Here is a 57,671-nt window from a genome sequence, read left to right as displayed (position 1 = left end):
CCCCCAGCATCAGCGCGGCCGACATGCCGAGCTGGCCGCAGAGCGTCGCGAGCTCCGGGCGCGGCGCGAGCAGCCCGAGGGCGGCCCCCAGGCCCGCGAGCGCGGCCCCGGCCAGGGGCACCACCGCGAGCAGCAGCCACAGGCCGGCCAGCGGCAGCTCGTAGAGCAGGCCGCCCGCCACGGCGGTCAGGACGACGCCCGGCACGGTGAACGAGGCGTACGCCGCGGCCGTGCCGAGTGCCACGGCGGTGGCCGGGACGGGCAGCGTGGCGTAGTGGTCGAGCCCGCCGCCCGCGCGCAGCTGGCCGAAGTGCTGGGCGAGCAGGTTCAGGGCGACGAACGCGACGACCAGCACGGCCGAGCCCGCGACGACCGCCCGTGCCTCGGCGCCGTCGCCGGAGTCGACGACGCCGCGCATCAGCAGCATGATGCCGAGCGACTGGAAGGTGGCGACGAACAGCAGCGGGATGCGCGCCACCCGGGCGCGGGAGAGCTGGGCGCGGTAGACGGTGCCGAGCGCGGGCCACAGGCGCGTGGCCGGGGCGAGGGGCGCGACGGCGGCGGTGGGCTCGTCGGCCACGTCCCGGGCCGGCGCCGCGCCGAGGGTGGCGGCGGACCCGGTGGTCGTCCCGTCGGTCCCGTCCGCCCCGTCGCCTCCGACGGCTCCGTTGGCCCCGACGGTGTCGGTCGGTGGGGCGGGTTCGGTGGCGGCGGCGAGGTTCTGGTCGCGGTTCTCGGTGCGGCTCACCGGGTGAGCCCCCGCCCACGGCCGCCGAGGGCCAGGTAGACGTCCTCCAGGCTGGGCGTGGTCAACGTGAAGTCCTCCAGCGCGGCGAAGGCCGGGCCGTGGCCGGTCACGGCCGCCACGGCGGCGCGGGCCTCGTCGGCCGGCAGGCGCAGCGTCCACCGGCCGCCGGCCGCGACCGTCTCGGAGCGCCCCCGCAACGCGGCGATCCGGGGATCGTCCAGCGCCTCGGCGGGCGGCGGTCCGCCACGCCAGACGAGCTCGAGACGGACCTCCGCGCCGACCAGCTCCTTCAGGCCCCCGGGCGTGTCGCAGGCGATCACCCGACCGGCGTCGAGCACGGCGACGCGGTCCATCACCGTCTCGGCCTCGCTCACGTTGTGCGTCACGAGCAGGACCGTGGCGCCCTCCTCGGCCCGCCGCCGGTCCACGGCGCGCCACACGGCGCGGCGGGCGACGGGGTCCATGCCGGTGGTCGGCTCGTCCAGCACGAGCACCGGACGACGGCCGACGAGCGCGGCGGCCACGCAGGCCAGCCGCCGCTGGCCGCCGGAGAGCCGCTTCAACGCCCGCCCCGCGACGCCTTCGAGTCCCAGCTCCTCCAGCACGAGGTCGCGCTCCCGCCGGGCCGCCGCCGCGTCGAGGCCACGCAGCCGCGCCGTGGTCTCGGCGGCCAGGGAGACCGTGAGCTCGTCGAGGGCCGTGGACTCCTGCCCGAGGTAGGCCAGCAGCCGCGCCGCGCGCCGGGGATGGCGCACCAGGTCGTGGCCGAGCAGCGTGATCTGGCCGGCGTCCGGCCGCAGCAGGCCCGTGAGCTGCCTCACCAGGGTGGTCTTGCCCGCGCCGTTGGGCCCGAGCAGCCCGAAGATCTCGCCGCGCGCGACCCGGAGGCTGATGCCGTCGCTGGCGCGGACGGCCGGCTCGCCGCGCCGGGGCGCGGGGTAGCTCCTGACCAGGTCGCGCACGGTCAGCGCCGTCTCGGCGGACGCGCCGCGTGTCTGGCTGGCCGGCAGCCCGGCTCGCGCGATGGAGGTGGGCACGGTCAACGAGCCTACGCGTCGCGTGGCGCCGGCCGGACCTCGGGGCCTGGCGGGACCCTGGCGGGACGGCGAGGGCGGAGGCGCGGCGGACGGCCGGCGAGGGGGTGGGCGGACGGCCGGCGAAGGGTCGGCCGAGGGCGGTGGGGGCGGGTGGGCTCAGGAGGAGCGTTCGGCCCCGGTCCTGGTGTCGACCTCCCGCCAGAAGCCGGCGCGGATGGCGTACCGGTCCCGCTCGTCGATCTGGTCGTCCTTGTGTGCCAGCAGCCCGAAGCGGGCGGCGTACCTCAGCAGTTCGCCGTCGATCCGGTGCGGGATGCGCGGGTACTCGCCGGACAGCTGCCGCAGCTGCTCGGGGGCGGCCAGCCGCTCCGCCCAACGGCGGGCGAAGACCTGGCCCACCTCGAACGGGTCGCCGCTGACGGCGGTGATGTCCTCCTCGCGGTCCGCCCACCGCTGCTCCGCGGTGGTGAGCTGGGAGAGCATCGGCAGGGCCGCGACCTCCGGCGAGTCCTCGGGCAGGCCGCGGTCGACCCAGCCCCGGTCGGAGGACCAGCGCAGCGTGGCCGTCGGCTCGGGCGGGGCGATGCGGGTGCCCAGGCTCGCGAGGTCCTTCGGGGTGGGGACGGCCCGCGCGCCGGCGGCGTCCCTGCCGCCGGCGCCGCCGGGCGGGTCGGTGTCCTCGCCGCGGTGGGTGCCGTTCTTCCGGGAGGTGTCGTGGTCGTGTGGCACCTGCTCGGGTGGACCCGGGGCGGCGGGGGCCTCGGGCAGGGGGGCGGCGAGGATGGCGGCGATCTCGGGGCGGGGCGCGGCGTGGGGGGCGCCGGTGGCGGCGCCCTCGCTCAGGCGGACGGCCTGGGTGATCCACGAGCGGTCCAGGACTCTTCGCTCGTCGGCCTCGGCGACGAGGTCCTCGGACTGGTTGTAGTCGCCGTCGGCGGCCTGCACGGCCCAGAGGTGGACGGCGACGCCGTGCTCCTTGGCGGACATCAGGCCGGGCAACAGGTCGCCGTCGCCGGTGACGAGCACGATGTCGGCGCAGGCGCGGTTGCGGGCCAGCTCCGTCAACTCGGCGTGCATGGCGGCGTCCACGCCCTTCTGCGCCCACCGCCCGTCGCTGCGGGTGAGGGCTCCCAGGCGTACGGTGACGCGGGGCATGACGCGCAGCCGTCGGTGCTCGGGCTGGGGCACCCGGTCGGGCGCGCCGTCGAACCAGTAGATCCGCAGCAGGTCGCATCCGGTGTCCGCCTCGGCCCGCTCGCGCAGCGCCTGGACGAGCGCGGCGTGGTCGACGGTGATGCGCGGTCGGGAGGGCTCCCCGGCGAGGAGGCTGGCGGCGGCGCCCAGCAGATAGCCAGCGTCCACCAGGACGACGCAGCGGTCCACGTTGCACCTCTTTCGCCGAGTGGTCCATGGGAGCGTCTTTTTCTTGACGTCGCCTTGAGTCTGCCCGACACGGCCGTGCTTATCTGCGCCAACTCGATCTTCGGCGTGGCGAGTCGAATGTCCTCATTGCCCATGATGCGAACTATGCACGCTCGTGGCACGCTGGCTGCGAGGAGGCGATCATGGCCAAGAACAAGAACCGTTCACAGCAGCGACCTCAGTCACCCCAGCCCTCGGCGAACGAACCCGCGCACCCCGAGTCCCCTCCCACCCGCACCCCCACACCCGCGGACATGCCGCGCAAGCGCCAACAGCGCCGTTTTGGCCACAACTGACACGATGGACGAGGGCGCTCCCCCGTGCCCGAGGAGAGCGCCCTCCCCGCGGCAGGGCCGCGGTGTCCGGTCAGAACCCGTGCCTGGCGTGTGCTGACGCGAAGTACCGTGCGTCAGCCACCTCCGACGGCACGATCCCGCCGCTTGTGGATCCATTGTGGACGAGATCCCACGCCTCGTTCACAGACTGGACGCGATCATCAAACGCGGTCCAGGGAAAGTACCCTCCCAGCGCGTGCACCGCGTCCTCCCTCGACGCGTGTGCCTCACGCACCAGAAACACGGCTTTCGCGACCATCAGGGCATCCATGGCATCCCACCCTCAAACGGTTGTGCTTCATCACTGAAGGTAGCGCCAGCGATGTTCGAGAGTGGGTAAAGCTCGGGCCATCAACGCTCCAAGGAACCCGCCGTTCTCCCCAACGGCCTTGCGTGAGGCGTGAGATGGGCAGGACCGGACACCTGACGGGCGATCAGATCGTCGCGGCGTCGATGACGAAGCGGAACCGGACGTCGCTGGCGACGACCCGCTCGTACGCCTCGTTCACCTGCTCCGCACGGATCAGCTCGATCTCGGCACCGACGCCGTGCTCGGCGCAGAAGTCGAGCATCTCCTGGGTCTCGGCGATGCCGCCGATGTTCGAGCCCGCCAGCCGCGTGCGTCCGCCGATGAGGGCGGCGAGGTTGAGCGAGACGGGCTCCTCGGGGACGCCGACGTTCACGAGCGTGCCGTCGGTCCGCAACAGGCGGAGATAGGCCCCGAGGTCCAGCGGGACGGAGACGGTCGAGACGACCAGGTCGAAGGAGCGGGCCAGCTCGGTGAAGGTCGCCGGGTCGTCGGTGGCGCGGTAGTCGTCGGCGCCCAGCCGCAGGCCGTCCTCCCGCTTGCGCAGCGACTGGCTGAGCACGGTCACCTCGGCGCCCATCGCGTGCGCGATCTTCACGCCCATGTGGCCGAGGCCGCCCATGCCGACGATCGCGACCCTCGTGCCGGGCCCCACGCCCCAGTGCCGCAGCGGCGAGTACAGGGTGATGCCGGCGCACAGCAGCGGCGCGGCCACGTCCAACTCCAGGGCGTCCGGGACGCGGAGCACGAAGTTCTCGTCCACGACGATGGCGGTGGCGTAGCCGCCGAGGGTCGGCTCGCCGTCGCGGTCCCGGCCGTTGTACGTCGGCACCATGCCGGCCAGGCAGTACTGCTCCTGCCCCCGCGCGCAGTTCTCGCACTCCCGACAGGAGTCGACCATGCAGCCGACGCCCACCCGGTCGCCGACCGCGTGCCGCGTGACGCCCGGCCCGACCTCCCGCACCACGCCGGCGATCTCGTGGCCGGGGACCATCGGGAAGATCGCCCGCCCCCACCCCTCCGTGGCCTGGTGGATGTCGGAGTGGCAGATGCCCGCGTAGGCGATGTCGACGAGCACGTCGTGCTCGCCGACCGCCCGTCGCTCGATGGTGGTCCGCTCCAGTGGCGCCCGGGGGGCGGGGACGGCGTAGGCGGCGGCTGTCGTCATGCGGCGCGCTCCTTCGGTGCGGCGGGAACCGGTGGCGTGGCGTCGACACCGGGCGAGGACTCCCCTACCCAACAGCGGGGCCACCGCCGCGGATTCCGCCGCCACGGGGCGCCAGGACTCACGACCGCCCCCGGGCTCCGCCGACGCCACCGCTCGAACGTGACGCGGATCACATCCGACTACGTCTCGCCACCGCCCGCATCCGGCCCGGAGAACCCCGTCGTGAGGGTGTCCGCCGGCCTCCTCGCGTCGGCTTCGGCGCGGCCGCGCGCGGCGTAGGGTGGGAGCCCTCACCCTCCCCACCCGCCACCCGCGAGGAGCCGCGCCACATGGCTGACAGCTTCGTTCACCTGCACGTTCACACCGAGTACTCGATGCTCGACGGAGCTGCGAAGAACAGCAAGCTGTTCGCCGAGGTGGAGCGGCAGGGCATGCCCGCCGTCGCCATGAGCGACCACGGAAACATGTTCGGGGCCTACGAGTTCTACGACATCTCCAAGAAGTCCGGCGTCAAGCCGATCATCGGCATCGAGGCGTACGTGGCGCCCGAGTCCCGCTTCACGAAGAAGCCCGTCTTCTGGGGTCCCGGCGGCAAGCGCGCGGTCTCCGACGAGGGCGAGGGAAGCAAGGACGTCTCCGGCGGCGGCCGGTACACCCACATGACGATGTGGGCCAGGACGGCCCAGGGCCTGCGCAACCTCTTCCGCCTCTCCTCCCTCGCCTCCTTCGAGGGGTACTACGGCAAGCCCCGCATGGACCGCGAGCTGATCGCGCAGTACGCCGACGGCATCATCGCCACCACCGGCTGCCCCTCGGGAGAGGTGCAGACCCGGCTGCGCCTGGGCCAGTACGACGAGGCGGTGAAGGCCGCCGCCACGTACCAGGACATCTTCGGGAAGGAGCACTACTTCCTGGAGCTGATGGACCACGGCATCGACATCGAGCGGGAGGTGCGGGCCGACCTGCTGCGGATCGCGAAGCAGCTGGACATCCCCCTGCTGGCGACGAACGACTCCCACTACGTGACGGAGGACCAGGCCGACGCCCACGACAGCCTGCTCTGCGTCGGCGTGGGCAAGACCAAGGAGGACCCGAACCGCTTCAAGTTCAACGGCTCGGGATACTTCATCAAGACCTCCGAGCAGATGCGGCAGCTCTTCCACGAGCTCCCCGAGTCCTGCGACAACACCCTGCGGGTCGCGGAGATGGTGGAGTCCTACGAGGAGGTCTTCACCTACGTCGACCAGATGCCGCAGTTCAACGTCCCCGAGGGCGAGACCCAGGCGAGCTGGCTGCGCAAGCAGTGCGAGATCGGCCTGAAGGAGCGCTACGGCGACGACCCCTCCCCCGAGGTCATGAAGCGCCTGGAGACCGAGCTGGACGTCATCACCCCCATGGGGTTCGACTCCTACTTCCTCGTCGTCTCCGACATCTGCAAGTACGCCCGCGAGAACGGCGTCCCCGTCGGCCCGGGGCGCGGCTCCGCCGCCGGCTCGCTCGTGGCGTACCTGACCCGCATCACCGACGTCGACCCGCTCGAACACGGGCTGCTCTTCGAGCGCTTCCTGAACCCCGAGCGCGTGAACCCCCCGGACGTCGACATCGACTTCGACGACCGCCAGCGCGACGTCATGGTCCGGTACCTGAGCGAGAAGTACGGCGTCGAGTACACCGCCCAGGTGAACACCTTCGGCACCATCAAGGCCAAGGCCGCCGTCAAGGACGCCGCCCGCATCCTCGGATACCCCTTCTCCATGAGCGACCGCATCACCAAGGCGATGCCGCCGGACGTGATGGGCAAGGGCATCCCGCTGGAGGGCATCTTCGACGCCGAGCACCCGCGGTACAGCGAGGCCGCCGAGGTCCGGCAGATGTACGAGAACGAGCCGGACGTCAGGAAGGTCCTCGACACGGCGCGCGGCATCGAGGGCCTCACCCGCGGGACGGGCGTCCACGCCGCCGCCGTCATCCTCTCCCGCACCCCCCTGCTGGACCTGGTCCCGATGCACCGGCGGGACCGCGACGGCGTGATCATCACCGGCTTCTCGTACCCCCAGTGCGAGGAGATGGGCCTGATCAAGATGGACTTCCTGGGTCTTCGCAACCTGGGCGTCATCGACCACGCCATCCAGCTCGTGAAGGAGAACCGCGGCACCGACATCGACACCGGCGCGATCCCCCTGGACGACAGGAAGACCTACGAGCTCCTGGCCCGCGGCGACACCCTCGGCGTGTTCCAGCTCGACGGTGGCCCCATGCGGGCGCTGCTGCGGCTCATGCGGCCCGACCGCTTCGACGACATCTCCGCCGTGCTCGCCCTCTACCGTCCCGGCCCGATGGGCGTGGACTCCCACACCAACTACGCGCTGCGCAAGATCGGCCAGCAGCGGATCGAGCCCATCCACCCGGAGCTGGAGGAGCCGCTGCGGGAGGTGCTGGAGCCGACGTACGGCCTGATCGTCTACCAGGAGCAGGTGCAGAAGGCAGCGCAGATCCTCGCCGGGTACAGCCTCGGCCAGGCCGACCTGCTGCGCCGCGCCATGGGCAAGAAGAAGCCCGAGGTGCTGGCCAAGGAGTTCGTCCCCTTCCGACAGGGCTGCCGGGAGCGGGGATACTCCGACGAGGCGATCCAGGCCGTGTGGGACGTGCTGGTGCCCTTCTCGGGATACGCGTTCAACAAGTCCCACACCGTGGCCTACGGCATGGTCGCGTACTGGACGGCCTACCTGAAGGCCAACTACCCCGCCGAGTTCATGGCGGCGCTGCTGACCTCCACGGACACCGACAAGGACAAGACCGCCCTCTACCTCGCCGAGGCCCGGAAGATGGGCGTGCGGGTCCTCTCGCCGGACGTCAACGAGTCCGTGGCCGACTTCTCCGCCGTCGGCGACGACGTCCGCTTCGGCCTGCGGTCGATCCGGAACGTGGGCTCCAACGTCATCGAGTCGATGGTCGCGACGCGCCGGTCCAAGGGCAAGTACACCTCCTTCAACGACTTCCTCGACAAGTCGGAGATCGCCGTCTGCAACAAGCGCACCATCGACTCCCTCATCAAGGCCGGCGCCTTCGACTCCCTGGGACACACCCGCAAGGGCCTGTGCGACGTGCACGAGACCGCCATCGACGCCGTCCTGCCCGTGAAGAAGCAGCAGGCGATCGGACAGGACGACCTGTTCGGCTCGCTCGGCGGCGACGGCGGGGAGGACGGCGGCTCCGGCATCGGCCTCGACTTCGCCATCGGCGAGCAGGAGTGGAACCGCAAGGCCAAGCTCTCCCTCGAACGCGAGATGCTGGGCCTGTACGTCTCCTCCCACCCCCTCGACGGCGCCGAGCACATCCTGGCCCGCAACCGCGACACCTCCATCGCCGAGCTCCTGGCCTCCGGCCGGACCGAGGGGGAGGCCCGCATCGCGGGCCTGATCACCGGCATCGACCGGCGGATCAACAAGCAGGGCGACCCCTGGGCGATCGTGAGCCTCGCCGACCGTGACGCCAGCATCGAGGTGCTGTTCTTCCCCAAGTCCTACGCCCTGGTGCAGCACGAGCTCATCGACGACAACGTCCTGTCCGTGAGGGGCCGCATCAACGAGCGGGACGGCGCCATCAGCCTCTTCGGTCAGGAGCTGAACGCCCTGGACGTCTCCGCCGCCGAGCACGGCGGGCGCCCCCCGGTCGTGCTGGTGCTGCCGGAGCACCGGATCACCGAGCGGGTCGTCGGGGAGCTCCGGCGCACCCTCCAGGCCCACCCCGGGGACTCGCCGGTCCGGCTGAAGGTCGAGGGGCGGGAACGGACGACGGTCTACGAGCTGGGCTTCCTCGTCAACCCCGAGAACATCGCCTCCGACATCAAGGGCAGCTTCGGCCAGGCGGCCTGGGCGGGCATCGCGGCCTGAGGCGGGGCGGGGCGGGGCGGGGCCGGCCGGCCTTGCCCCACCCCGGCCCGGCCCGCTCGGGCGCTTACGCGTCCTTCACCCCGGGCATGGCACACTCGCCGCGATGGGCAGAACAGGTGTGCCCGCCACGAGCGGGACGGGTGCGAGAGCGATGACGACGCTGCGCGTGGCGCGGGCGGCCGTCTTCGCCGCGCTGTGCGTCACCCTCTCCACCGGCGCGCACGTGCTGCTCTCCGGCGCCCCGCTGCCGCTGCCCACCGTGGGCCTGGTCGCGGTGGCCGTCTTCCTCCTCGCCCTGGCCCTCGCCGGTCGGGGCCCGCGGCGCTTCGCGCACATCGCGGGCCTCCTGCTGCCCGTCCAGCTGGCCGCCGACACGATCCTCACCACCGGCCAGTCCACGTGCTACGGGCCGAGCGGCGGACCCGTGACGGGCACGCTGCGGTTCCTCGGCGTCGACCTGACGGAGCTGGTGTGCTCCGGCGGCGAGCTGGGGTCCCCGCTCCCGGAGCTCGCGAGCGGCGAGACACCGTTGGCCCATCCGGCGGCGCCCTGGCTGCTGCTGGCGCTCCACCTGCTCGTCGGCCTCCTCGCCGCCGCGTGGCTGGCCTGGGGCGAGCAGGCACTGGCCCGCCTGCTGCGGTCGGCCGCCGCCGCCTTCCGGCCGCTGCTGGTCGCCTTCGCGGCGCTGCGGTCGCGCGTCCTGCCCGTCGCCGGGCCGGGGGCCCGGGTGCGCCGTCCGGCCGCACGCGGGGCCGCCCCCGCGCTGCCCCTCCTGACCCACTCCGTCGTCCGCCGCGGTCCGCCGCCGCGCCTCACGCTCGCCGCCTGACGGCGGGTCGAGCGCGCAGGCCACACACCCCGGGCACGGACACGGAACGGAGACAGAGCCCACCATGAGCAAGCGCAACTCCCTGGACGCCAAGAGGGCCGCCCGCGCGCGGCTGCGCGCCGAGCGCGAGCGGCAGGAGCGGCGGCGGAAGGTCCGCCGCCAGCTGGTCGTCGGCGGCAGCGCCCTGGCCACCCTCGCCGTCGTCGGCGTGGTCGGCGTCGCCCTCGCCGACATGAACGGCGGCGGTGGGGACGACGGCACCGACTGGTCCGCCGTCCGCGACCAGGTGGACGCCGCCGCCGACGACGGCGGCAACGGCGACGCCCCGCGGGACGAGGCGGCCTACCCGACCGCGCCGCCCGCCCACGCCACGGGCGAGGACGGCCTGACCATCCGCGTCGGCGACGAGGACGCCGAGCACACCCTCACCCTCTACGAGGACCCGCGCTGCCCGGCCTGCGCCTCCTTCGAGCAGACCATGGGCGAGAGCGTGCGCCAGGACATCGAGGACGGCACCTACCAGGTGGAGTACGTCTTCGGCACCTTCCTCGACAGCAGCCTGTCCGGCACCGGCTCGAAGAACGCGCTGGGCGCCCTGGGCGCCGCGCTCGACGTGTCCACGGACGCGTTCCTCGCCTACCACGAGGCGCTGTACTCGCTGGAGAACCATCCCCTGGAGTCCAACGACGAGTTCGGTGACGACGAGCGGCTCATCGAGATCGCCCAGGAGATCCCCGAGCTGCGCGACAACCAGCAGTTCGAGGACGACGTGCGGAACAGCACGTTCGCGTACTGGGCGCTGAGCATGTCGGACACCTTCGACAACGATCCGGACGTCACCTCCACGCCGACGCTGAAGTGGGACGGCGAGGTCATCGAGACCCCGCGGTCCGTGGAGGAGTTCGACGCCATGGTCGAGGAGAACACGAGGTAACCCGCCGGTGCGCCCGCCCGTAGCCACGCGCGCCGGCGCCCGGCGTGGTCGAACGCGTCAGTCGGCCGGCGGCGTGGCGGGCGCGTCGCCGGTCCCGGCGCCCGCGTCGATCTCGGCGAGGAAGTCCAGCACCACCGGCCAGGTGCGCTCGGCCGCCTCCGCGTCGTGGTCGGGCAGCTCCGGGTCGGTGTAGAGGTGGCCGGCGCCGGCGTAGCGGAAGACCTCCACGTCGGCCCCGGCCTTTCGCATCCGCAGGTACCAGGCGGTCTGCCAGTCGTGCGGTTCGAACGGGTCGGGGTCGGCGACGTGCAGCTGCACCGGCAGCTCGTCCGCCGTGGCGTCGTCGGCCAGGTCGGCGGTACCGTGCAGCATGAGCAGGCCACGGGCCCGTTCGTCGCCGAGGGCGATGGTCTGGGCGAACGAGGCGCCCAGCGAGAAGCCGGCGTAGACGAGCCCGGCGTCGGAGTGCGGGGCGGCCGCCGCGACGGCGCGGCGCAGCAGCTCCTCCTGCCCGAACTCGTCCTTGATCGCCAGCCCCTCCTCCACGGTGCGCGCGGTCCGTCCGTCGAAGAGGTCGGGCACCACGACGCGGTGGCCGGCGGCGCGGAGCCGCTCGGCCGCCTCGTGCACCGCCGGGCGCAGCCCGTACATCGAGTGGAAGAGGATGAGATCGGTCACGGCGGATGCCGCCTTCCGGTGATAGCCAGGGATGGGCATCATCCTGCCAGGCGTGCCACGTGCGCACGAAGAGACGACGAGGCCAGTGACGAAGCGGCCGGCGAGGAAGTGGGGTTTTTCTGGTGGACGACGTGCTGCGGCCGCTGCTGGTGTTCGGCGGCACCATCACGCTGACCGTGTTCCTGGGATGGCTGATCGACTGGGCGCTGCGTGCCGCCGACAGTCGTCATCCGGACACGGAGCTGTGGGGCCTGCTCCGCCGCGTCCAGCTGCCGCTCCAGCTGCTGCTCGCCTCGGCCGCCGTGCGGATCGCCTACGGCGCCTTCAACCTGGAACTGCGGCGCGAGGACGTCCTCCAGAACGTGCTGGCGACCTGCACCATCGCGGCGGCCACGTGGCTGGCGATCCGGGTGGCCGGCGCCGTGGCGGAGAACATCCTCGGCCGGTACGCGCGGCGGACCCTCGACGACGCCCGGGTGCGCCAGTTCCGTACCCAGCTGGCGATGATCCGGCGCGTGGTGACCACGGTGCTGGCGGTGGTCGCCGCCGGCGTGGCGATGCTGGTGGTCTTCCCCGGTCTGCGGACGCTGGGCACCTCGATGCTGGCCTCGGCCGGCGTCATCGGCATCATCGCCGGCGTGGCCGCCCAGTCCATGCTGGGGAACCTCTTCGCCGGGCTCCAGGTCGCGTTCGGCGACTCGGTGCGGATCGGCGACACGGTCGTCGTGGACGGCGAGTGGGGCACCGTGGAGGAGATATCCCTCGCCTTCCTCACGGTGCGCATCTGGGACGACCGGCGCCTGACGATGCCGGTGTCGTACTTCAACAGCAAGCCCTACGAGAACTGGTCCCGCGGCGGCCCCGAGATCACCGGGACGGTGTTCCTGCACCTGGACCACGCCACGCCGGTCCCCGAGCTGCGCGAGAAGCTCCACACCTTCCTCAGGAGCCGCCCCGACTGGGACGGCCGCGCCTGGAGCCTGGTGGTCACCGACACCACGCCGACCACCATCGAGGTGCGGGCCGCGATGTCGGCGAGCAACGCCGACGACGTGTGGAACCTGCGCTGCGCGGTGCGGGAGGAGCTGATCGCCTGGCTGCGCGACCACCACCCGCACGCGCTGCCGCGCGTGGCGACCGCCCCGGCCGTCGTGGGCCCCGCCGCGGCGCCCGCCCCCTCCCCCGCCCCTCCGGCGCCGCGCGGGGCCGAGCGGGCGACCGACGGGAGGCCCGCCGAGGGAAGCGCCGGGGAGATCGCGTAGCGTCAGGCGCTCTCGGCCGCGAGCCTGGTGAGCGCCTGCCGCAGGTCCGCCGGATAGTCGCTGTGGAAGGTGACCCACTGGCCGTCGGCCGGGTGGGTGAAGCCGAGCCGCACGGCGTGCAGCCACTGCCGCGTCAGCCCCAGGCGGGCGGCCAGCACCGGGTCGGCGCCGTAGGTGAGGTCGCCGACGCACGGGTGCCGGTGGGCGGCCATGTGGACGCGGATCTGGTGGGTGCGGCCGGTCTCCAGCCGGATGTCGAGGAGGCTCGCGGCGCGGAACGCCTCGGCGAGGTCGTAGTGGGTGACCGACGGCTTGCCGTCGGCGGTGACCGCCCACTTGTAGTCGTGCTGCGGGTGGCGGCCGATGGGGGCGTCGATGGTGCCGCTGAGCGGGTCGGGGTGGCCCTGGACCAGGGCGTGGTACCGCTTGTCCACGCTCCGCTCCCGGAACTGCCGCTTGAGCTGCGTGTACGCCCGCTCCGACTTGGCGACCACCATCAGGCCCGAGGTGCCCACGTCGAGGCGGTGGACGATGCCCTGCCGCTCGGCGGCGCCGGAGGTGGAGACGCGGAAGCCGGCCGCCGCGAGGCCGCCGATGACGGTGGGGCCGCGCCAGCCGGGGCTCGGGTGGGCCGCGACGCCGACGGGCTTGTCCACCACCACGAGGTCCTCGTCGTCGTGGACGATCTCCATGCCCGGGACGGGCTCGGCCACCACGCGCACCGGCGCGGGCGGCGGGGGCATCTCCACCTCCAGCCAGGCGCCGCCCGTCACCCGCTCCGACTTGCCGACCGCCTGGCCGTCGAGGCGGACCTTCCCCTCGGCGGCGAGTTCGGCGGCCTTGGTGCGGGAGAACCCGAGCATCCGGGCGAGGGCGGCGTCGACGCGTTCGCCCTCCAGTCCCTCGGGGACGGGCAGGGTGCGGGTCTCGGTCTGGTGGTCGGGGAGCGTACTCACCCGTCCGAGTATGGCAGCAACGCCGCGGGCGACCCGTCAGTCCTCGGTCCGGCGGTCGGCCTCGGCACGGGTGTCGCCTCCCGCGCCGCCGGTCGCGGACCCGGTCGCGGTCCCGTCCTCGACCTCGGCCTCAGCCTCCGTCTCGGCCGCCGCGTCGTCGCGGGCCCGGACGTCCGCGTCCTTCCCGTCGCTCCCCTCGTCGCCCTCGTTACCCTCGCCCCCGTCGTCCCCCTCGTCCCCGTCCCGGTGGACCGTGCCGTCGGGGTCGAGGCCGCGGAAGGAGAGCAGGACGATCAGGATGCCGCCGCAGACGATGGCGGAGTCGGCGAGGTTGAAGACCGCGAAGTACCGGGGCGCGATGAAGTCGACGACGTGTCCCTCGAGCACCCCCGGGGCACGGAAGAGCCGGTCGGTCAGGTTGCCCAGCGCGCCGCCGAGCAGCAGGCCGAGGGCGATCGCCCAGGGCGTGCTGTACAGCTTGCGGGCCAGCCGGATGATCACGACGATCACGGCGGTGGCGATGATGGTGAAGACGACCGTCAGCGCCTCGCCGATGCCGAAGGCGGCGCCGGGGTTGCGGATGGCCTCGAAACGCAGCCAGGTGCCGATGACCTCGATCGGCTCCTCGTGCTCCAGCCACTCGACGACCATGATCTTGGTGACCAGGTCGAGCGCGTACGCCAGCGCGGCGACGGCGACGAGGGCGGGGATCCGCCGCCTCCGCTCGCCGGAGGAACGTTCCTGGTCGTCGCTGGACACGGTGGTCGACTCCGCCTCGCTCTTCACGGGACGAGCGTACGACACCGGAGTCCGCTCACCGACACCACAGTTTCTGACCGGCCCGGACCGCTTGTGAACGGGTCCGGGCCGGACGGGTGCCGCTCCTGGACCGGTCGATCGGAACGTCAGAAGCGGCGTTCCTGTCTCTGTTTGCAGTCCACGCACAGCGTGGCGCGGGGAAACGCCTGCATCCTCGCCTTCCCGATGGGGTTGCCGCAGTTCTCGCAGAGTCCGTACGTCCCGGACTGGAGGCGGCGCAGCGCGCGCTCGGTCTGGTAGAGGACCTCGCGGGCGTTGGTGGCCAGGGCCATCTCGTGTTCGCGGGTGACGTTCTTGGTGCCGGTGTCGGCCTGGTCGTCTCCGGCGCCGTCGCCGGAGTCGCGCATCAGACCCGACAGGGCCTTCTCGGCGCTGGAGATCTCGGTGCGCAGCCGCTCGGCGTCCGCCAGCAGCCCCGCCCTCGCCTCGGCGACCTCCTCCTCCGTCCAGGGGTCCTCACCGGCGCGCACGGCCAGGTCGCCTGGTGCGGCGGCGCGGGCCGGCGGCACGGCCGCCGAGGTGTCCGTCGTGCTCTTCTTCGCAGCCACCTTCTTCGCTCCTGTCTTCCGGGCCGTCGTCGTGCGGGCCGTGCTCTTCCCTGCCCCGGCCGCCTTGCCGGCCGCTTTCCTGGATGTCGAGGCGGCGGACCGCTTCGCGGCTCCGCGCGCCCTGGTGGCCGTCGGCTTCTCCTCGCCCGGCTTCTCCTCGCCCGGCTTCTCCTCACCCGGCGTCTCCTCACCCGACTTCTCCGGGCCGTCCGTGGCCCTGCCCGTGCCGGAGCCGTCACGGGTGGGCTCGTCGTCGCTCGGCTTCTTCGTCGTCGACCTCCTGGCCGTCGCCTTCCTGGTGCTCTTCCTCGCTGCCGACTCCGACGCGGTGGTCCTGCTCGCCACCATGGCGACGACCCCTTCACATAGTGTTACTTTGCTCGCAAATCGTGACCGGAACGATAAGTCGACAGCAAGCGTGCGGCAACGAGGGCGCGCCGGTCTGCCTGCGTTGTGCCCCGCCCGGACCGCCGGATAACCGTCGTTCCCCCTCGGCAAAGGCCCGTACACTGGTGGGGCAGCGAAAGGCGTTGATGGGGACGAGTAGCGTCGTCGCACAGCCGTGAGCGACCCGGGGACGGTGAGAGCCCGGGGGTGAGCGCGACGTGAAGATCACCCCGGAGCCGCCGGAAGAAAGCCCGTGAGGGCGAGTAGACCCGGCATCGCGCCCAATGAGAGGGCCGGGCCCCACGCCCGGTCAAGGAGGGTGGTACCGCGGGAGCACGCGTGGCTCTCGTCCCTCCGGCCGGAACCGCAGACGTGTCCGCCGGAGTGCGACTCATGACCGATCCGAAGGCCGAGGCTCCCGAGCAGCCCCAGTACCGGCCCGTGCCCGCCCAGGTCGACCTGCCCGCGCTCGAGCACGAGGTGCTCGCGCTCTGGCGGGAGAGGAAGACCTTCGCCCACAGCCTCGCGCTCTCCGAGGGCCGCCCCGAGTGGGTGTTCTACGAGGGGCCGCCGACGGCCAACGGCATGCCGGGCGCCCACCACATCGAGGCGCGCGTCTTCAAGGACGTCTTCCCGCGCTTCAAGACCATGCGCGGCTACCACGTGACGCGGAAGGCCGGCTGGGACTGCCACGGCCTGCCCGTGGAGCTGGCGGTGGAGAAGGAGCTGGGCTTCACCGGCAAGCGGGACATCGAGGCGTACGGCATCGCCGAGTTCAACGCCCGGTGCCGCGAGTCGGTCACCCGCCACACCGACGCCTTCGCCGAGCTCACCACCCGCATGGGGTACTGGGTGGACCTCGACGACGCGTACCGCACGATGGACGCCTCGTACATCGAGTCGGTCTGGTGGTCGCTGAAGCAGATCTTCGACAAGGGCCTGCTGGTCCAGGACTACCGCGTGGCGCCGTGGTGCCCGCGCTGTGAGACCGGGCTGTCCGACCACGAGCTGGCCCAGGGGTACGAGACGGTCGCCGACCCCTCGGTGTACGTCCGCTTCCCCCTCACCTCGGGCCCGCTGGCCGGCGAGGCCGACCTGCTGGTGTGGACGACGACGCCGTGGACCCTGGTGTCGAACACCGCGGTCGCCGTCCACCCCGAGGTCAGGTACGACGTCTTCGAGTCCACCGACGCCGACGGCACCCGGCACCGGGTGGTGGCGATGCGACAGCTCTTCGAGAAGGTCGCGGGCGAGGGCTGGAGCGCCACGGGCCAGTCCTTCACCGGCGCCGAGATGGAGCGCTGGAGCTACCGCAGGCCGTTCGAGCTGGTGGACTTCGGCGGCTCGCAGGCGCACTTCGTGGTGCTCGCCGAGTACGTCACGACGGAGGACGGGACCGGCCTGGTCCACCAGGCCCCCGCCTTCGGCGAGGACGACCTGGCCACCTGCCGGGCGTACGGCCTGCCCGTCGTCACGCCGGTCAGGACGGGCGGCACCTTCGAGGAGGGCCTGCCGCTGGTGGGCGGCATGTTCTTCAAGAAGGCCGACGAGCGGCTCGTCGCCGACCTGGCCGAGCGCGGCCTGCTCTTCCGCCACGAGACGTACGAGCACAGCTACCCGCACTGCTGGCGCTGCCACACGCCGCTGCTGTACTACGCACAGCCGTCGTGGTACATCCGCACCACCCAGATCAAGGACGCGCTGCTGCGGGAGAACGCCGCCACCACCTGGTACCCCGAGTCCGTCAAGACCGGCCGTTACGGCGACTGGCTGAACAACAACGTGGACTGGGCCCTCTCGCGCAACCGCTACTGGGGCACCCCGCTGCCGATCTGGCGCTGCGCCGAGGATCACCTGACGTGCGTCGGCTCCCTGGCGGAGCTCACGGAGCTGACCGGCGTCGACCAGTCGGGCCTCGACCCGCACCGCCCCTTCATCGACGACGTCGTCTTCCCCTGCCCGGCGGCGGGCTGCTCGCTCACCTCCCAGCGCGTGCCCGAGGTGATCGACGGCTGGTACGACTCGGGCGCCATGCCGTTCGCCCAGTGGGGGTACCCCCACCGGGGCCGGGAGGAGTTCGCCCGGCGGTACCCGGCGCAGTACATCTGCGAGGCGATCGACCAGACCCGCGGCTGGTTCTACACGCTGATGGCCGTCGGCACCCTCGTCTTCGACCGCTCGTCGTACGAGAACGTGGTCTGCCTGGGGCACATCCTCGCCGAGGACGGCCGGAAGATGTCCAAGCACCTGGGGAACATCCTGGAGCCGATCCCGCTGATGGAGCGGCACGGCGCGGACGCGGTGCGCTGGTTCATGGCCGCCGGCGGCTCGCCGTGGGCGGCGCGACGGGTGGGCCACGGCACCATCCAGGAGGTGGTCCGCAAGACCCTCCTCACGTACTGGAACACGGTCGCCTTCCAGGCGCTCTACGCCCGCGCCAGCGGCTGGGCGCCCGGCGCGGCCGACCCGGACCCGGGCGACCGGCCGCTGCTGGACCGCTGGCTGCTGAGCGAGCTGCACGCGCTGACCGACATGGTCACCCAGGCCATGGAGAACTTCGACACCCAGCGTGCCGGGAAGCTGCTGGCCACCTTCGTGGACGACCTGTCCAACTGGTACGTGCGCCGCTCGCGCCGGCGCTTCTGGCAGGGCGACCCCGCCGCGTTGCGCACGCTCCACGAGACGCTGCGGACGCTGACGCTGCTGATGGCTCCGCTGGTGCCGTTCGTCACCGAGCGGGTCTGGCAGGACCTGGTGGTGCCGGTGACGCCGGAGGCGCCGGACTCGGTCCACCTCGCCTCCTGGCCCGAGGCCGACATGACGCTGATCGACCCGGAGCTGTCGCGGGACATGCTGCTGGTGCGTCGGCTGGTCGAGCTCGGCCGGGCCACCCGGGCGGAGTCCGGGGTGAAGACGCGGCAGCCGCTGTCGCGGGCGCTGGTCGCGGCCCAGGGATTCGAACTGCTGGGTGAGGAGCTGCGCCAGCAGATCGCCGAGGAGCTGAACGTCACGGCGCTCGCCTCGCTGTCGGACATGGGCGGCTCGCTGGTGGACACCTCGGCCAAGGGGAACTTCCGGGCGCTCGGGCGCCGCTTCGGCAAGCGGACGCAGGCGGTGGCCCAGGCCATCGCCGCGGCGGACGCGGCCGAGCTGTCGGCGGCGCTGCGGGCGGGCACGGCGGCGGTCGAGGTGGAGGGCGAGCGGGTGGCCCTGGCGCCCGAGGAGGTCATCATCACCGAGACCCCCCGCGAGGGCTGGTCGGTGGCCTCCGACTCCGGCGCCACGGTGGCGCTCGACCTGGAGACCACGCCGGAGCTGCGCCGCGCCGGACTCGCGCGGGACGTGATCCGCCTCGTGCAGGAGTGGCGCAAGAGCAGCGGCCTGGAGGTGACCGACCGCGTCGCCGTGCGCTGGCGCGCCGCGGACGAGGAGTTGGCGCGGGCGATCACGGAGCACCAGGCGCTGATCTCCTCGGAGGTGCTGGCCACGGACTTCGCCGAGGAGAGCGAGGACGGCGGCACCGTGCCCGACGCCGGGGACGGCTTCGGTGAGCCGTTCGAGGACGCCTCCCTGGGCCTGTGGTTCCGGCTGCGCCGGATCGCCTGAGCCGACAAGCCGACACCCGGTGGGGTGCCGGCCGGGCACGGTCCGGCCGGCACCCCACGCACGTCCTTGAAGCCCGCCCGACGCTCCACCCACGCACCGAGGCCCCGGGCGACACGCCCCGGGGCAGCACACCGCCGAGGCCCGGATCGAAGTGATCCGGGCCTCGGCGGTGGTGTCGTCTCCCAGCCGCGTGCGCGGCTGCCTAGCGCGGGGTCAGCTGTCGTCCTCGTCGATGAGGAAGCCGCGCATCGGTGAAGGGGCCTGGTGCTGCATCGGCTGCGGTCCCTGCGGCCTGACCGGCGCCATCGGCTGGGTCATCGCGGGGGACATCTGCTGCTGACCGCCGTAGGACGGGGCCGGGCCACCGGAGGGGCCCATCGGCTGGTTGCCGCCCATGGTGCCGCCACCCATCGTGTTGCCACCCATGGTGCCGCCACCCATGGCGTTGCCACCCATGGTGCCGCCACCCATGGTGGAGTTGCCGCCCATGGAGTGGTGTCCTCCCACGCCGGGTCCGGCCGGCGCGCCCGCGGAGGCGAGCGACGGCTGGGGCGACGGGGGCAGCGGCGCGGCCGGTGCGGCGGCGCGCGGCGGGGCGAGCGAGTCGTCCGACTGGCTCTCCAGCTGCCGCAGCTGGCTCTCCAGGTACGACTTCAGCCGGGTGCGGTACTCGCGCTCGAAACCGCGCAGGTCCTCGACCTTGCGCTCCAGCGTGGCGCGCGCGGACTCCAGGGAGCCCATGGCCACGCGGTGCTTCTCCTGCGCGTCCCGCTCCAGGGCGTCGGCCTTGGCGCGGGCGTCCCGCTCCAGACCCTCGGCTCGGCTGCGGGCCTCGCCGACGATCTTGTTGGCCTCGGACCTGGCCTCGGCGATCGCCTGGTCGGCGGTCTGCTGGGCCAGCGACAGCACGCGCGCGGCCGACTCGTTGCCGCCGCCCGGCATGTGCGGGGCCGGAGCGGGGCCGGGGCCGCCCATCTGCATGGGGGCACCGGGGTGCTGCTGCATGCCGCCGGGGCCCATCGGGCCACCGGGACCCATCTGACCGCCAGGACCCATCGGACCACCGGGACCCATCTGACCGCCAGGACCACCGGGGCCACCGGGACCCATCTGACCGCCAGGACCACCCGGGCCGCCGGGCCCGGCCGGAAGCTGCGGCGGACCGCCCATCGGCTGCTGCGGATGCTGTTGCGGCACCGGCTGCGGTCCGGATATGGCGGCGGGGACGGGACCCCCGGGCCGGTCCTGCGGCTCGGGTTTGCGCATGTTGGCCTGGTTCTGGGCGGCGGCCCTGGTGGCCGCGGCCAGCTTGGCGCGCAGGTCCTCGTTCTCCCTCAGCAGCCTGGTGAGTTCGGCCTCCACCTCGTCGAGGAAGGCATCGACCTCGTCCTCGTCGTAGCCCTCGCGGAGGCGGACGGTCGTGAACTGCTTGTTCCGCACGTCCTCGGGAGTCAGCGGCATCTCTTCACCTCAACGTAAATCGTCGGCGTATCGGCAAGACCGTAACCGTTCACAGCCCGGCCACGACGTTGATCAGGATGTAGACGATGATCATCAGTACGAAGAAGGACAGATCAAGCGCCACACCCCCGAAACGAAGCGGCGGGATCACCCTCCGCAGCGCCTTCAGTGGCGGATCGGTGACAGTGTAGGTGGCCTCCAGGGCGACGACCATCGCCTTGCCGGGCTGCCAGGAGCGGGCGAACATGAACACGTAGTCCATCACCAGCCGGAAGAGCAACAGTCCGAGAAGGCAGTACAAGGCAATCAGGATCACCTGCTGAACGATGCCCATCCTGCCTGTCCCTCTCCCCTGTCCTCGGCTCCGACCACTCGGATGGCCGGAGGTACGTCTGCGTCTTCCGTCGTCGTTCGTCAGCTCTGGTTGAAGAACCCGCCCTCTGCGATGCGGGCCTTGTCCTCCGCCGTTACATCGACGTTAGCAGGCGACAGGAGGAAGACCTTCTGGGTCACGCGCTCGATGCTGCCATGCAGACCGAAGACTAGGCCAGCCGCAAAGTCGACAAGTCGCTTCGCGTCCGTGTCGTCCATCTCGGTCAGGTTCATGATCACCGGGGTCCCCTCGCGGAAGTGTTCCCCGATGGTACGGGCCTCGTTGTAGGTCCTGGGGTGGAGCGTGGTGATCCGGTAGGGCTCCCGCTCGGACACGACCTTGGGCATGATCACCGGTGCGCTCTTCTCCACGTTCTGGCGGTCTGATGTGATGGAAGACACGGGAGCGATCCTCCCGGGGCGTCTGCTTTCGGTCAGCAGTGCGGCCGGAGTTGGCTCAGTTTCCCGTTGCGCCGGCGGGTGGACCACCCTCACCGGCTCCTCCGGCCGCTCCCTCTGGGGTGGCGGCTCGTGCGCCTGCGGGCGCCGACCCCGCTCGGGTTCGGGCTCGGGCTCGAAGTCGTCGTCGGGGTCGTACCCCTGGCGGTCGTAGCCGTCGTCCTCCACGAGGCCGAGGTAGACCGCCATCTTGCGCATCGCGCCAGCCATCGACTGCGTCCTCCGCTCTGTGGTGGATCGGCTCCGCCTCTCGGGGCCGTTTCATCCACTACGTCCACGTATGCCGGAAATGACCATATTTTCGGTTGTGATCCCTCGCGTGGGACGTTACCGGAGGGACTGGCGGACTCCGAGCACCGCGCTGCCGACGCGTACGTGTGTCGCACCGGCGGCGATCGCCTCCTCCAAGTCCGCGCTCATGCCCGCCGAGACCATGCTCGCAGCAGGATGAGCCCTCCGCAGGCCCTTCGCGATGTCGATCAGTCGCTCAAAGGCTACGCCCGGCCGTCCGGCGTAGGCGCCGACGAGCGGAGCGACCGTCATGACCCCCGCCAGGCGCAGCCCGTGGGCGGCGGCGATCGCCGTCGCCACCTCGGGCACCCCCTCGGGCGCGACGCCGCCCCGGCTCTCGGCCCCGCCCGACCGCGCCGTCCCCTCCTTCTCCAGCGCCACCTGCACGAGGCAGTTCAGCGGGCCGCGCGGCCGGTCGCGGGCCGCCGCGGCCAGGGCCGTGACCAGCCGGGGGCGGTCCACCGAGTGCACGAAGTCCGCGTAACCCACCACCGAACGCACCTTGTTCGTTTGCAACTGCCCCACGAAGTGCCAGTTCAGGGGAAGATCAGCGCACGCCTCCGCCTTCCTGGCGGCCTCCTGGTCGCGGTTCTCCGCGACGTGGCGCACCCCGAGCTCGGCGAGCAGCCGGACGTCCCGGGCGGGGTGGGTCTTGGTGACGACGACGAGGGTCACGTCCTCGCGTGCGCGCCCCGCCGCGTCACAAGCGCGGGCGATGCGCTCCTCCACCCGGGTGAGCCCGGCCGCGAGTTCGGCCGCGCGCTCCCGGTCCTGCCGGCCGTCGGTTCCGCTCATGCCGCCATCCACACGTAGCTCGCCTGGCGACCCGTCCTGGAGTCGCGGCGGTAGGAGAACTGGTCGGGGTCCTCCCTCGTACAGACCGGGGAGAGGGTGACCTCGCCGACCCCGACGGTCGCGAGCTGGGCACGGACCCCGGCCGGGATGTCGATGGCCGGCGTGCCCCAGCGGGTGGTGGCGCCGCAGCCCGGCACCGCGCGCTCCGCCTCCTCGCGCATCGCCGCCGGCACCTCGTAACACCCGCCGCACACCGCGGGCCCGGTGCGGGCGACGATCCGCTCGGGCCGGGCGCCGAGCGCCCGCATCGCCGCCACGGTGGCCGGCACGACGCCGGCCGTGAGCCCGGGGCGCCCGGCGTGCGCGGCGCCCACGACGCCGGCGACCGGGTCGGCCAACACCACGGGAACGCAGTCCGCGGTGAGCACGGCGAGCGCCAGGCCGCGAACGGCCGTGACCACCCCGTCGGCCTCGGGCGCCACGCCGCCCGGCCACGGGCCGTCCGCGACGGCCACCTCGCGGCCGTGCACCTGCGCCATCCAGCAGACCCGGTCGGCGTCCAGGCCCAGCGCCGCCGCGGCGGCCGCGCGGTTGGCCTCGACCGCCTCGGGCGCGTCACCGACCGCGCCGCCGAGGTTGAGCGTGTCATACGGAGCGGCGCTCACCCCGCCCCACCGGTCGGTGAAGGCGAAGTGGGCGCCGCCCGTCGTGGTGTGCTGCCCTATCACCGCTACTTCAGGAAGTCCGGCACGTCGAGCTCCTCGACCTGGCCGCCGTCGTACGGGCGGGCCGAGGGCACCTGCGGCGGCGTGTGCCGCGGCTCGCCGAGCGGCTCGGGGGCCAGGGGCTCGACGGTGTTGGCGGCGGGCTCCCGGTCGGCGCCGAATCCGCCCGTGTCACGGGAGGGCAGCGAGCCGAGGCCGCCGAAGGAGGGGCGCTCGCTCTCGCCGGCCGGGCCGGCCGCGGGCGACGTCTCCTCCTTCGCGCCGTACCCGCCGAGCGTCTTCTCCCGGGTGCGCGAGGGCGGCTGGCCGCCGTCGAAGCCGGCCGCGATGACCGTGACCCTGACCTCGTCGCCGAGGGCGTCGTCGATGACGGCGCCGAAGATGATGTTGGCCTCGGGGTGGGCGGCCTCGCTGACGAGCTGGGCGGCCTCGTTGATCTCGAAGAGACCGAGGTCGGAGCCGCCGGAGATGGACAGCAGCACGCCGCGGGCGCCGTCGATCGACGCCTCCAGCAGCGGCGAGGAGATCGCCATCTCGGCGGCGGCCACCGCGCGGTCGTCCCCGCGGGCCGAGCCGATGCCCATCAGCGCCGAGCCGGCCTCGGACATCACGGACTTGACGTCCGCGAAGTCGAGGTTGATCAGGCCGGGCGTGGTGATGAGGTCGGTGATGCCCTGGACACCGGAGAGCAGCACCTGGTCGGCGGACTTGAACGCGTCGAGCACGCTGACCTGGCGGTCCGAGATGGACAGCAGCCGGTCGTTGGGAATGACGATCAGGGTGTCCACCTCGTCGCGGAGGGCGGCGATGCCGTCCTCGGCCTGGTTGGCCCGGCGGCGGCCCTCGAAGGTGAACGGGCGGGTGACCACGCCGATGGTCAGCGCGCCGAGGCTGCGGGAGATGTTGGCCACCACCGGCGCGCCGCCGGTGCCGGTGCCGCCGCCCTCGCCGGCCGTCACGAAGACCATGTCGGCCCCCTTGAGGACCTCCTCGATCTCCTCGCGATGGTCTTCGGCAGCCTTGCGCCCCACCTCGGGGTTGGCGCCCGCGCCAAGGCCCCGGGTCAGTTCCCGGCCGACGTCGAGCTTGACGTCGGCGTCGCTCATGAGCAGCGCCTGCGCATCGGTGTTGATCGCGATGAACTCGACGCCCTTGAGACCGACCTCGATCATCCGGTTGATGGCGTTGACGCCACCGCCGCCGATACCGACGACCTTGATGACTGCGAGGTAGTTCTGCGGTGCTGCCACGTCGAAGGCCTCTCGCCTCGATTTACGTGTCGTCGCCTGGCGGGTGCCGCGTGCGCCGACTGATGCCGATGGGACGGAAGGTAATGCCGCCCCGAACCCTAACGCCTCAGTTTAGGGTTCCCGTGCTTGACGTTCCTTGGATTCCTCGGAACTGGACACTAAGCCGCAAGTGGTACGCGTTCAACGAACACGCCGAACCTCCCGTTTTTCTTTTCACCCTATGTGATCGGGCGCGGGGCGAGTCAACCAGGGCGCGTGCGGTGACCGCCGGTCAACTTCCCACGACGGCCGGTGCGCTCGGGACGCTGACGTCGAGACGGGTGGCGTCGGGCGCCGCCCTCAGCAGCAGACCCAGCGTGTCGACCTTGGCCGCGGTGTCCTCCGGACTCCCCCACCGCACGGTGCGGTTGCCGCTGAGCTCCAGCGTGATCCCGTCGTACGAGGTCGCCCGGATCGTGTGAACCTCGCGCCGCAGCTCCCGCGGCAGGGCCGCGGCGACGGCGACCGCTCCCTCGCGGACGCGGTCCGCGCCGAAACGGCGTGCGCTGCCGGTCGACCCGACGTCGAGTTCGAGCAGCGGCACGCCGGGGACGGCCCTGGCCACCTCCGCGAACGGCACCCCGGCGGCGTCCACCTCGGTGTAGCCCCCGGCGCTGCGCATCACCACCGCGGGCCGCCGTTCGGTGACCCTCAGCGTCACCCCGTCGGGCCAGGACCGGCCCACCTCCACCGACGCCACGCGGGGCAGGGCGTCCAGCAGTCGCTCGCGCACGGCTCCGGTGTCGAGCGAGACCAGGGGCTCGCCCATCGGCACGTCCGCCGCGGCGAGGACCTGATCCTCCGTCAGTCGGACGGGGTCGCCCTCCTCCCAGCTGACGGACACGCCCTTCACCCGCAGCCAGTCCGAGCCGTACAGCGCCCAGGGCACGAAGCCGCCGACGAGCAGCAGCAGCGCCAGGAGCAGCACGAGCAGGCGACGACGGCGACGCGGCGACGGCGCCGCCGAGCCCGCCGTGCGGCGCGGCCGGGACAGGCGGGGAAGGCGGGGCAGCCGTGGCAGCCGGCGGCGGGGCGGGGGCGGGCCGGCGTCGGCCGGGTCGCGGTGGTTCCCCCCGCGCTCGGCGGTCGTCGTTCCGGCCACGCTCCCTGGTCTCCCTCTCGCTCTCGCTCGTGTCCGCGCCGGCGACGCCGCCCTCAGGCGCGGCGCGCCGCGATGGCCTCGTACACCATGGCCAGCAGCAGCTCGTCGGCGTCCCGGCGACCGAACTCGGCGGCGGCGCGGGACATGCCGGCCAGCCGCCCGGGGTTGGTCAGCACGGGCAGCACGTTCTGGCTGACCCACTCGGGCGTCAGCTCGGCGTCGTCGACGAGCAGGCCGCCGCCGGCGCGCACCACGGGCTGGGCGTTCAGCCGCTGTTCGCCGTTGCCGATGGGCAGCGGCACGTACGCGGCGGGCAGCCCGACCGCGGACAGCTCCGCCACGGTCATCGCGCCGGCGCGGCAGAGCATCATGTCGGCCGCGGCGTACGCCAGGTCCATCCGGTCCACATACGATACCGGGAGGTATGGCGGCATTCCGGGCATGGTGTCCAGCTGCGGCAGCTCGTTCTTCGGGCCGACCACGTGGAGGATCTGGATGCCGGAGCGCTGGAGGACGGGTGCCACGGCCGTCACGACCTCGTTGAGGCGGCGCGCGCCCTGGGAGCCGCCGGAGACCAGCAGCGTGGTGAGGTTCGCGTCAAGACCGAAGGAGGCGCGGGCCTGCGTGCGGACGGCCGCGCGGTCGAGCGTCGCGATGGAGCGGCGCAGCGGGAGGCCGACGTAGCGGGCGTTGCGCAGCTTGCTGTCGGGGGTGGAGACGCCGACGTGGCGGGTGTAGCGGGAGCCGATGCGGTTGGCCAGACCCGGCCGGACGTTGGCCTCGTGCACCACGATCGGCACGCCCTGGCGCTTGGCCGCGAGGTACCCGGGCAGCGCCACGTACCCGCCGAAGCCCACCACGCAGTCGGCCTTCGTGCGCTCGATGACCTCCTCGGCCGCCCTGATGGTGCCCCGCAGCCGTCCCGGCACGGTGAGCAGCTGGGGCGTGGGCTTGCGGGGCAGGGGCACGGCCGGGATCAGCGCGAGCTCGTAGCCGCGCTCGGGCACCAGCCTGGTCTCCAGGCCGCGCTCCGTGCCCAGCGCCGTGATGCCGACGGTCGGGTCGTGCCTGCGCAGGGCATCCGCGAGGGCGAGCGCGGGCTCGATGTGGCCGGCGGTACCTCCGCCGGCGAGGACAACATGCACCGAAAGTTCACCGCTCCAGGTCAGGTTGCTGGGTCGATCTGTTGCGTCCGGCCCGCCCGGTCAGCCGCCTCGGGAGGGGCAGCCGGCGGCCCGTGGGCCGGGAGGCGAGGGCGGCCCTGACCGCCGGGTCGCTGCGCGCGAAGGCGATGAGCAGCCCGACGGCGAACATGGTGGGCAGCAGGGCGGAGCCTCCGTAGGAGAACAGCGGCAGCGGGACGCCGGCGATGGGCAGCAGACCCAGCACCCCGCCGATGTTGATCACGGTCTGGACCATCAGCCACGCCGTCACCCCGCCCGCGGCGTACCGCACGAAGGGGTCCTCCGTGCGTCCCGCCACGCGGACACCCGCATAGCCTAGAGCGGCGAAGAGGCCGAGGACCGACAGCGTCCCCGCGAGGCCGAGCTCCTCCCCGGTGACGGCGAAGATGAAGTCCGTGTGAGGTTCTGGCAGTTCGCCCCATTTCTCCACACTAGCGCCGAGGCCGGATCCGAACCAGCCGCCCGAGGCGAGCGCGTAGATGCCGTGCAGCGCCTGCCAGCAGCGGTCGTTCGGCCCCGGGTCCGAGGCGCCGAGGCAGGCCAGCCGGTCCATGCGGTGCGGGCTGGTGGCGATGAAGAAGACGCTGAGGGCGACGGCGGCCGACACGGCGCCGGCGAACAGGCGGGTGGGGGCGCCGGCCAGCCACAGCAGGGCGAAGAGGATCGCCAGCAGGATCATCACCGTGCCCATGTCACCGCCGACCATCACCAGGCCGCAGACCAGCAGCCCGCCGGGGAGCAGGGGGACCAGCAGGTGGCGCCACTGGGTCAGCAGCCGCCGCTCCCCCTTCCTGGCCAGCAGGTCCGCTCCCCAGAGCACGAGCGCGAGCTTGCCGAACTCGCTCGGCTGGAGCTGGAAGGGCCCGGCGACGGAGATCCAGTTCGTCGAGCCGTTGACCTCCACGCCGACACCGGGCACCTGGACGAGGAGGAGCAGGACGATGGAGACGGCCAGGAAGGGGTAGGTGAGGGCGCGCAGGAACCGCACGGACATGCGGGCGGCCAGCAGCAGCAGGACGGTGCCGAGCGCGGCGGCCACCAGCTGCTTGCGGAAGTAGTACGTGGCGGGCAGCTCGTAGCGCAGGGCCTGGATCTGGGAGGCGGAGAAGACCATCACCAGGCCGAGGAGGGTGATCAGCAGGCCGGTGCCGAGGACCACGTAGTACGCGGTCAGCGGCCGGTCCCAGGCGCGGCGGGCGCGGGCGAGCAGGCGCGAGGGGCCGAGGGGACGGGCTGGGCGGGGCGAGCGGGAGGGGCGGGAGGCCCGCGGCGGCCGGCCGGCGCGGGCGGGGCGCCGGGCGGGAGGCACGGGGCGCGCACGGGCGGACGGACGGGGGGCGGCCGGGTGGCGTGGCTGGTGCTGTGTCACCGTCGGCCCCTCCTTCGGCTCCCGCGGCCCCGCCCTGTCCTCGCCCCGTCTCCCATGCCCCGCCTCCACGCCCCACACCACGGGACCGGCCGGTGCCGGCCGGCTACCCTCGGCCGGCCCGCGGCCCGTCGTCACGGTCGGCGGCGAGTTCGCGGACGGCGGCGGCGAAGAGGTCGCCCCGTTCGCCGTAGTTCGCGAACATATCCCACGAGGCGCAGGCCGGCGCCAGCAGCACGGTGTCGCCCGGCCGCGCCAGGCCGGACGCCTCGCGGACGGCGTCCGCCATGGCCCCAGTGTCGGTCCGCGTCAGCTCCACGACCGGGACCTCGGGGGCGTGTCGCGCCAGGGCGTCGGCGATCAGGGCCCGGTCGGCGCCCAGCAGCACGACGCCGCGCAGCCGGTCGGCCGAGGCGGCGAGCAGCTCGTCGAAGTCGGCGCCCTTGGCCAGGCCGCCGGCGATCCACACGACCGAGGGATAGGCGGTCAGCGAGGCCAGGGTGGCGTGGGGGTTGGTCGCCTTGGAGTCGTCGACGAACCCGACGCCGCCGACGTCGGCCACGTGGGCGATGCGGTGCGGCTCGGGGCGGAAGGCCCGCAGGCCGTCGCGGACGGCCGCCGGCGCCACCCCGAAGGCGCGGGCCAGGGCGGCGGCGGCCAGCGCGTTGGCGACCATGTGCGGGGCCGGGGGCACGAGGTCGGCGACCTCGGCGAGCTCCCGCGCCTCGCGCCGGGGGTCGGCGACGAAGGCGCGGTCCACCAGCAGACCCTCGACGACGCCGAGCTGCCCGGGGGCGGGCGCGCCGAGGGTGAAGCCGACGGCGCGGCAGCCCTCGACCACGTCGGCCTCGCGGACGAGCGCCTCGGTGGCCGGGTCGGCGACGTTGTACACGCACGCGACCTCGTTGCCCTCGAAGATCCGGCCCTTGGCGGCGGCGTAGGCCGCCATGGAGCCGTGCCAGTCGAGGTGGTCGGGGGCGAGGTTCAGCACGGCGGCGGAGTGGGCGCGCACGCCGGGGGCGTAGTGGAGCTGGTAGCTGGAGAGCTCGACGGCGAGGACGTCGTGCGGCGTGGCGCCGGGCGCCTCGTCCGCGAGCACGACGTCCACCAGCGGGGTGCCGATGTTGCCGACCGCCTCGGTCCGCAGGCCCGCGGCGTCGAGCATCGCGGCGAGCATCCGGACGGTGCTGGTCTTGCCGTTGGTCCCGGTGACCGCGAGCCACGGGGCGGCGCCCGGCCCGCGCAGCCGCCACGCCAGCTCGACGTCGCCGATGACCTCGGCGCCGGCCGCCTCGGCGGCGGCGAACAGCGGGCTGTCGGGCCGCCAGCCGGGCGAGGTGACGACCAGCTCCGTCCCCTCGGGGAGGGTCGAGGTGGCGTCCGCCCCGAGGCGGGCCGCCGCGCCGTCGGCGGCCAGCTCGGCCGCGCGGGCGCGCTGCGGCTCGCCGTCGGAGCCGTCCACGACCGTGACGTGGGCGCCCAGGCGGGCGAGGGCGCGGGCGGCGCTGACGCCGCTGACGCCGATGCCCGCGACGGTCACGCGCCTGCCGGCGAGGTCGCCGCCCGTCCGGCCGCCGGTGGCGGGGTTCGCTGCGCTGGTCACGGTCACGAGTCTGCCAGCCAGGCGGCGTAGAAGAGACCGATACCGACGATGACGCACATGCCCTGGACGATCCAGAAGCGGACGACGACCAGGACCTCGCTCCAGCCCTTCAGTTCGAAGTGGTGTTGGAGTGGGGCCATCTTGAAGACGCGTCTGCCCGTGAGGCGGAAGGAGCCGACCTGGATCACCACGGACATGGTGATCAGCACGAAGAGGCCGCCGAGGAGGGCCAGCAGCAGCTCGGTGCGGGAGATGATGGCCAGCCCCGCCAGGGCGCCGCCCAGGGCCAGGGAGCCGGTGTCGCCCATGAAGATCTTCGCCGGTGAGGTGTTCCACCACAGGAAGCCGAAGAGGGCTCCCATCAGGGCGGCGGCGACGACCGCGCCGTCGAGGGGGTCGCGCACCTCGTAACAGGCGGGGCCGCTGGTGGAGCCGTCCCCGCCGCAGGTCTGGCCGTACTGCCAGACTCCGATGAAGACGTAGGCGCCGAAGACCATGACGGAGGCGCCGGTGGCCAGGCCGTCGAGCCCGTCGGTGAGGTTCACCCCGTTGGACATCGCCAGGATCATGAACAGCGCCCAGAGCACGAAGAGCACCGGGCCGATGGTCCAGGCGAAGTCGGTGGTGAAGGACAGGTGCGTGGAGGCCGGGGTGAGGCCGCGCGCGTCGGCGAAGTTCAGGGAGAGGATCGCGAAGGTGATGCCGACGATGAACTGGCCGAGCATCTTCGCGCCCGCGCGCAGGCCGAGGCTGCGACGCCGGACGATCTTGATGTAGTCGTCGAGGAAGCCGACCAGGCCCATGCCGGCCATCAGGAAGAGCACCAGCAGGCCGGAGATGGTGGGCTGCTCGCTCGTGATGACCTTGGTGAGGACGTACGCCACGAGCGTGGCGAGGATGAACGCGATGCCGCCCATGGTGGGGGTGCCGCGCTTGCTGTGGTGGTCGCGGGGGCCGTCGTCGCGGATGTACTGGCCGTAGCCCCGGCGGGCGAGCAGCTTGATCAGCAGCGGGGTGCCGACCAGGGTCAGGAAGAGTCCGATCGCACCGGAGAAGAGGATCTGCCTCATCGGGCGGCGACCTCGCCGTCCGCGCCACCGGCGCCCCTGGTGCCGCCCGGGGTGGCCCCCGCGGCGCCGTCCCCGGCGAGCTGGAGGGCGACCTGTTCCAGGCCGACCGCCCGCGACGCCTTGACCAGGACCACGTCGCCCGGCCGCAGCTCGTCACGGAGCAGCGTCACCGCCGACTCGGCGTCGGACACGTGCACCGACTCCTCACCCCACGAACCCTCGTTCCTCGCGCCCGCGTCCAGCCAGGCGGCCTCCCTGCCGCCCACGGACACGAGCCTGTTGACGTTGAGCCGGACGGCGAGCCGGCCGAGCGCGTCGTGCTCGTCGAGCGACGTCTCGCCGAGCTCCGCCATCTGGCCGAGCACCGCCCACGTGCGCCCCCCGGCGGCGTGGGCCCGCTCGCCCATGGCGGCGAGCGCGCGGAGCGCGGCCCGCATCGACTCGGGGTTCGCGTTGTAGGCGTCGTTGACGATCGTCACGCCGTCCGGACGCGTCGTGACCTCCATCCGCCACTTCGAGAGCGAGCCCGCGGCGGCCAGCGCCTGTGCGATCTCCCCGACCGGCATGCCGGCCTCGTGCGCGACGGCGGCGGCGGCGAGCGCGTTCGACACGTGGTGCTCACCGTAGAGCCGCATCGTCACCTCGGCGCGACCCGTGGGGGTGTGGAGGAGGAACGTGGGATGACCGTCGGGGGTGAGGCGGGCGGACTCGGCCCGGACGTCCGCCTCGGGCGACTCGCCGAACAGCACGACGCGCGCGGCGGTGCGGGCCGCCATGGCGCGCACCAGCGGGTCGTCCGCGTTGAGCACGGCCACGCCGCCGTCGGCGGCCGGCGGCAGCGCCTCGACCAGCTCGCCCTTGGCCTCGGCGATGGCCTCACGGCTGCCGAACTCGCCGAGGTGCGCCGTGCCGACGTTGAGCACGACGCCGATCGTCGGCGGCGTCAGCGAGGTCAGGTACCGGATGTGGCCGATGCCGCGGGCGCCCATCTCCAGGACGAGGTGGCGGGTGGACTCCTCGGCGCGCAGCGCGGTCAGCGGCAGGCCGATCTCGTTGTTGAAGGAGTCGGGCGTCCACACCGTGGGGGCGAGGCGGGCGAGCGCCTGCGCGATCAGGTCCTTGGTGCTGGTCTTGCCGGCGGAGCCGGTGAGGGCGACGACCGTGGTCCGGCCGGCGTCCGTCAGGCGGCCGACGGTGTGGCGGGCCAGCGCGCCGAGGGCGTCGGTGACGTCCTCGACCACGATCGCCGGCACCCCGACGGGGCGGGTGGCGAGCACGGCGACGGCGCCGGCGGCGACGGCCGCGGCCGCGAAGTCGTGGCCGTCGACGTGCTCGCCGGGCAGCGCGGCGAACAGGGCGCCGGGCGTGACCTGGCGGGAGTCGATGACCACGGGCCCGGTGATGCGGGGTGGCGGCTGAGGTATGTCGTGCGGGTCTCCCCGCACGACCGTGATGAGCTCAGCTAGGGGAAGGGGGATCACTGCTGTGGGCCTCGCCTGGCGTCGGGGGCTGGGTCGGACGGGTGATCGGAAGGATGCTCGGTGGCGGGTGGGGGGTTCGTCCCGCCGTGGGGGTGCGGGCCGCTCCCGCCGTGGGGGCGCGGGCAGCCGTCGCCGCGCTCGATGGCGGCGCGCAGCTCCTCGCGGTCGTCGAAGGGCCGGATCACGCCGGCGATGTCCTGGCCGCGCTCGTGCCCCTTGCCGGCCACCAGCACGGTGTCGCCGGCCTCGGCGCGCGCCACGGCGGCGGCGATGGCGGCGGTGCGGTCCTCCTCGACCAGCACCGTGCCGCGCTCGTGGGCGGGGACCTCGGCGGCGCCGGCGAGCATGGCGGCGAGGATCGCGAGGGGGTCCTCGGAGCGGGGGTTGTCGGAGGTGAGCACGGCGGTGTCGGCCAGGCGGGCGATGGCGGCGCCCATGGCGGGGCGCTTGTGGGGGTCGCGGTCGCCGCCGCAGCCGAGCACGGCGTGCAGCCGGCCCGAGGTGACCTTGCGCAGCGCGTGCAGGACGGACTCGACGGCGTCGGGCTTGTGGGCGTAGTCGACGACGGCCAGGTACGGCTGGCCGGCGTCCACGCGCTCCAGGCGGCCGGGGACGCCGGGGACGGCCCCCACGCCGCGGGCGGCGGCGGCCGGGTCGACGCCCGCGGTGGCCAGGGCCACGACGGCGGCCAGGGCGTTGGCGACGTTGAACGGGCCGGGCAGCGGGGCGGTGGCCGGCAGCGTCAGGCCGGAGGGGCCGAGGATGGTGAAGGTCGAGCCGATCGGGCCCACCTCGACGTCCCGGGCCCGCCAGTCCGCGTCGGGGTGGCCCTCGGCGGAGTAGGTGGTGACCGGGATGCCGGCCTTCGCCGCCTCGACCGCCAGGCGGCGGCCGTGCTCGTCGTCGACGTTCACCACGCCGGCGCGGGCGCGCGAGGGCGTGAACAGCTGCGCCTTGGCCCGGTAGTAGTCGGCCATGTCGGGGTGGAAGTCGAGGTGCTCGGGGCTGAGGTTGGTGAAGACGGCGACGTCGAAGACGCAGCCGTCGACCCGGCCCAGGACCAGCGCGTGGCTGGAGACCTCCATGGCGACGGCACGGACGCCGCGCTCCCGCATCACGGCGAAGAGGGCCTGGAGCTCGGTGGCCTCGGGCGTGGTGCGTTCGGAGGCGACGCGCTCGGCGCCGATGCGGGTCTCGACCGTGCCGATGAGGCCGGTGGTGTCCGCGCCGCCGAGGGCCTCGCGCAGCCCGCCCTCGATGAGGTACGCGGTGGTGGTCTTCCCCGAGGTGCCGGTGACGCCGATCTGGAGCAGCTCGCGGCCCGGGTCGCCGTAGATGGCGACGGCCAGGGCTCCCATGCGGCGGCGGGGTTCGGGCACCGTCAGGACGGGCAGACCGGTGGCGGCGGCCCGTTCGCGGCCCGCGGGGTCGGTCAGGATCGCGGCGGCGCCGCGGCTCGCGGCCTGGGCGGCGAAGTCCGCACCGTGGAAGCGCGCGCCGGGCAGGGCGGCGTAGACGTCGCCGGGGAGGACCGCGCGGGAGTCGTGGGTGATGCCCGTGACCTCGACCCCGGGGTCCGCCTCCGGGGTGCCCAGCAGCGCCGCCAGCTCCGGCAGCGGCACGGGCCGCACCCGCCGGGGGCGGGGCGGCGCCGGGGCGGTGCGGTCGGCGCTGTGATCAAGGTGGGGCACGGCCGTGAGCGTACCCGGCGGGCCCTGGGTGGGGCGAAACGAGGTGTCCGCCTGGGCGGCGGGGGTGTCGTCGTGAAGATTCATGCGGGGCGTCACCGGGTCACGGGGGTGGGCGGTCAGGATCGGTCGGGACGGGACGCGCGGACGGGACGCGCGGACGGGCGGGCGGGCGGTGGGCGGTCGGGTCTGTACGAACGAGTCTGTATCGGATTCGGGCTTCGGGGGATCGGGCTCCGGCGTTCGGGTTCCACGGGTTTGGCTACGGAACCCGTTCTACGGTTCGGGTTCGAAGGTGACCGGCAGGCCGGCGAACTCGGTGCCGGTCGGTGGCACCTGGAGCGCCTTGAGGGAGAACTGCATGACCTCGTTGAAGACCGGACCACAGACGTCGCTGCCGTAGTAGCTGCCCTCCGTGGGGTTCTGCACGGCGCAGTACACGGTGATCCGGGGGTTGTCGGCCGGTGCGAAGCCGGCGAACGAGGAGGTGTACCCCTGGTAGCCGCCGTCCTCGGCGTCGAAGCGGTTGGATGTGCCGGTCTTCCCCGCGACGCGGTAGCCGGGGATCTGGGCGGCCGAGCCGGTGCCGAGCGGATCCGTGACCACCGTTTCCAGCATTCGGGTGAGCTGGGTGGCGGTCTCCTCGCTCACCACCCGGCGCCGGTCGGGCTCCGGGGCCGGCTGGAAGGTGCCGTCGGGTCCCGTCGTGCCGCGGACCAGGGTGGGCTCGACGCGCTCGCCGCCGTTGGCGATCGTCGAGTAGACGGAGGCGGCCTGGACGGCGTTGACCGACAGTCCCTGCCCGAACGGGATCGTGTACTGCTGCGAGGCGTTCCACTCCTCCGGGGCGGCGAGGATCCCGGCGGTCTCGCCGGGGAAGCCGAGGCCCGTGGGCTGGCCGAAGCCGAAGTCGCGCAGGTAGGAGTGGAGGACCTGGTTGGCCTCCGGCTGGGTGTCGCCGAGTTCCTCCGAGGCGAGGATGGTGCCGATGTTGCTGGAACGGGCCAGGACGCCGGCCAGCGTGAGGTAGTAGGTCTCGTGATTGTGGTCGTCGGCGAAGTTGCGGTCGGCGCGCGGCAGCCGGTTCGGGACGGTGACGTGGGTGTCCGTGGTGGCCGCCCGCTCCTCCAGCACCGCCGCCATGGTGACGACCTTGCTGGTGGAGCCGGGCTCGTAGGCGTCCTGGAGCGCCGGGCTGCCGAGGAGCTCGGGGTCGGTGGAGGCGACCTCGCCCGGGTCGTAGCCGGGGGCGCTGGCCAGGGCCAGCAGCTCGCCGGTGACGGCGTCCTGGACGACGACGTAGCCGTCGTCGGCTCCCGACGCCTCGACCTGCTCGGTGATGGCGTTCTGCGCCGCCCACTGGATGTCGGTGTCGAGGGTGAGCTGGACGTCGCTGCCGGGGACGGCCGGGTCCTCGTGCTCGCCCGCGGTGGGCACGCGGCGACCGCCGGACTGCGCGTACGTGATCGTGCCGTCCTCGCCGACGAGCTGGGCGTCGAGCTGGGCCTCCAGGCCGCCCGCCCCGTCGCCCTGGCCGTCGACGAAGCCGAGGACGCCCGCGGCGAGCTCGCCGTTGGGGTAGACGCGCTGGCTGGTCTCCTCGGCGAAGACCCCGGCGAGCACGTGGTGTCCCGTGCCCTCGGCCGCCTGTTCGGCGAGGTTGGTCTTCAGGTCCTGGATCTGCCGCCAGGTCTGCGGGGTCTGCTTGCGGGCGAGGACGACGTACCGGGAGTCGGGGGTGCGCAGCAGCCGGGTCAGCTCGCCCACGTCCCCGCCGAGGATGGGGGCGAGCAGGGCGGCGGCCTGGGCGGGGGCGTCGCGGGCGCCGGTCTGTTCCCTGGTGAAGAGGTACGGGTCGGCGGTGATGTCGTAGGCGTCGACGGTGGTGGCCAGCGCCGTGCCGTGGCGGTCGGTGATGGCGCCGCGCTCGGCGGTCAGCGGCAGCGTGATGAAGCGGTTGACGGCGGCCTGGTCGGCGTAGTCGGCCGCGTCGACGGCCTGGACCTGGAGCAGGCGGACGGTGAACGCGACCATGACCAGGGTCAGGCCGAGGCCGATCAGCCGCAGCCGCGGCCGGGGGTTGGCCAGGCGCAGTGAGGGGCGCCTGGCCGGGCCGGCGGGCGGGCGGGGGCGGGTGCCTGCGCTGCTCACGGTGTCCCCCCTGGCTCGGCGTCAGCGTCCGCGTCGGGCGACGCTGAACCGGTGTCGGCGTCGGTGTCGGTGTCGGTGTCGGGTCCGACGTCGGTGTCGGCGTCGGGTGCGGAGCCCGTGCCGGTGTCGGAGTCGGTGTCGGAGGGTGTCGCGCCGGCCGTCCCCACCCCGGAGTCGTCCTCGTCCTCCCCCTCGCTCCCCTGGCCGGACTCCTCCGGCGGCGGGGACGGCGCGGGGCTCGGATCGCCCAGGATCGAGCCGTCGGGGCTGAGGAAGGCGGGCGGGCCTCCCGGGACCAGGCCGAGCTCGCGGGCCCGTTCGGCGAGCGCGTCGGGGGCGGCGTGGGCGTCGACCTCGGCCTGGAGCTCCTGCTCCTCGTCGGTGAGCTCCTGGGTCTCCCTGCGGAGCTCGCCGAGTTCGAAGGACCCCTCGTTGAGCGAGGCGTTCAGGAAGAGCAGGCCGAGCATGCCGGTCGAGAGCAGCGCGACGACCAGCAGCACGAACGGGGTGCGGGCCGCGGCGGTGGAACGCGGCGGGCGCGGGCGTTCCTCGGCGGGGGCGGGGGGTCGCGGGGTCACCTAGAGGGCCTCCCGGACGCGTTCCGCGGCGCGGAGCCGGGCGGGGGCGGCGCGGCTGTTGTCGGCGAGCTCCTCGGCGTCCGGCCGCTCCGCGCCGCGGGTCAGCAGCCGCAGCCGGGGCTGGTACCGCTCGGGGACCTCGGGCAGGCCCGGTGGGGCGGTGGGCGCGGCGCCCCTGGCGAGCACCCGCTTGACCATGCGGTCCTCCAGGGAGTGGTAGGAGAGCACGGCGAGCCGGCCGCCGACGGCGATCGCGGCGAGGGCCGCGGGCAGGGCCCGTTCGAGGGCGGCGAGCTCGCCGTTGACCTCGATGCGCAGGGCCTGGAAGGTCCGCTTGGCCGGGTTGCCTCCGGTGCGCATCGCGGCCTGCGGCAGGGCGCCGCGGATCAGCTCGACGAGCCGGGTGCTGGTGGTGATCGGCTCCCTGGCGCGCTCGGCGACGATCGCCTCGACGATCCTGCGGGCGAAGCGTTCCTCCCCGAAGTCGCGCAGCACGCGGACCAACTCACCGGGCGGGTAGGTGTTGACGACGTCGGCGGCGCTCGCCCCGGTGGTGGGGTCCATCCGCATGTCGAGGGGGGCCTCACGGGCGTAGGCGAAACCGCGCTCGGCCTCGTCGAGCTGCATCGAGGAGACCCCGAGGTCGAACAGGACGGCCTGGACGCCGCCGACCACCGGGATGCCCAGGCGGCCCAGCGCGTCGGGCAGTTCGTCGTAGACGGCGTGGACGAGGGTGGCCCGCCCGCCGTGGTGCGCCAGCCGCTCGCCCGCGAGCCGCAGGGCCTCGGGGTCGCGGTCGAGCGCGACGAGGCGGACCGTGGGGAAGGCGTCGAGGAGGGCCTGCGCGTGACCGCCGAGGCCCAGGGTGCAGTCGACGACGACCGAGCCGGGCTCGCGCAGCGCCGGTCCCAGCAGCGCGAGGCAGCGCCGCAGCATCACGGGACGGTGCCGGGTCGCCGGCGGCCGGTCGTTGCTGGTGGTCATGGTCTTCCCGTCGGGAGGTGAGACGGTGGTCGGAGAGCGACCACGGTGGTGCTCGTGGCCTCTCACGTGCGCGTCACCCTGGGGTCAGACCGACCCTAGCCCACCTGCCCGGCTGGTCAACGACTGAGGGCCGTCGTGTGGCGGCGTTTCGGCGCCGGCCACGACCCGCGACGTGCTGTGATTCGCGTCACGTGCGGGGTGTCGGCGACGCTCCGGCGCCGCTCGGGCGGTGGGCTGACCCTCCGTCACCGCCCGTGGGGACGGCACGAGGTTCCACCCCCGCGTGCGCGGCGCGTCGACTCTCCCGCACACTGAGAGTATCCACCGACGCGTGGCCACCCGCCATGACCGGGTGGTCGCCCCGCGTGCCCGCCGATGACGGGCACGCGGCCTTGTGTGAAGAATGCTCCGGGGGGCGGCAACCACCCGGCGGTTTCCACGTGTCGGGAATATCGGGGTCCGGTCGGGTGTGGGGCCGGCGTGGGAGACATGGCCGAGGAGGGCCGGGTGACGACCTATGGGGAGCGGAACGACCTCACCGATCTGAGTGCCACCGCGGATCAGGTGCGCCGGGCGGTGGAGAGTGTGATCGAGGGCAAGCCGGAGGTCGTGCGTCTCTCGCTGACGGTGTTGTTGGCCGGCGGGCACCTGCTGCTGGAGGACGTGCCGGGCGTCGGGAAGACGATGCTGGCCAAGACGCTGGCGAAGGCGATCGACTGCACCGTGCAGCGGATCCAGTTCACCCCCGACCTGCTGCCGTCGGACATCACGGGTGTGAGCGTCTTCGACCAGAAGCGGAGCGAGTTCGAGTTCAAGCCCGGCGCGGTCTTCGCGAACATCGTGATCGGCGACGAGATCAACCGCGCCTCCCCCAAGACGCAGTCGGCACTGCTGGAGGCGATGGAGGAGCACCAGGTCACCGCCGACGGCAGGACGTACGAGCTGCCGAACCCGTTCATGGTGATCGCCACGCAGAACCCGGTCGAGATGGAGGGCACCTACCCGCTGCCCGAGGCGCAGCGCGACCGCTTCATGGCCCGCGTCTCCGTCGGGTACCCGAGCCCCGAGGCCGAGCTGCGGATGCTGGAGTCCCACGGCGGCTTCTCGCCGCTGGACTCGATGCGGCCGGCCGCGGACACGCAGGAGATCGTCAAGCTGATCGAGGCGGTGCGCGAGGTGCACGTCTCCGACGCGGTGCGGCGGTACGCGGTGGACCTCGTCACCGCCACCCGCACCCACCCCGAGCTGCGCCTGGGGGCCTCGCCGCGGGCCTCGCTCCAGCTGCTGCGCGCCGCGAGGGCCGCGGCGGCCCTGGCGGGGCGCGGCTTCGTGCTCCCGGACGACCTCCAGCAGCTGGCGGTGCCGGTGCTCGCGCACCGCCTGCTGCCGACGGCGCAGGCCCAGCTGAACCGGCACACCACCGAGCACTTCGTGGCCGACATCGTGCGCCGCACCTCGGTCCCCGACCCGTACGCCGCGCAGCGCCTGCGGGGCTACTGATGGCGGGGCCGGGCCCGGGCCGCACGGGGGCGGACGACCGGGGGCCGCTGCGCGCCGCGTTCAGCGGCCTGACGACGCGGGGCCGTTCGTTCCTGGCGGCCGGCGGCGCCGCGGCGGCCTGCGCCTACCTGCTGGGGCAGCCCGACCTGCTGCGGGTCGGCGCCCTCCTGATGGCGCTGCCCGTGCTGTGCGTGCTGGCGGTGTACTTCACCCGCAACCGGGTGGCCGCGGCCCGGCGGCTGTCGCCGGCGCGGGTCTCGGCCGGCTCGGAGTCGCGGGTGCACCTGCGGGTGGAGAACGTCGGCCGCGTGCCGAGCGGCCTGCTGATGCTCCAGGACCGGGTGCCGTACGTGTTGGGGCCGCGGCCACGCTTCGTGCTGGACCGCATCGAGCCGGGCGGTCGGCGCGAGGTCTCCTACCGGGTCCGGTCCGACCTGCGGGGGCGCTATCCGCTGGGCCCGCTCCAGCTGCGGCTGGCCGACCCGTTCGGGATGGTGGAGCTCAGCCGCTCGTTCCACGCCTACGACGTGATGACCGTGCTGCCGCGGATCGAGCCGCTGTCGGTGGCCCGGCTCGGCGCGGACACCAGCGGGCACGGCGAGGACGGGCAGCGCACCATCGCGCTGGCCGGTCAGGACGACGTCATCCCCCGCGACTACCGGTACGGCGACGACCTGCGCCGGGTGCACTGGCGGTCCACCGCCCACCGGGGAACGCTGATGGTGCGGCGCGAGGAGCAGCCGTTGAAGGCGCGCTGCACGGTGGTGCTGGACACCCGGCGCGTCGGGTACGGCGGCGTCTCCGCCGGGCTGACGGGGCCGCGCTCGGCGTTCGAGCTGGCGGTCTCGGGCGCCGCCTCCGTCGTCTCGCACCTGGTGGCGCAGGGGTACGCGGTGCGGCTGGCGACGGACACCGGCACGTTGCTGCCGGGCCCGGACACCGAGGTGGTGGACCCGTCCGAGGTCACCGGGATGATCATGGACAGCCTGGCGGTGGTGGACCACTCCGCCAACGCCTCGCTCAAGCGGCTGCGGACCGCCGTGTCGGGGGGTGAGAGCGGCCTGCTGGTCGCCTTCCTCGGCTCGGTCGACCGTGGACAGGTGGAGATCCTGGGACGGCTGCGGCAGCGGGCGGCGGGAGCCGTCGCCTTCGTCGCCTCCGGCCAGGTGGACGCGGCGCTGGAGGCGGCGCGGCTGGACCGGCTGCGGTCGGTCGGCTGGACCGCCCTGGCGCACCGGCCCGACGTGCCGCTGGCCCAGCTGTGGCAGCAGGCCGCGGCGACGACGGCCAGGCCGGGCGGCCTGCGGTAGCGGGAGGTCAGGCGAGGGGTGAGCGGGTGAGCGCAGGGATGAGCTACACGGGCTATGCCGCGGGCGAGGCGGCGGGCCGGCAGACGTACCAGGGGCCGCCGCCCGGCCAGGCGGCCGGGCCCGCGGGCTTGGGTGCCGCCGGCCCGGCGGGGTTCGGGCAGGCAGGCTCCGGCCAGGCGGGGCCAGGCCCGGCGGGGCCGGGTCACGCGGGGCACGCGACGGGCCAGGCCGGCGGCCTCGGCTCCACGATGGACAGCCGGATCCGCGTCGCGCTGGCCGCGTGGCTGGCGACGCTGGCCGCCGCCGCGGCGCTGCGACCGCTGGTGCAGGACGCCGAGTGGCTCCTCCAGGTCGCGCTGCTGCTGGGCGGTCAGACCGCGACGGGCGCCCTGGTCCGCTGGCGCGGGGTGCCGGCGCCGGTGACGGTCGTCGCCCAGGCGCTGGTCTCGCTGGTGCTGCTCACCGTCGTGACCGTGCCGGAGTACGCGGTGGGCGGGCTGTTCCCCGGGCCGGCGGCGTTCGACCGCTTCGGCGAGCTGCTGTCGTCGGGCGCGAACGACATCAACGAGTACGTGGTGCCCGCCCCGGTGACCGACGGCATACGGCTGATGCTGCTGGGCGGGGTCCTGCTCGTCGGCCTCGTCGTCGACACGCTGGCCGTCACGCTGCGCAGCGCCGCCTCGGCGGGGCTGCCGCTGCTGGCGCTGTACTCCGTGGCGGCGGGCGTCGGCCAGGACGAGACGACGTGGCCGTACTTCGTCTGCGCCGCCGCCGGGTACCTCGTCCTGCTGCTGGACGAGGGCCGGGACCGGCTCACCCGCTGGGGCAGGTTCTTCGCCGGGCCCGCGCCCACCGCGCCCTCGGCGGCCGGGTACGCCGCGGCCGCCGGGTATCCGGGCCACGGCGGGTACGGCGGGTACCAGGGCGCCGGCGCGCCCCCGCCGCCGACCGCTCCCCCGGCCCCGGCGGCGGCCTCGGGCCCGCGGATACGGACGGGGCGGCGCGTCGGCGTCGTCACCCTGGCCGTGGCCGCCGTCACGCCGCTGCTGCTGCCCTCGCTCGGGGACGGGCTGCTCGGCCTGAACGCGGACGGCACGGGCCAGGGCGGCATCGGCGGCGGCGTGGCGGTGAACCCCGTCGTCGGCCTCCAGAACCAGCTCAACCAGCCGGCCAACCGCCCGGTGCTGCGCTACCGCACCACCTCCTCGATCCCCGACGACCTGTACCTGCGGCTGGTGGCGCTCGACCGCTTCGACGGCGAGGAGTGGACGTCCTCGCGCTGGCACGACGACGCCCCGCCGACGCCGCCGTGGCCGGTGCCGGGCCTGGCCCCCGAGGTGAACACCTCCACGGCGGTCACCACGATCAGCACCTCGGAGGACTACGTCCAGTCGTCGCTGCCCGTGCCGTATCCGGCGGTGTGGGTGGACTCCGGGGGTGACTGGGACTTCGACCGGGGGTCACAGACCCTCGTGTCCAACACCTCCCTGACCTCCGCGGGCCTGCGGTACGAGGTGGAGCACCTCCAGGTGGGTCCCACCGAGGAGCAGTTGACGAACGCCCCGCAGACCTCGGACGAGGACTTCCTGGAGCACTACACCGAGGTGCCGGGCGACCTCCCCGACGAGGTCGCCACCACGGCCGCGGAGATCGTCGCCGAGGCCGGCGCCACCAACGACTTCGAACGGGCGCGGGCCCTCGAACAGTGGTTCACCCAGGACGGCGGGTTCCGCTACGACACCACCGTGGACTCCGGCTCGGGCGTGGACGCGATCGTCCGCTTCCTCCAACAGCGCGAGGGCTTCTGCGTCCACTTCGCGTTCAGCATGGCCGCCATGGCCCGCACCCTCGACATCCCCGCGCAGGTGGCGGTGGGCTTCACGCCCGGCGAGCAGCAGGAGGACGGCTCCTTCCAGGTGGGCATCCACAACGCGCACGCGTGGCCGGAGCTGTACTTCGAGGGCGTGGGCTGGGTCCGCTTCGAGCCCACCCCCGGCCAGGGCAACCCCCCGCCGTGGTCCTCCCCCGACTGGACCGCGCCCGAGCCGGACGAGCCCGAGGAGGACCCGGAGGCGACCGGCCCGGAGCAGAGCGCGTCACCCGAGGAGCCGTCCTCCTCCCCCACCACCGGCCCGTCGGACGGCGCGAGCGAGACCGCGGGGTGCGACCCGGTGCGCGAGCCGGAGGCCTGTCGGGGACCGGGCGGGACGGCTCGGGACGAGGACGACGGGCTGTCGCTCCCGCTGGTGCCGATGGCCTACGGCGGCGGCGGGCTGCTGCTGGCCGGGCTGCTGGCGAGCCCGATGCTGTGGCGACGGCGGCTGCGCGCCCGCAGGCTCGTCGCCGCCTCACGCGCCGCGACGGCCGGCGGGCCCACCCCCGCGTGGGGGCAGCGGTCGCCGGGCGGCGGCAGCGTGGCGCTGCCGGTCTGGGAGGAACTGAACGACGTGGCCTGGGACTTCGGGATCACGCCGCTGGTGACGGAGACCCCGCGGCAGACGGCCTGGCGCGTCGTCAGGGTCGCGGGGATCGCCGACGAGCCGGCGGCCGCCGTCCACCGGGTCGCCGACGCGGTGGAGCGGGAGCTGTACGCGCCGCCGGGGGCGGGCCCGGGCGGGGGCGAGCCGGGCGCCGAGGCGCTGACGGCCGACCTGCGTGTGGCGGTGGAGGCGCTGCGCGCCACGGCGGGGCGGGGTGCGCGGCTGCGGGCGGCGCTGCTGCCGCGCTCCACCGTGCGTGTGCTCAACGCGGCCACGGAGCGGCGGGTCCGCGCCGCCCAGCGCCTGAGCGCGGCACTCCAGCGCGTGCTGCGGCGGGTCCGCCGCCGGAGCGCGTAGCGGTCTGCCCGGTCCGCCGGGCGCGTCGCCGAGGGGCGGCCCGTCGCGTGTCAGGCGCCCGGGAGGGCCGTCAGGCCGCGTCGGGCGCGGCTCTCCGGCCGGGCGCGTGGCGCGCCCCGGGGCCGTCCTGGGGCCGCGCCCGCGGTGGAGAGCCGGGGCCGGGGCCAGGGGCAGGGCCGGGGCTGGGCGCCGCGGACAGCGGGCTCAGGGCCGACGGGGCTTCGGGCCCCGGCGGCACACGGGCCCCGTGGGCCCCACGGACGAACGGAACGACCCGACCCGCGGACGCCGGGGCGTCACGGGTCGGGTCACGTCGTCAGGTCGTCCGGCCGGCCTTCCGACCGGGCCGAACATGTCGTCAGCCGCGCTCGTCGCGGCGGCGTTGCCAGCGCTCCTCGATGCGGTTCATCATGGAGCGCCGCTGCCGCTGGGGACGGCGGGAGCGGCCCTGCGTGCCGCCACCCGAGGGGGCCTCGCCGGCGGGCGGGGACTTGCGCCAGGCGGTCACCCCGATCGCCGCGCAGGAGAGCATGATCAGGAAGCCCACGACGCTCAGCCACTCCTGGCCGACCGGCAGGCCCACCATCAACAGGACGATGCCCAGCACGAAGCCCGCGACCGCCTGGTAGACCCTCTTGCGGGTGTACGTGCGCAGCTCGCTACCCTCAAGCGCTGTCGCGAATTTGGGATCTTCGGCGTACAGCGCTCGCTCCATCTGCTCGAGCATGCGCTGCTCGTGGTCCGAGAGCGGCACGGAGTCCTCCTACTCGTCGGTCGCGGTGGCGACCGGATCCGACTCTTTCAAGGATAGGCAGGGAAACCTCCCTGTGAAACCCACCCCTGTACGCCAGTTTCACCCCTCCACCTCGGGCCGAGGAAGCCGTCGGGGATGGATGTGTCCTTCCCGTGGAGACCGCCGCTCATGCCGACGACGAAGCCCACGGCTGCTGACGATGATACGAGCCTAGGGTCGGTTCGGCGGCTGCTCGGCCACCACGTGGAGCTCGGCGGCCACCGCCTGGAACGCCGGCATCCCGGCCGCCTCGGCCTCCAGGCGGGTGAGGGCCCGCAGCGCGTCCGGCTCGGTGTCCACCAGGGCGCCGGGCACCAGGTCGGCGAAGATCCGGATCCCGTGCACCCGACCGGGTTCGAGCCCCGCGCCGACGACGAGCTCCAGGAGCCGTTCGCGCGTGAAACGGCGCGGCACCGGATCGGACCCGCCCGAGCGGCCGGCCGGGTCGCCCAGCACCTGCCGCGCCTCCGTGAAACGCCCCGCCAGCGCCCGCGAGAGCACCGCTCCGCCCACGCCCGCCGCCAGCAGACTCAGCGTGCCCCCGTCCTCACGCAGCGCGCCCGCGACGGTGCGCAGCGCGAGCTGCGGCTCCTCCACGTGCTCCAGTACGCCGTGGCAGAGGACCACGTCGTACCCGCCGCGCCCCGCGACGTCCAGCAGGTCCCTGGTGTCGCCCTGGAGGCCGCGCACGCGGTCGGCCATGCCCTCCTCGGCGGCCCGGCGCTCCAGCGCGAAGAGGGCGTCCGGGCTGGGGTCGACGACGGTGACCTGGTGCCCGAGCCGGGCCACGGGGACGGCGAAGGTGCCGCTGCCGCCTCCCGTGTCCAGCACCGAGAGCGCCTCCCGCCCGGCCGCCCGGGAACGGGCGAGCAGGGCCTCGCGCAGCACCTGCCAGACGACGCCCGAGCGCAGCTCCGCGTGGGGTCCTGGCGGCGAGCCGGGCAGTGAGCCGGGCGAGGCTCCCGCGGGGCGGGCGCTGGAGGGTGGCGGCATGGCGGACGGCTCCTGGGTGACGCGGAGGGCGGCGACGGTCGTGCCCCGTCGAGCGGCGGCGAGCCGACGGCTCGACGGAGCACCAGCCTACTTCGCGGCCCGGCCGCCCAGCGGGCCGTCCGTCGGGCGCAACACGGGCTGCGGCACGAGCATCCCCTCGACCAGGCGGAGGAAGACGCCCGCGGCGCGGGTGAGGTCGTCGGCGTCCCGCCGCCCGGCGGCGTCCCTGATGCCGGCCTCGATCCGCGCGCGACGCTCGGCGCTGGCGGCGAACAGCACGCTCCACTCGGCCAGCTCCGGGGCTATCTCCGGCAGCACCTCCCACACGCTGCGGATGCGGCGCCGGGCCCGCGCGCTGGTCTCGGGACGGCCCCGCACGGCGAGCACGGCGGCCGCCGCCCGCAGCGCGGCGAGGTGTGCGGCGACGTACGCGTCGCCGGCGTCGGTCAGGGTGGCCGCCTCGGCCAGGCCTCGCTCGGCCTGGTCGAGCATGTCCAGGGCGGCGGGCGGCACGGGCGCCCGGCGCGGCACGGGGTGCACGTCGGTCGGGAGTCCGGTCATGACGAGCCTCCAGTCGTCATCCGTCGGTGATGCTCTTCGCACCTGGGCACATGGTGAACCATGGCACTGACAATCCGGCTCGTACGCTGCAAACACCGCAACACCCGTCTCGCACCGCCCCGCCCACCCCAGGCGTGACCGGATTCCGACGCAGAGTCAGCGTCCGGGCGGGTGGCACCACCGCGCTGCGGCAGAATCACCCCATGACAGGCACGGGCACACGGCGTGGTGCCACCCGGCGCAGGCTGTACGAGGCCGCGATCGCGCTCATCGCCGAGCAGGGCTTCTCCGCCACCACCGTGGAGCAGATCGCCGAGCGCGCGGGCGTCGCCAAGGGCACCGTCTACTACAACTTCGCGTCGAAGGCGGAGCTCTTCGAGGAGTTACTCCGGCAGGGTGTCGTCCCACTGACGGTGACCCTGCGACGGGTGGCGGAGGTGGTTCTCGCCCGGGGCGGCGGCGCGGTCGAGGCGCTGGACGCGATGGCCGGGGCGGGCCTGGGCTTCGTCAGCCGGCACCCCGCCCTGACGCGGCTCGTCGTCGCCGAGCTGTGGCGTCCGCACCGGGTCTGGCACGCCACGTTGGTCGCGGCGCGGCAGCAGACGGCTGCCGTGGTGGCGGACGTGCTGCACGAGGGCGTGAAGACGGGGGAGCTCAACGACGAGTTGGAGGTGGAGGTGACCGCCGGGGCGCTGGTGGGGATGGTCGTGGTCACCGCGCTCGACTGGCAGGCGTTCCACCCCGAGCGGCCCAGGGCCGAGGTCAAGGCGGCGCTGTCACCGCTGGTACGGGGGCTGCTGGCCGCCACTCCCGCGTGACGCGGACGGTGGCGTGTGCGGGCGAGGGCCGTGCCGTCGCCGGAGGGACGTCGCCGCGAGGACGTCCCAGGGCCGGGCGGAGGGCCGGGCGGAGGGGCGGGTGGCCGTGCCTGGCCGGCGGTGGCCGCCCGCCCCTCCCCTCCCCCGGTCCCCCCTCGTGTCCCCCCGTCGTCGGCGTGTCCGCGCCGCGTCCGCTCCGCCGCCCCGTGCCGGCGGTGCCGCGACGCGCCCCGTGCCGATGACCTCAGCCTCCCCTGTCGGGCGGGCGCGCTCCCATCCGTTCGGATACTCATCGCGTACTCAGTGCCGGTGCACGGACCCGGGTACCTCGGCCCTCCCCGCGTCGGGCGCGGGGGTGGCGGTGTCAGTAGCGCTGCCCCTGGTCGAAGGAGTAACCCTGGCCGGAGCCGTCGTAGCCGTAACCGTCGGGCTGCGGGGGCGGGTAGGGCGCGGGCTCGGGTGGCGGGAAGCCGTACCCACCGGCCTCGTATCCACCGGCCTCGTACCCGCCGGGCTCGGGGGCGGCCGGGTCGGGGTCGCGCTGCTGCGGCACCCAGACGCCTCCGGGCGGCGTCTCCACGTAGCCGTAGGGGCCGGTCGCGGTGTGCCACTGGCCGCTGGCCGTGTACTCGCCGGTGTCCAGGGGGTCCCCGGCGCTCCCGGGGTGGGCGGCGTCGGGCTGGTACTCGCCCTGGTAGTCCGACGGATACGGGGCCTGGTACTCGGAGGAGGGCGCCGGCTGTGTGCCGTAGTCGCCGTAGGCGTGGGCGGCGCCGGCGGGCTCCGCGCCCGCCCCGGTGTCGCCGAGGTACGGGTCGGAGTAGGCGGCGTAGGCCGCGCCGTAGCTCTCGGCGCCGGTCTCGGCGGGCGCGGGGCCAAAGGCGGTGTCCGCGTATCCCTGCGCGTACCCGGTGGCATAGTCCGTGGCGTAGTCCGTGGCGTAGTCCGCCGGCTGCTGGTAGCCGGCCGCGCCGGCGCCGGCGTATATCTCCTCGCCGTACCCGCCGCCCGGCTCCTCGGCCCGGCCGCCCTCGTACGGCGCGTCGTACCGCTCCTGGTACGCGCCCTCAGCGGTCGGCGGCTCGGCCGGCACGGAGGCGTGCGCCCGGTGCTCGTAGGGCTCCTCGTCGGCGTACGGCGGGCCGTCAGCCGGGGGCTCCTCGGCGACCGGCTCCAGCGGGCGCATCTCCGAGGGCTCCTCCACGGGGCGGCGGCGCCGGCTGGTGCCCGGTTTGCCGCCCAGGGCCCAGCCCGTGGAGAAGCCGCGGCGGAAGGAGAGGGTGACGAAGGTCTGGCCGACGGCGAACGCGAGCGTGCCCGCCGCGATCACGGGCACCGAGGGGAGCATGACGCCGAGCACGACGCCGAGGAAGCCGCAGAACGCAACGAGGCGCCACCGCAGCCGCGCCTTGTACTGCAACAGCACCTCGCCGAGGAGCCACAGGGCGACGACTCCGAACGCGACGTAGAGAACCGTCCAGCCCATGTACGCCCCTCTCTGCGGCGATTCTCACGTCCGCTGGTGAAGACCCAGGCTCCTGTACACATCCAGCGTGGCCGTGGAGTGGCTTGACGTGTTCAGCGTGATGAAGTGCAGCCCGGGGATGTCCTCGTCCATCAGCCTCGCACACAACTCCGTGGCGAATTCGATACCGATCGAGCGTACAGCCATCGGGTCGTCCTTGACCGCGAGGATGCGTCGTTCCAGCTCGGACGGGAATGTCGTGTTGCTGAGCTGGCGGAAGCGCTCGATCTGACGCACGCTCGTGATCGGCATGATCTCGGGGATGATCGGCGTGTCACAGCCGGCCGCGGCCACCCGGTCGCGAAGTCGCAGATAGTCCTCGGGGCGGAAGAACATCTGCGTGATGGCGAAGTCGGCACCCGCACGACATTTGTTGACGAAATGCCGGATATCCGTCTCCCAGTCGGTGGACCGGGGGTGCATCTCGGGAAAAGCGGCGACGCCCACGCAGAAATCGCCTGATTCCTTGATCAGGTGGACCAGCTCCACGGCGTAGTTCACGCCCTCCGGATGCCTGGTCCACTCCCCCATGGGGTCGCCCGGGGGGTCGCCGCGCAGGGCCAGCATGTTGCGGATACCGGCGCCGGCGTACTGGCCGATGATGTTGCGCAGCTCGGCGACCGAGTGGTTGACGGCCGTCAGGTGGGCGACGGGCGTCAGCGTGGTCTCGGCGGCGATCCGCTCGGTGGCGCGCACCGTGCGCCCCCGGGAGGAGCCGCCCGCACCGTACGTCACCGAGACGAACGTCGGCCCGACCGCCTCGACACGGCGGACGGCGTTCCACAGGGTGCGCTCGCCCTGCTCCGTCCGGGGCGGGGTGAACTCGAAGGAGTACGAGCGCTCGCCGGCGGCGAGCAGCTCGCGCACCGTCCGCGCACGCTGCGCCATGGTGCTGGGGATGCCAAGGGCCATGCCCAGCAGGCTACCCACGGCCGTGCCGATCCACCGGAGCGTGTCCGCTGTGCGGACGGCTGTGCTATTCCGCCCGCGGGGACGGCAGCGGCACCTCCCGCAGCCGCCCCGCCAGCCGGGACGCCGCCGCGCCCGGGTCGTCGGCCTCGGTGATGGCGCGGACCACGACCACGCGCCGCGCCCCGGCGGCCAGCACCTCCTCCAGGCGCCGTTCGTCGACGCCGCCGATGGCGAACCAGGGGCGGTCGCCGCCGGCGGCGCGGGCGGCCGCGTGGCGCACCAGCGGCAGCCCCGGGGCGGCGCGGCCCGGCTTGGTGGGCGTCGGCCAGCACGGGCCGACGCAGAAGTAGTCCACGCCGGGGTCGGCGAGGGCGTCCTCCACCTGGGCCTCGCTGTGGGTGGAGCGGCCGATCAGCACGCGCTCGCCGAGGATGGCCCGCGCAGCCGTCACCGGCAGGTCGCCCTGCCCCAGGTGGAGCACCCCGGGCCCCGGCGCGCCGGGGCCGGTGGCGACGGCGGCCGGGCCCACGGCGTGGGCGGCGGCACGGGTGGCGGCCTGGGCCGCGGCGTGAGCGACGTCCGCGCGGTCGTTGACCGCCAGCAGCGCCCCGTGCCGGCGGCAGGCGGCGGCGAAGACCGCGAGGTGCTCCAGCTCCTCCGCGGCCTCCATACCCTTCTCCCGCAGCTGCACGACGTCCACGCCGCCGGCGAGCACCGCGTCGAGGAACTCCGGCAGGTCCCCCTGGCGCTTCCTGGCGTCGGTGCACAGGTACAGCCGTGCCCGCGAAAGGGCCCGTGCGAGCTCCGCGCGCCCCCCGGGGCCGGTCACACGGCCAGCGCCTGCGCCCGGCGCTTCACCTCCGTCCCGCGGTTCTCCCGCAGCGCCTGCGCCGGGGTGCCCGGCAGCGTGTCGTCGGGGGTGAAGAGCCACTCCAGCATCTCCTCGTCGGTGAAGCCGTCGTCCTTCAGCAGGGTGAGGGTGCCGACCAGGCCCTTGACGACCCGGCCCTCGCCGACGAACGCGGCGGGCACCTGAAGGACGCGGTTCTCCCCACGGCGAACGGCGATGAGCTGGCCCTCCTTCACCAGCTGGCGCACCCGCGTCACCGGGACGTCGAGCTGCTCGGCGATGTCGGGCAGGGTGAGCCAGGCGGGGACGAGTGCGTCAACCTTCGGGTCAATCGACGAATAGATCTCGGTCACATCCCCAAGACTGCCATCCGGGACCGACAGCCGTCACCGGACCGCCGCCTTGAGAGGGACGGCGGGGTCGGAGACCCGCGCCGGATCCACGGCGGCACCGCGTTCGACCAGCCGACGCCCCTGGGCGAGGTCCCGCGGCCGGTCCACCGCCAGAACGGCGACCAGCACCTCCTCGGGCCCCCGCACCCAGCACACGCTCCACCCCTGCCGGCCGGCGCCCGCCCCGGCCGCCTCGCCGGGGGCGTCCTCGGGGTCGCCCCGCCAGACCAGGGTGTCGCCCGGAGCGTGGTGGCCCGCGTACTGGACGTGGCGGCCGAACTGCTCCGACCAGAAGTACGGTACCGGGTCGTACGTCGCCTCCTGGCCGAGAATCGCCGCCGCCACCACGCGGGGGCCGGCCAGCGCGTTGTCCCAGTGGTGGACCAGCAGCCGCCGACCGTACCGCCGGGAGGGGAACGAGGCGCAGTCGCCGACCGCGTACACCCCCGGCGCGCCGGCGCGCAGCGTCGCGTCGGCGCGGACGGAGCCGTCGGGGGCCAGCTCGATCCCCGAGCCCTCCAGCCACGCGGTGGCCGGGCGGGAGCCGACGCCGAGGAGGACCGCGTCGGCCGTGAGCACGGTGCCGTCGGCGAGCTCGACGCCGCCGTCGCGCACCGCCGCCACCCGCTGCCCGGTGCGCAGTTCCACGCCCGCCGCCGCGTACCAGCGCCGCATGGGCTCGGTGACGGCGCCGGGCAGCGAGCCCGGCAGCACCTGCTCGGCGGCCTCGACGACGGTGACCCGGCAGCCGGCGGCGCGGGCCGCGGTGGCGACCTCGGCCCCGATCCAGCCGGCGCCGACCGCGACCAGGCTGCCGCCCGCGTCGAGCACCGGCTTCAGGCGCCGCGCGTCGTCGAGGGTCCGCAGCACGTGGACGCCGGGGGTGGCGCCGGGAACGGCGCCGGGCAGCGTCACGGCCTCGGCGCCCGTGGCCAGGACCAGGTGGTCGTAGCGCACCGGCCCGGCCTCGGTCTGAAGCAGCCGGTCGGCGGTGCGCACGCCCGTCGCGGCGCGGCCGAGCAGCAGCTCGATGTCGAGCCCGACGAAGTCCACGTCGAGGTCGACGCCCTTGCCCGCGGGGTCGGCCTCGCCGAGCAGCACGTCCTTGGAGAGCGGCGGCCGGTCGTAGGGGCGGTGGGGCTCGGCGCCGACGAGGGTGACGCGTCCGCGCCACCCCGCCTCGCGCAGGGCCACGGCGGTCTGTACCCCCGCGAGCCCCGCCCCGACCACGACGGTCCGCTCGGTCACGTCAGTCACGGCGTCAGTCTCGGCCTCAGTCACGACGTCCAGCGTAGGAGGGCCGTACGTGAGGCGTACTAGGCTGTGGCTAGGCCCCGGCGGGACGGCGCGACGTCGCCCCGTGCGGAGCCCGTCCCCGAGGGGACCGGGAAGTCACTGAAAGAAGGCACTCACGGGAGCCCGGCGCACCGGGCTGAGAGGGAGGCTGTCCGGCCTCCGACCGTACGCACCTGATCCGGGTCATGCCGGCGAAGGGAGGAGTCGCGTGCGGCATCGCGAGCATCGCGCACGTCATCGCCCAGCCCCCGACGTCGTCGTCGTCGGCGGCGGCGTGATCGGGCTGGTGACCGCCTGGCGGGCGGCGCAGCGCGGCATGCGCACCGCGGTGGTGGATCCGAGCCCGGGTGGCGGGGCGGCGCGGGTGGCCGCCGGGATGCTGGCGCCCGTCACCGAACTCCACCACGGCGAGGAGGCCCTGCTGCGGCTCAGCCTCGCCTCGGCCGACCGCTACCCGGACTTCGCCGCCGAGCTCGCCGACGTCACGGGCGTCGGCATCGGGTACCGGGCCTGCGGCACGCTGGTGGCGGCGCTCGACGCGGACGACCGGGCCCAGCTGCGGGAGCTGCGGGCGTTGCAGCTGCGGTGCGGCCTGTCGGCCGAGTGGCTCACCGGCCGGGAGTGCCGGCGGCTCGAACCGATGCTGGCGCCCGGTGTGCGCGGCGGGCTGCGCGTCGACGGCGACCACCAGGCCGATCCGCGGCGCCTGTTGGCCGCGCTGCTCCTCGCCTGCGAGCGGGCCGGCGTCGCCTTCCACCGGTCGTGGGCCGCCGAGCTCGTGGTGGCGGAGACCGGCGGCGGCTTCGCGGCGGCGGACCACACGGCCGCCGGGCCCGCGAGCGCCGAAGCAGGGGGCGACGGGCCGTGGGGCGGGCTGCGCGCGTGCGGCGTCGTCCTGGCCGACGGCGAGTTGTTGCCCGCCGGCCAGGTGGTGCTCGCCGCCGGCTGCCGCGCCGCGGAGCTCGACGGCCTGCCGGCCGGCCTGCTGCCGCCGGTGCGCCCGGTCAAGGGACAGGTGCTGCGGCTGCGGATGAGCGCGGGCGGGCCGCCGTTGCTCTCCCGGACGCTGCGGGCGGTGGTGCGCGGCAGCCAGGTGTACCTGGTGCCGCGGCTCGACGGCGAACTCGTCCTCGGCGCCACCTCGGAGGAGCAGGGCTTCGACACCACCGTCACCGCGGGCGGCGTCTACCAGCTGCTGCGCGACGCCCACGAGCTGGTGCCCGGGATCACCGAGCTGCCGCTCGTGGAGTGCGAGGCCGGGCTCCGTCCCGGCAGCCCCGACAACGGGCCGCTCCTCGGCCCCAGCGGCCTGCCGGGGCTCCACCTCGCGACCGGCCACCACCGCAACGGCGTGCTGCTCGCGCCGGTCACCGGGGACGCGCTGGCCGAGGCGCTGGCCTCGGGCCAGCTTCCCGAGCCGGCGCGCCCGTTCGGCGCCGACCGCTTCGCCCGGGTCCCGGCGTCCGGCACGCCCGGTGCCCCCGGCGCCACCGGTGTGCCGGACAGCGCCACGAACGGGGCCACGAACCGGGCCACGGGCGGCGGGACGGGCAGGGAGCGGGACCTGGCGGGAGACGCGGAGGTGTCGGCGTGACGGTCTGGGTGAACGGGAAGCGGCACCGGCTGGCGCCGGGCACCACACTCGCGGCACTGGTGGCGGAGCTGACCGCCGCGCCCGGCGGGGTGGCCGCCGCCGTCAACGAGACCGTCGTGCCGCGCGGGAGATGGCCCGCCACCGCGCTCGCCGAGGGCGACCGCGTCGAGGTGCTGACCGCCGTTCAGGGAGGGTGATGTGGAGACGCTGGCGACGGCCGCCGACACGGGCGCGGCCGAGAGGGCCGGGAAGGCCGAGAGGCCCGGGAACGACGTGTGGGAGGACGAGCCCCTGGTGCTGGGGCGCCTGCGGCTGACCTCCCGTCTGATCATGGGGACCGGAGGGGCCGTCAGCCTCACCGTGCTCGGGCGGGCACTGGCCGCCTCGGGCACCGAGCTGACCACCGTGGCGATGCGGCGCCTGGACCCCTCGACGCGCGGCTCGGTCCTCGACGTGCTCCGCGAGCACGCCATCGAGCCGCTGCCCAACACCGCGGGCTGCCACACGGCGGGCGAGGCCGTGCTGACCGCCCGCCTGGCCCGCGAGGCGCTCGGCACCGAGCTGGTCAAGCTGGAGGTGATCGCCGACGAGCACACCCTGCTGCCCGACCCCGTGGCGACGCTGGAGGCGGCCGAGACCCTGGTGGACGACGGCTTCACCGTGCTGCCCTACACCAACGACGACCCGGTCCTCGCCCGGCGCCTGGAGGACGTGGGCTGTGCCGCGGTGATGCCGCTCGGCTCCCCCATCGGCTCGGGACTCGGCATCCGCAACCCCCACAACATCGAGCTGATCACCGGACGCGCCGGGGTCCCCGTGATCCTCGACGCGGGCGTGGGCACGGCCTCCGACGCCGCGCTCGCGATGGAGCTCGGCTGCGCCGGCGTGCTGCTGGCCACGGCGGTGACCCGGGCGCAGCGGCCCGAGGCGATGGCTCGGGCCATGCGGCACGCGGTGGCCGGCGGCCGTCTGGCGTTCCTGGCGGGCCGGATCCCGCGCCGCCGTTTCGCGCTCGCCTCCTCTCCCACCACGGGCCTGGCCTGGCGCGACGAGGACGCCGACGAGGAGCAGGGGCCGGGCGGAGACCCGGAAGCCGGTCCTCCGCCCGGCTCGTCCTGAGATACGATCCCGCCACCCGATCGACGGCCGGGGGACATCAGCAGGGGGGCACGTGGACGCACCACCACCGGCGGGGCAGGCACCGCCCCCGCACTACGGGCCCCCACAGCCTCCGCCCCCGCCGGGGCAGGCGCCCGCGCCGCAGCCCCACGCCTACCCCCCGCCCCAGCCCGGCGCGCCCGGCGCCCCGCCCTGGGGCCCGCCGCCGCGCCCGCCACTCAACGGCCTGGCGGTCGGGGCGCTGGTCACCGGCCTGTTCGCCGTCTTCCCCGCGGCGCTCTCCCTCGGACTCGTCGCGCTCTCCCGGCTCGCCACCCCCGGCCGGCCGCCGGAGCGCGGCCGGGGCCTCGCCATCGCGGGCATCGTCCTGGCGAGCGCCCAGATCCTCCTGCTCGCCGTCCTCATCCCCATCGCCGTCATCACCGCCGAGGACGGCGACGGCTCGGTGGAGGCGACGCAGCACGACGACCCCACGCCCTCGCGGGACGACGACCCCGCCCCCGCCGACCCGGACGACGCCTCGCCCTCCCCGCCCGCCGAGGAGCGCGAGAACGGGGACGGTGCGGCGGACGGTGAGGAGATCAGCGTCTACGACCTCCGCGTCGGCGACTGCTTCGACTCGGGCACCGGCCTCAGCGAGTTCGACGAGGACGGCCAGGCCGAGGAGCACACGGTCACCCGGCTGGACTGCGCCACGCCCCACGAGGCGGAGGCGTTCGGCCTGCTGGAGGTCACGGGCTACGACGCGTATCCGGGCGACCAGGAGATGACGGCCGTCGCGTTCGAGGAGTGCGCGGACCGCGTCCAGCCGTTCGTGCTCGACACCTGGACCCTGGGCTCCTCCGTCACGTTCTACTTCTACTATCCCCAACGCAGCAGCTGGGCCTTCGGCGACCGCGAGATCCTGTGCTTCTTCGGCCGTCAGGACGGCTCGGCACTGGAGGAGACGCTGCGGCGCGACCCGGACGAGCTGACCGACGAACAGACGGCGTACGTCGAGATCACCACGCCGCTGGAGATCGCGCTGTGGAAGGAGCCGCTGCCCGAGGCGCCGCTGGAGGAGCACCGGGCCTGGGCCGGTGAGGTGGCACGGGTGATCGAGGACGAGTCGCGGGCGCTGGCCGAACACGGCTGGTCGGAGGAGGTCGGCGCGCTCGTCGACGACCTGGTGGCGGCGCGGGGGGAGAGCGTCCCCTCCTGGGAGCGGGCGGCGAACGCGTCGGACCAGGCCACCTACGACACGGAGTACGAGGACGCATTCGCCACGCTCGGCGTGGACATCGAGATCGGCATCCGCGAGAACCTCGGGCTGACGGCCTCTCTCCAGTAGCTCCCCTCCAGCAGGGCGTCCTCCGGTAGAGCGTCACTCCACCGGGCCAACCCCTCCACCGGGGCCTCCCCCACCGGGGCCGTCGCGTTGGTCACCGTTCCGCTCCAAGTCGGTCCGGCCCGGCCACAACGCGGGAGGTCAGACCCCTGGTGCTCGTAGACTCGTCAACCGTGGACACCACCCTGCACGACCCGCTGATCGGCCGTCTGGTCGACGGCCGGTACCGCGTCGAGGAGCGGATCGCCGTCGGCGGCATGGCCACGGTCTACCGGGCGACCGACCTCCGCCTCGACCGGGTGGTGGCCCTGAAGGTGATGCACCCCTCGCTCGCCGAGGACGGCGGCTTCGTCGAGCGGTTCATCCGCGAGGCGCGGTCGGTGGCCCGTCTGGACCACCCGAACATCGTCGGCGTGCTCGACCAGGGCACCGACGAGGGGTACGTCTACCTCGCGATGGAGTACGTGGCGGGCTGCACGCTGCGCGACGCGCTGCGCGAGCGCGGCTCCCTGCCGCCGCGCGCCGTGCTCGACATCCTCCAGCCGATGCTCGCCGGACTCGGCGCCGCGCACCGCGCCGGGCTCGTCCACCGCGACGTCAAGCCGGAGAACGTGCTGATAGGCGACGACGGCCGGGTCAAGGTCGCCGACTTCGGCCTGGTGCGCGGCGTCGACTCCACCACCTCCGCCACCACCGACAGCCTGCTGGGCACCGTGTCCTACCTGGCGCCGGAGCAGATCGAGCGGGGCACGGTCGACGCCCGCACCGACGTCTTCGCCTGCGGCCTGCTGCTGTACGAGATGCTGACGGGCGAGCGGCCCCAGGCGGGCGAGACCGCGGCCCAGCTGCTGTACGCGCGGCTGAACGAGGACGTGCCGCTGCCCTCGGCGGCGGTGCCGGAGCTCGCCCCCGAGCTGGACGGCCTCGTGGCCAGGGCCTCGGCCAGGGACCGGGACACGCGCCCGGCGGACGCCGCGGCCATGCTCTCCCTGGTGCAGGCGGTGCGGGCGGTGCTGAGCGAGGAGCAGTTGGACGTCGACGCCGGTCCGGGGCCCGCGCCCGTGGCGGCGGTGGGCGCGGGCGGCGAGGCCCTCACGGAGCGCCTGCCCCGCGCCGCCGGGGTCGGTCCGGACGACCGCACGGCCGTGGTGCCGCTGCCCGAGGGCGTGCTGACGTCGTCCGCGTCAAACGGCGGGCCCGCCGTCGAGCGCACCAGCCGCATCGAGCTTCCGGCCGACGGGCAGCCGCCCGTCCCGAGCCTCCTCGGCCCCTCCCGGGCCTTCGACGACGGCGACGCGTTCCAGGGCGACGCCGTCCCGCCCGCGCGGCGGCCGGCGCCGCGCCGCCGCGTCCTCGGCCTGGTGCTGCTGGCGTTGCTGGTCATCGGCGCGGGCGCCGGCGTCTGGTACATCAACTCCGGGCAGTTCCTGCGCACGCCGGGCGTCGTCGGGCTGGCGGAGGCGGAGGCGAGTGAACGGCTCAGGGACGCCGGCCTGGACGTGACGGTCCGGGAGGACTTCTCGCAGGTCGTGCCGGTGGGGCACGTCATCTCCAGCGATCCGGAGCGTGGCGAGCGGGTCCGCAGGAACAGCACGGTCACGCTCACCGTCTCGCAGGGGCCGCCGGTCGCGGCGGTCCCCAACGTCCGTGGCCTCCCCCTCGACGAGGCCACGAGCCAGCTGCGGGAGGCCGGGCTCACGCCGGGCGAGGAGATCCGGGACTTCTCCGAGGAGGTGCCCCGCGGATCGGTGATCTCCACCACGCCCGCGCCGGGCGAGGAGGTGCGCCCGAACACGGCGGTGGACCTCGTCGTCAGCCGCGGCGCGGAGATCGACGTCCCCGGCGTCGTGGGTCTGCCGGAGGGTACGGCCGCGCAGCGGCTGCGGGACGCCGGCTTCGAGGTCGAGGTGGCACCGGAACGCGTCCACTCGCAGGAGGAGGCGGGGACGGTGGCCCGGCAGACGCCGGCGGGCGGCACGACGGCGGGCGCGGGGGACACGGTGACACTCACCGTCTCCCGGGGCCCGGAGATGATCGTCGTGCCCGACGTGCGGGGGCTCGACGAGGACGAGGCCGTGGAGATCCTCCAGGAGGCGGGTTTCGAGGTGAACGTCAACCGGCTCTTCTTCACCGGCACGGTCTTCAACCAGTCCGTCCACAGCGGCGACCGGGCGGCCCGCGGTTCCACGATCACGATCTGGGTCCGCTGAGGGCTGTCCTTCTCATCCGCGGTTCGAGGCCCTCTCCTCCGGGTTTTCCCGGGTCCGGAGAGGGCCTTTCTGTGAGGCCCACCATAAGGACCTTGGTCATCTACGA

47 protein-coding genes, 1 pseudogene and 1 riboswitch (1 of these 49 cut by a window edge) are annotated in these 57,671 nt (G+C 74.0%); of the genes and pseudogenes, 15 read left to right on the top strand and 33 right to left on the bottom strand.

What is annotated here, in order from left to right; translation table 11 throughout:
• The 5 genes from ACTWP5_RS19815 to ACTWP5_RS19795 all read right to left on the bottom strand — a co-directional run.
• Window positions 1-580, bottom strand: partial view of an ABC transporter permease gene (locus tag ACTWP5_RS19815; protein ID WP_443222374.1) — the 5' portion only. 206 nt of this gene lie to the left of the window's left edge; the window shows 580 of its 786 coding nt (coding positions 1-580); the start codon lies at window positions 578-580; its stop codon lies beyond the left edge, outside the window.
• Window positions 581-744: 164 nt separating this feature from the next.
• Window positions 745-1,758: an ABC transporter ATP-binding protein gene (locus ACTWP5_RS19810; protein WP_443222373.1), complete on the bottom strand. Its 1,014-nt coding sequence runs from the start codon at window positions 1,756-1,758 to the stop codon at window positions 745-747.
• Window positions 1,759-1,941: 183 nt separating this feature from the next.
• On the bottom strand, window positions 1,942-3,168 hold the full coding sequence (locus ACTWP5_RS19805; RefSeq protein WP_443222356.1) for an NYN domain-containing protein: 1,227 nt from the start codon (window positions 3,166-3,168) through the stop codon (window positions 1,942-1,944).
• A gap of 405 nt (window positions 3,169-3,573) precedes the next feature.
• A complete protein-coding gene (locus ACTWP5_RS19800; RefSeq protein ID WP_443222355.1) occupies window positions 3,574-3,813 on the bottom strand; it encodes a hypothetical protein in 240 nt (79 codons plus the stop codon).
• A 163-nt stretch (window positions 3,814-3,976) separates the two neighbouring features.
• Complete coding sequence (locus ACTWP5_RS19795) at window positions 3,977-5,017, bottom strand: NAD(P)-dependent alcohol dehydrogenase (RefSeq protein WP_443222354.1); 1,041 nt, start codon at window positions 5,015-5,017, stop codon at window positions 3,977-3,979.
• 329 nt (window positions 5,018-5,346) lie between these two features.
• Here ACTWP5_RS19795 and dnaE point away from each other — a divergent pair, with 329 nt between their 5' ends.
• The 3 genes from dnaE (at window position 5,347) to ACTWP5_RS19780 (ending at window position 10,673) form a co-directional block, all read left to right on the top strand.
• Window positions 5,347-8,910, top strand: coding sequence for a DNA polymerase III subunit alpha (gene dnaE, locus ACTWP5_RS19790; RefSeq protein ID WP_443222353.1), 3,564 nt, complete (start codon window positions 5,347-5,349; stop codon window positions 8,908-8,910).
• Between the two features lie 151 nt (window positions 8,911-9,061).
• Complete coding sequence (locus tag ACTWP5_RS19785) at window positions 9,062-9,739, top strand: hypothetical protein (RefSeq protein WP_443222352.1); 678 nt, start codon at window positions 9,062-9,064, stop codon at window positions 9,737-9,739.
• A 64-nt stretch (window positions 9,740-9,803) separates the two neighbouring features.
• The gene (locus ACTWP5_RS19780) at window positions 9,804-10,673 is read left to right on the top strand and encodes a thioredoxin domain-containing protein (protein WP_443222351.1); all 870 of its coding nucleotides are present in this window, start codon (window positions 9,804-9,806) and stop codon (window positions 10,671-10,673) included.
• 57 nt (window positions 10,674-10,730) lie between these two features.
• Here ACTWP5_RS19780 and ACTWP5_RS19775 read toward each other — a convergent pair whose 3' ends face one another.
• Window positions 10,731-11,390: a dienelactone hydrolase family protein gene (locus ACTWP5_RS19775; protein WP_443222372.1), complete on the bottom strand. Its 660-nt coding sequence runs from the start codon at window positions 11,388-11,390 to the stop codon at window positions 10,731-10,733.
• Between the two features lie 83 nt (window positions 11,391-11,473).
• Here ACTWP5_RS19775 and ACTWP5_RS19770 point away from each other — a divergent pair, with 83 nt between their 5' ends.
• Window positions 11,474-12,613 (top strand): mechanosensitive ion channel family protein, encoded by a 1,140-nt coding sequence (locus ACTWP5_RS19770; RefSeq protein WP_443222350.1) that lies wholly within the window; start codon window positions 11,474-11,476, stop codon window positions 12,611-12,613.
• Window positions 12,614-12,615: 2 nt separating this feature from the next.
• Here ACTWP5_RS19770 and ACTWP5_RS19765 read toward each other — a convergent pair whose 3' ends face one another.
• The 3 genes and pseudogenes from ACTWP5_RS19765 to ACTWP5_RS19755 form a co-directional block, all read right to left on the bottom strand.
• A complete protein-coding gene (locus ACTWP5_RS19765) occupies window positions 12,616-13,569 on the bottom strand; it encodes an RluA family pseudouridine synthase (RefSeq protein WP_443222349.1) in 954 nt (317 codons plus the stop codon).
• 240 nt (window positions 13,570-13,809) lie between these two features.
• Window positions 13,810-14,355 (bottom strand): annotated as a pseudogene (gene lspA / locus ACTWP5_RS19760) (signal peptidase II); the annotation flags it as partial.
• 119 nt (window positions 14,356-14,474) lie between these two features.
• The gene (locus ACTWP5_RS19755; protein WP_443222348.1) at window positions 14,475-14,936 is read right to left on the bottom strand and encodes a TraR/DksA family transcriptional regulator; all 462 of its coding nucleotides are present in this window, start codon (window positions 14,934-14,936) and stop codon (window positions 14,475-14,477) included.
• On the opposite strand from ACTWP5_RS19755, the gene ACTWP5_RS19750 reads away from it, so the two are divergent.
• Both ACTWP5_RS19750 and ileS read left to right on the top strand, forming a co-directional pair.
• A complete protein-coding gene (locus tag ACTWP5_RS19750; RefSeq protein ID WP_443222347.1) occupies window positions 14,917-15,414 on the top strand; it encodes a hypothetical protein in 498 nt (165 codons plus the stop codon). The two genes, ACTWP5_RS19755 and ACTWP5_RS19750, sit on opposite strands and share 20 nt — an antisense overlap.
• 302 nt (window positions 15,415-15,716) lie before the next feature.
• Complete coding sequence (ileS, locus tag ACTWP5_RS19745; RefSeq protein WP_443222346.1) at window positions 15,717-18,929, top strand: isoleucine--tRNA ligase; 3,213 nt, start codon at window positions 15,717-15,719, stop codon at window positions 18,927-18,929.
• 213 nt (window positions 18,930-19,142) lie between these two features.
• Here the strand turns inward: ileS and ACTWP5_RS19740 are convergent, their stop codons facing one another.
• From ACTWP5_RS19740 to rsmH, 16 genes are all read right to left on the bottom strand, one after another.
• Complete coding sequence (locus ACTWP5_RS19740) at window positions 19,143-20,390, bottom strand: DivIVA domain-containing protein (RefSeq protein ID WP_443222345.1); 1,248 nt, start codon at window positions 20,388-20,390, stop codon at window positions 19,143-19,145.
• 49 nt (window positions 20,391-20,439) lie between these two features.
• Entirely contained in the window at window positions 20,440-20,724 is a 285-nt protein-coding gene (locus ACTWP5_RS19735) for a YggT family protein (protein ID WP_443222344.1), read from the bottom strand.
• Between the two features lie 80 nt (window positions 20,725-20,804).
• On the bottom strand, window positions 20,805-21,431 hold the full coding sequence (locus ACTWP5_RS19730) for a cell division protein SepF (RefSeq protein WP_443222343.1): 627 nt from the start codon (window positions 21,429-21,431) through the stop codon (window positions 20,805-20,807).
• 117 nt (window positions 21,432-21,548) lie between these two features.
• Window positions 21,549-22,307 carry a YggS family pyridoxal phosphate-dependent enzyme gene (locus ACTWP5_RS19725; RefSeq protein ID WP_443222342.1) on the bottom strand — a complete coding sequence of 253 codons (759 nt, stop codon included), beginning with the start codon at window positions 22,305-22,307 and terminating at the stop codon, window positions 21,549-21,551.
• Window positions 22,304-23,035 (bottom strand): peptidoglycan editing factor PgeF, encoded by a 732-nt coding sequence (gene pgeF, locus ACTWP5_RS19720; RefSeq protein ID WP_443222341.1) that lies wholly within the window; start codon window positions 23,033-23,035, stop codon window positions 22,304-22,306. The genes ACTWP5_RS19725 and pgeF overlap by 4 nt, the downstream gene beginning before the upstream one ends.
• Before the next feature lie 2 nt (window positions 23,036-23,037).
• The gene (gene ftsZ, locus ACTWP5_RS19715; RefSeq protein ID WP_443222340.1) at window positions 23,038-24,282 is read right to left on the bottom strand and encodes a cell division protein FtsZ; all 1,245 of its coding nucleotides are present in this window, start codon (window positions 24,280-24,282) and stop codon (window positions 23,038-23,040) included.
• A 271-nt stretch (window positions 24,283-24,553) separates the two neighbouring features.
• Window positions 24,554-25,423 carry a cell division protein FtsQ/DivIB gene (locus tag ACTWP5_RS19710; RefSeq protein ID WP_443222339.1) on the bottom strand — a complete coding sequence of 290 codons (870 nt, stop codon included), beginning with the start codon at window positions 25,421-25,423 and terminating at the stop codon, window positions 24,554-24,556.
• 53 nt (window positions 25,424-25,476) lie between these two features.
• On the bottom strand, window positions 25,477-26,568 hold the full coding sequence (murG, locus tag ACTWP5_RS19705) for an undecaprenyldiphospho-muramoylpentapeptide beta-N-acetylglucosaminyltransferase (protein ID WP_443222338.1): 1,092 nt from the start codon (window positions 26,566-26,568) through the stop codon (window positions 25,477-25,479).
• A gap of 7 nt (window positions 26,569-26,575) precedes the next feature.
• On the bottom strand, window positions 26,576-27,976 hold the full coding sequence (gene ftsW / locus ACTWP5_RS19700) for a putative lipid II flippase FtsW (RefSeq protein ID WP_443222337.1): 1,401 nt from the start codon (window positions 27,974-27,976) through the stop codon (window positions 26,576-26,578).
• 103 nt (window positions 27,977-28,079) lie between these two features.
• Window positions 28,080-29,576 carry a UDP-N-acetylmuramoyl-L-alanine--D-glutamate ligase gene (gene murD, locus ACTWP5_RS19695; RefSeq protein ID WP_443222336.1) on the bottom strand — a complete coding sequence of 499 codons (1,497 nt, stop codon included), beginning with the start codon at window positions 29,574-29,576 and terminating at the stop codon, window positions 28,080-28,082.
• A 2-nt stretch (window positions 29,577-29,578) separates the two neighbouring features.
• The gene (gene mraY / locus ACTWP5_RS19690) at window positions 29,579-30,646 is read right to left on the bottom strand and encodes a phospho-N-acetylmuramoyl-pentapeptide-transferase (RefSeq protein ID WP_443222335.1); all 1,068 of its coding nucleotides are present in this window, start codon (window positions 30,644-30,646) and stop codon (window positions 29,579-29,581) included.
• Complete coding sequence (locus ACTWP5_RS19685) at window positions 30,643-32,127, bottom strand: UDP-N-acetylmuramoyl-tripeptide--D-alanyl-D-alanine ligase (protein WP_443222334.1); 1,485 nt, start codon at window positions 32,125-32,127, stop codon at window positions 30,643-30,645. Before ACTWP5_RS19685 ends, mraY begins: the two co-directional genes overlap by 4 nt.
• Entirely contained in the window at window positions 32,124-33,902 is a 1,779-nt protein-coding gene (locus ACTWP5_RS19680) for a UDP-N-acetylmuramoyl-L-alanyl-D-glutamate--2,6-diaminopimelate ligase (RefSeq protein ID WP_443222333.1), read from the bottom strand. The genes ACTWP5_RS19685 and ACTWP5_RS19680 overlap by 4 nt, the downstream gene beginning before the upstream one ends.
• 189 nt (window positions 33,903-34,091) lie before the next feature.
• Window positions 34,092-35,966, bottom strand: a complete 1,875-nt coding sequence (locus tag ACTWP5_RS19675) for a peptidoglycan D,D-transpeptidase FtsI family protein (protein ID WP_443222332.1) — start codon at window positions 35,964-35,966, stop codon at window positions 34,092-34,094.
• Window positions 35,963-36,544 (bottom strand): FtsB family cell division protein, encoded by a 582-nt coding sequence (locus ACTWP5_RS19670; protein WP_443222331.1) that lies wholly within the window; start codon window positions 36,542-36,544, stop codon window positions 35,963-35,965. Before ACTWP5_RS19670 ends, ACTWP5_RS19675 begins: the two co-directional genes overlap by 4 nt.
• Window positions 36,545-37,528, bottom strand: a complete 984-nt coding sequence (gene rsmH, locus ACTWP5_RS19665) for a 16S rRNA (cytosine(1402)-N(4))-methyltransferase RsmH (protein WP_443222330.1) — start codon at window positions 37,526-37,528, stop codon at window positions 36,545-36,547. It lies immediately after the preceding gene.
• Between the two features lie 507 nt (window positions 37,529-38,035).
• Here rsmH and ACTWP5_RS19660 point away from each other — a divergent pair.
• Genes ACTWP5_RS19660 through ACTWP5_RS19650 form a run of 3 tightly spaced genes read left to right on the top strand, consistent with a single transcriptional unit; the run spans window position 38,036 to window position 43,175 of the window.
• The gene (locus tag ACTWP5_RS19660; protein WP_443222329.1) at window positions 38,036-39,028 is read left to right on the top strand and encodes an AAA family ATPase; all 993 of its coding nucleotides are present in this window, start codon (window positions 38,036-38,038) and stop codon (window positions 39,026-39,028) included.
• Complete coding sequence (locus ACTWP5_RS19655; RefSeq protein WP_443222328.1) at window positions 39,028-40,338, top strand: DUF58 domain-containing protein; 1,311 nt, start codon at window positions 39,028-39,030, stop codon at window positions 40,336-40,338. The genes ACTWP5_RS19660 and ACTWP5_RS19655 overlap by 1 nt, the downstream gene beginning before the upstream one ends.
• Window positions 40,339-40,376: 38 nt before the next feature.
• Window positions 40,377-43,175: a transglutaminase family protein gene (locus tag ACTWP5_RS19650; protein ID WP_443222327.1), complete on the top strand. Its 2,799-nt coding sequence runs from the start codon at window positions 40,377-40,379 to the stop codon at window positions 43,173-43,175.
• 358 nt (window positions 43,176-43,533) lie between these two features.
• Here ACTWP5_RS19650 and ACTWP5_RS19645 read toward each other — a convergent pair whose 3' ends face one another.
• The 3 genes from ACTWP5_RS19645 to ACTWP5_RS19635 form a co-directional block, all read right to left on the bottom strand.
• The gene (locus ACTWP5_RS19645; RefSeq protein ID WP_443222326.1) at window positions 43,534-43,929 is read right to left on the bottom strand and encodes a DUF3040 domain-containing protein; all 396 of its coding nucleotides are present in this window, start codon (window positions 43,927-43,929) and stop codon (window positions 43,534-43,536) included.
• Window positions 43,930-44,139: 210 nt separating this feature from the next.
• Window positions 44,140-44,961 carry a class I SAM-dependent methyltransferase gene (locus tag ACTWP5_RS19640; protein WP_443222325.1) on the bottom strand — a complete coding sequence of 274 codons (822 nt, stop codon included), beginning with the start codon at window positions 44,959-44,961 and terminating at the stop codon, window positions 44,140-44,142.
• A gap of 87 nt (window positions 44,962-45,048) precedes the next feature.
• A complete protein-coding gene (locus tag ACTWP5_RS19635; protein ID WP_443222324.1) occupies window positions 45,049-45,522 on the bottom strand; it encodes an SAV_6107 family HEPN domain-containing protein in 474 nt (157 codons plus the stop codon).
• Window positions 45,523-45,725: 203 nt separating this feature from the next.
• Between ACTWP5_RS19635 and ACTWP5_RS19630 the strand changes: the two genes are divergently transcribed.
• Window positions 45,726-46,340: a TetR/AcrR family transcriptional regulator gene (locus ACTWP5_RS19630; protein ID WP_443222323.1), complete on the top strand. Its 615-nt coding sequence runs from the start codon at window positions 45,726-45,728 to the stop codon at window positions 46,338-46,340.
• A 364-nt stretch (window positions 46,341-46,704) separates the two neighbouring features.
• On the opposite strand, the gene ACTWP5_RS19625 is transcribed toward ACTWP5_RS19630, so the two are convergent.
• The 5 genes from ACTWP5_RS19625 to ACTWP5_RS19605 form a co-directional block, all read right to left on the bottom strand.
• Window positions 46,705-47,826, bottom strand: a complete 1,122-nt coding sequence (locus ACTWP5_RS19625) for a hypothetical protein (protein ID WP_443222322.1) — start codon at window positions 47,824-47,826, stop codon at window positions 46,705-46,707.
• A gap of 24 nt (window positions 47,827-47,850) precedes the next feature.
• Window positions 47,851-48,777 carry a methylenetetrahydrofolate reductase [NAD(P)H] gene (gene metF / locus ACTWP5_RS19620; RefSeq protein WP_443222371.1) on the bottom strand — a complete coding sequence of 309 codons (927 nt, stop codon included), beginning with the start codon at window positions 48,775-48,777 and terminating at the stop codon, window positions 47,851-47,853.
• Between the two features lie 64 nt (window positions 48,778-48,841).
• Complete coding sequence (locus ACTWP5_RS19615; protein ID WP_443222321.1) at window positions 48,842-49,606, bottom strand: thiamine phosphate synthase; 765 nt, start codon at window positions 49,604-49,606, stop codon at window positions 48,842-48,844.
• Window positions 49,603-49,971: an Rv2175c family DNA-binding protein gene (locus ACTWP5_RS19610; protein ID WP_443222370.1), complete on the bottom strand. Its 369-nt coding sequence runs from the start codon at window positions 49,969-49,971 to the stop codon at window positions 49,603-49,605. Before ACTWP5_RS19610 ends, ACTWP5_RS19615 begins: the two co-directional genes overlap by 4 nt.
• Window positions 49,972-50,013: 42 nt before the next feature.
• Window positions 50,014-51,276: an NAD(P)/FAD-dependent oxidoreductase gene (locus ACTWP5_RS19605; RefSeq protein WP_443222320.1), complete on the bottom strand. Its 1,263-nt coding sequence runs from the start codon at window positions 51,274-51,276 to the stop codon at window positions 50,014-50,016.
• A gap of 144 nt (window positions 51,277-51,420) precedes the next feature.
• Window positions 51,421-51,533: riboswitch (TPP riboswitch) on the top strand.
• Here ACTWP5_RS19605 and ACTWP5_RS19600 point away from each other — a divergent pair.
• The 5 genes from ACTWP5_RS19600 to pknB all read left to right on the top strand — a co-directional run bounded on the left by ACTWP5_RS19600 (window position 51,524) and on the right by pknB (window position 57,565).
• On the top strand, window positions 51,524-52,909 hold the full coding sequence (locus ACTWP5_RS19600; RefSeq protein WP_443222319.1) for an FAD-dependent oxidoreductase: 1,386 nt from the start codon (window positions 51,524-51,526) through the stop codon (window positions 52,907-52,909). (Overlaps the previous riboswitch by 10 nt.)
• The gene (thiS, locus tag ACTWP5_RS19595) at window positions 52,906-53,106 is read left to right on the top strand and encodes a sulfur carrier protein ThiS (RefSeq protein ID WP_443222318.1); all 201 of its coding nucleotides are present in this window, start codon (window positions 52,906-52,908) and stop codon (window positions 53,104-53,106) included. The genes ACTWP5_RS19600 and thiS overlap by 4 nt, the downstream gene beginning before the upstream one ends.
• Window positions 53,107-53,239: 133 nt before the next feature.
• Entirely contained in the window at window positions 53,240-54,028 is a 789-nt protein-coding gene (locus ACTWP5_RS19590; protein ID WP_443222369.1) for a thiazole synthase, read from the top strand.
• A gap of 52 nt (window positions 54,029-54,080) precedes the next feature.
• Window positions 54,081-55,358, top strand: coding sequence for a septum formation family protein (locus tag ACTWP5_RS19585; RefSeq protein WP_443222317.1), 1,278 nt, complete (start codon window positions 54,081-54,083; stop codon window positions 55,356-55,358).
• Between the two features lie 170 nt (window positions 55,359-55,528).
• Window positions 55,529-57,565, top strand: a complete 2,037-nt coding sequence (pknB, locus tag ACTWP5_RS19580) for a Stk1 family PASTA domain-containing Ser/Thr kinase (RefSeq protein WP_443222316.1) — start codon at window positions 55,529-55,531, stop codon at window positions 57,563-57,565.
• Window positions 57,566-57,671 lie beyond the last annotated feature (106 nt).

The sequence above is a fragment of the Streptomyces sp. 4N509B genome (assembly GCF_052245655.1).
In the GTDB taxonomy this organism is placed as follows: domain Bacteria; phylum Actinomycetota; class Actinomycetes; order Streptomycetales; family Streptomycetaceae; genus Streptomyces.
Note: the sequence above shows the minus strand (reverse complement) of the source record. Positions and strands in the feature narration are given on the sequence as shown.

Excerpts from the sequence above, each read along its gene's own strand:
- rsmH (WP_443222330.1), bottom strand. The coding sequence starts at position 37,528 with ATGACCACCAGCAACGACCGGCCGCCGGCGACCCGGCACCGTCCCGTG.
- ACTWP5_RS19735 (WP_443222344.1), bottom strand. The coding sequence starts at position 20,724 with ATGGGCATCGTTCAGCAGGTGATCCTGATTGCCTTGTACTGCCTTCTC.
- ACTWP5_RS19640 (WP_443222325.1), bottom strand. The coding sequence starts at position 44,961 with ATGCCGCCACCCTCCAGCGCCCGCCCCGCGGGAGCCTCGCCCGGCTCA.
- ACTWP5_RS19680 (WP_443222333.1), bottom strand. The coding sequence starts at position 33,902 with ATGAATCTTCACGACGACACCCCCGCCGCCCAGGCGGACACCTCGTTT.
- ACTWP5_RS19785 (WP_443222352.1), top strand. The coding sequence starts at position 9,062 with ATGACGACGCTGCGCGTGGCGCGGGCGGCCGTCTTCGCCGCGCTGTGC.
- dnaE (WP_443222353.1), top strand. The coding sequence starts at position 5,347 with ATGGCTGACAGCTTCGTTCACCTGCACGTTCACACCGAGTACTCGATG.
- ACTWP5_RS19650 (WP_443222327.1), top strand. The coding sequence starts at position 40,377 with ATGAGCTACACGGGCTATGCCGCGGGCGAGGCGGCGGGCCGGCAGACG.
- ACTWP5_RS19655 (WP_443222328.1), top strand. The coding sequence starts at position 39,028 with ATGGCGGGGCCGGGCCCGGGCCGCACGGGGGCGGACGACCGGGGGCCG.
- ACTWP5_RS19740 (WP_443222345.1), bottom strand. The coding sequence starts at position 20,390 with ATGCCGCTGACTCCCGAGGACGTGCGGAACAAGCAGTTCACGACCGTC.
- ACTWP5_RS19590 (WP_443222369.1), top strand. The coding sequence starts at position 53,240 with ATGGGGACCGGAGGGGCCGTCAGCCTCACCGTGCTCGGGCGGGCACTG.
- ACTWP5_RS19725 (WP_443222342.1), bottom strand. The coding sequence starts at position 22,307 with ATGAGCGGAACCGACGGCCGGCAGGACCGGGAGCGCGCGGCCGAACTC.
- mraY (WP_443222335.1), bottom strand. The coding sequence starts at position 30,646 with ATGAGGCAGATCCTCTTCTCCGGTGCGATCGGACTCTTCCTGACCCTG.
- ACTWP5_RS19795 (WP_443222354.1), bottom strand. The coding sequence starts at position 5,017 with ATGACGACAGCCGCCGCCTACGCCGTCCCCGCCCCCCGGGCGCCACTG.
- ACTWP5_RS19630 (WP_443222323.1), top strand. The coding sequence starts at position 45,726 with ATGACAGGCACGGGCACACGGCGTGGTGCCACCCGGCGCAGGCTGTAC.
- ACTWP5_RS19635 (WP_443222324.1), bottom strand. The coding sequence starts at position 45,522 with ATGACCGGACTCCCGACCGACGTGCACCCCGTGCCGCGCCGGGCGCCC.
- ACTWP5_RS19780 (WP_443222351.1), top strand. The coding sequence starts at position 9,804 with ATGAGCAAGCGCAACTCCCTGGACGCCAAGAGGGCCGCCCGCGCGCGG.
- metF (WP_443222371.1), bottom strand. The coding sequence starts at position 48,777 with ATGGCCCTTGGCATCCCCAGCACCATGGCGCAGCGTGCGCGGACGGTG.
- ACTWP5_RS19800 (WP_443222355.1), bottom strand. The coding sequence starts at position 3,813 with ATGGATGCCCTGATGGTCGCGAAAGCCGTGTTTCTGGTGCGTGAGGCA.
- ACTWP5_RS19730 (WP_443222343.1), bottom strand. The coding sequence starts at position 21,431 with ATGGCTGGCGCGATGCGCAAGATGGCGGTCTACCTCGGCCTCGTGGAG.
- ACTWP5_RS19775 (WP_443222372.1), bottom strand. The coding sequence starts at position 11,390 with ATGCCCATCCCTGGCTATCACCGGAAGGCGGCATCCGCCGTGACCGAT.
- ACTWP5_RS19625 (WP_443222322.1), bottom strand. The coding sequence starts at position 47,826 with ATGGGCTGGACGGTTCTCTACGTCGCGTTCGGAGTCGTCGCCCTGTGG.
- ileS (WP_443222346.1), top strand. The coding sequence starts at position 15,717 with ATGACCGATCCGAAGGCCGAGGCTCCCGAGCAGCCCCAGTACCGGCCC.